Source organism: Streptomyces sp. NPDC002467 (assembly GCF_042889825.1).
GTDB lineage: Bacteria > Actinomycetota > Actinomycetes > Streptomycetales > Streptomycetaceae > Streptomyces.
The window spans coordinates 169371-226087 of sequence record NZ_JBIARJ010000002.1; the positions used below are offsets into that span (position 1 = coordinate 169371).

50 protein-coding genes and 2 pseudogenes (2 of these 52 cut by a window edge) are annotated in these 56717 nt (G+C 71.8%); 19 read left to right on the forward strand and 33 right to left on the reverse strand.

The window, feature by feature from the left end; genetic code table 11:
- Positions 1-17: the final stretch of a GNAT family N-acetyltransferase gene (locus ACFYYJ_RS04120; protein WP_389128271.1), read on the forward strand. It extends 832 nt beyond the left edge of the window; 17 of the gene's 849 nt are visible here — the last part of the coding sequence; the start codon falls outside the window, past its left edge; its stop codon occupies positions 15-17.
- Positions 14-544 (forward strand): annotated as a pseudogene (locus ACFYYJ_RS04125) (lysophospholipid acyltransferase family protein); the annotation flags it as partial. The gene ACFYYJ_RS04120 and the pseudogene ACFYYJ_RS04125, both read left to right, overlap by 4 nt.
- A 290-nt stretch (positions 545-834) precedes the next feature.
- Here the strand turns inward: ACFYYJ_RS04125 and egtD are convergent.
- Genes egtD through egtA form a run of 4 tightly spaced genes read right to left on the reverse strand, consistent with a single transcriptional unit; the run spans position 835 to position 5256 of the window.
- A complete protein-coding gene (gene egtD / locus ACFYYJ_RS04130) occupies positions 835-1824 on the reverse strand; it encodes an L-histidine N(alpha)-methyltransferase (protein WP_389128273.1) in 990 nt (329 codons plus the stop codon).
- The gene (gene egtC / locus ACFYYJ_RS04135; RefSeq protein ID WP_385128006.1) at positions 1821-2579 is read right to left on the reverse strand and encodes an ergothioneine biosynthesis protein EgtC; all 759 of its coding nucleotides are present in this window, start codon (positions 2577-2579) and stop codon (positions 1821-1823) included. Before egtC ends, egtD begins: the two co-directional genes overlap by 4 nt.
- Entirely contained in the window at positions 2579-3967 is a 1389-nt protein-coding gene (egtB, locus tag ACFYYJ_RS04140) for an ergothioneine biosynthesis protein EgtB (RefSeq protein ID WP_385128007.1), read from the reverse strand. The genes egtC and egtB overlap by 1 nt, the downstream gene beginning before the upstream one ends.
- Positions 3964-5256 carry an ergothioneine biosynthesis glutamate--cysteine ligase EgtA gene (gene egtA / locus ACFYYJ_RS04145; protein WP_389128276.1) on the reverse strand — a complete coding sequence of 431 codons (1293 nt, stop codon included), beginning with the start codon at positions 5254-5256 and terminating at the stop codon, positions 3964-3966. Before egtA ends, egtB begins: the two co-directional genes overlap by 4 nt.
- A 120-nt stretch (positions 5257-5376) precedes the next feature.
- Here egtA and ACFYYJ_RS04150 point away from each other — a divergent pair, with 120 nt between their 5' ends.
- On the forward strand, positions 5377-6348 hold the full coding sequence (locus ACFYYJ_RS04150; RefSeq protein WP_389128278.1) for a TIGR02452 family protein: 972 nt from the start codon (positions 5377-5379) through the stop codon (positions 6346-6348).
- Between the two features lie 85 nt (positions 6349-6433).
- Here ACFYYJ_RS04150 and ACFYYJ_RS04155 read toward each other — a convergent pair whose 3' ends face one another.
- From ACFYYJ_RS04155 to ACFYYJ_RS04185, 7 genes are all read right to left on the reverse strand, one after another.
- Positions 6434-6898 (reverse strand): type II toxin-antitoxin system PemK/MazF family toxin, encoded by a 465-nt coding sequence (locus ACFYYJ_RS04155; protein ID WP_385128010.1) that lies wholly within the window; start codon positions 6896-6898, stop codon positions 6434-6436.
- Between the two features lie 10 nt (positions 6899-6908).
- Positions 6909-7310 (reverse strand): hypothetical protein, encoded by a 402-nt coding sequence (locus ACFYYJ_RS04160; RefSeq protein WP_389128280.1) that lies wholly within the window; start codon positions 7308-7310, stop codon positions 6909-6911.
- Between the two features lie 99 nt (positions 7311-7409).
- The gene (locus ACFYYJ_RS04165; protein WP_385128012.1) at positions 7410-7811 is read right to left on the reverse strand and encodes a DUF4440 domain-containing protein; all 402 of its coding nucleotides are present in this window, start codon (positions 7809-7811) and stop codon (positions 7410-7412) included.
- A gap of 33 nt (positions 7812-7844) precedes the next feature.
- Positions 7845-8513, reverse strand: coding sequence for an O-methyltransferase (locus ACFYYJ_RS04170; RefSeq protein WP_385128013.1), 669 nt, complete (start codon positions 8511-8513; stop codon positions 7845-7847).
- Positions 8514-8610: 97 nt separating this feature from the next.
- Positions 8611-9816 (reverse strand): serine hydrolase domain-containing protein, encoded by a 1206-nt coding sequence (locus ACFYYJ_RS04175; protein WP_389128283.1) that lies wholly within the window; start codon positions 9814-9816, stop codon positions 8611-8613.
- Between the two features lie 114 nt (positions 9817-9930).
- Positions 9931-10626, reverse strand: a complete 696-nt coding sequence (locus ACFYYJ_RS04180; RefSeq protein ID WP_389128285.1) for an alpha/beta fold hydrolase — start codon at positions 10624-10626, stop codon at positions 9931-9933.
- Positions 10627-10730: 104 nt separating this feature from the next.
- Positions 10731-12014: an MFS transporter gene (locus ACFYYJ_RS04185; RefSeq protein WP_389128287.1), complete on the reverse strand. Its 1284-nt coding sequence runs from the start codon at positions 12012-12014 to the stop codon at positions 10731-10733.
- A gap of 303 nt (positions 12015-12317) precedes the next feature.
- Between ACFYYJ_RS04185 and ACFYYJ_RS04190 the strand changes: the two genes are divergently transcribed.
- The 5 genes from ACFYYJ_RS04190 to ACFYYJ_RS04210 all read left to right on the forward strand — a co-directional run bounded on the left by ACFYYJ_RS04190 (position 12318) and on the right by ACFYYJ_RS04210 (position 18753).
- Entirely contained in the window at positions 12318-13382 is a 1065-nt protein-coding gene (locus ACFYYJ_RS04190) for a LacI family DNA-binding transcriptional regulator (protein ID WP_389128289.1), read from the forward strand.
- Between the two features lie 654 nt (positions 13383-14036).
- A complete protein-coding gene (locus ACFYYJ_RS04195; protein WP_385128018.1) occupies positions 14037-15236 on the forward strand; it encodes a thiolase family protein in 1200 nt (399 codons plus the stop codon).
- A 161-nt stretch (positions 15237-15397) separates the two neighbouring features.
- The gene (locus ACFYYJ_RS04200) at positions 15398-16837 is read left to right on the forward strand and encodes an aldehyde dehydrogenase family protein (protein ID WP_389128291.1); all 1440 of its coding nucleotides are present in this window, start codon (positions 15398-15400) and stop codon (positions 16835-16837) included.
- Positions 16838-16867: 30 nt separating this feature from the next.
- Positions 16868-17284: a thioredoxin family protein gene (locus tag ACFYYJ_RS04205; protein WP_385128020.1), complete on the forward strand. Its 417-nt coding sequence runs from the start codon at positions 16868-16870 to the stop codon at positions 17282-17284.
- A 41-nt stretch (positions 17285-17325) separates the two neighbouring features.
- The gene (locus tag ACFYYJ_RS04210; protein ID WP_389128293.1) at positions 17326-18753 is read left to right on the forward strand and encodes a dihydrolipoyl dehydrogenase family protein; all 1428 of its coding nucleotides are present in this window, start codon (positions 17326-17328) and stop codon (positions 18751-18753) included.
- A gap of 22 nt (positions 18754-18775) precedes the next feature.
- On the opposite strand, the gene ACFYYJ_RS04215 is transcribed toward ACFYYJ_RS04210, so the two are convergent.
- The 6 genes from ACFYYJ_RS04215 to ACFYYJ_RS04240 form a co-directional block, all read right to left on the reverse strand.
- Entirely contained in the window at positions 18776-19528 is a 753-nt protein-coding gene (locus ACFYYJ_RS04215) for an SDR family NAD(P)-dependent oxidoreductase (RefSeq protein ID WP_385128022.1), read from the reverse strand.
- Positions 19529-19599: 71 nt separating this feature from the next.
- The gene (locus ACFYYJ_RS04220) at positions 19600-21783 is read right to left on the reverse strand and encodes a hypothetical protein (RefSeq protein WP_389128295.1); all 2184 of its coding nucleotides are present in this window, start codon (positions 21781-21783) and stop codon (positions 19600-19602) included.
- The gene (locus ACFYYJ_RS04225; RefSeq protein ID WP_389128297.1) at positions 21780-22910 is read right to left on the reverse strand and encodes a VWA domain-containing protein; all 1131 of its coding nucleotides are present in this window, start codon (positions 22908-22910) and stop codon (positions 21780-21782) included. The genes ACFYYJ_RS04220 and ACFYYJ_RS04225 overlap by 4 nt, the downstream gene beginning before the upstream one ends.
- Complete coding sequence (locus tag ACFYYJ_RS04230; RefSeq protein WP_389128299.1) at positions 22907-25219, reverse strand: DUF5682 family protein; 2313 nt, start codon at positions 25217-25219, stop codon at positions 22907-22909. Before ACFYYJ_RS04230 ends, ACFYYJ_RS04225 begins: the two co-directional genes overlap by 4 nt.
- A gap of 7 nt (positions 25220-25226) precedes the next feature.
- Positions 25227-26336 (reverse strand): AAA family ATPase, encoded by a 1110-nt coding sequence (locus ACFYYJ_RS04235; protein ID WP_389128301.1) that lies wholly within the window; start codon positions 26334-26336, stop codon positions 25227-25229.
- Entirely contained in the window at positions 26333-29932 is a 3600-nt protein-coding gene (locus ACFYYJ_RS04240) for a WGR and DUF4132 domain-containing protein (RefSeq protein ID WP_389128303.1), read from the reverse strand. Before ACFYYJ_RS04240 ends, ACFYYJ_RS04235 begins: the two co-directional genes overlap by 4 nt.
- Positions 29933-30099: 167 nt before the next feature.
- Between ACFYYJ_RS04240 and ACFYYJ_RS04245 the strand changes: the two genes are divergently transcribed.
- Positions 30100-30864: a metallophosphoesterase gene (locus tag ACFYYJ_RS04245; RefSeq protein ID WP_385128028.1), complete on the forward strand. Its 765-nt coding sequence runs from the start codon at positions 30100-30102 to the stop codon at positions 30862-30864.
- Here the strand turns inward: ACFYYJ_RS04245 and ACFYYJ_RS04250 are convergent.
- The 6 genes from ACFYYJ_RS04250 to ACFYYJ_RS04275 all read right to left on the reverse strand — a co-directional run bounded on the left by ACFYYJ_RS04250 (position 30848) and on the right by ACFYYJ_RS04275 (position 35203).
- Entirely contained in the window at positions 30848-31513 is a 666-nt protein-coding gene (locus ACFYYJ_RS04250) for a hypothetical protein (protein ID WP_385363218.1), read from the reverse strand. The two genes, ACFYYJ_RS04245 and ACFYYJ_RS04250, sit on opposite strands and share 17 nt — an antisense overlap.
- Positions 31510-31950: a DUF6114 domain-containing protein gene (locus ACFYYJ_RS04255; RefSeq protein WP_385363216.1), complete on the reverse strand. Its 441-nt coding sequence runs from the start codon at positions 31948-31950 to the stop codon at positions 31510-31512. Before ACFYYJ_RS04255 ends, ACFYYJ_RS04250 begins: the two co-directional genes overlap by 4 nt.
- A complete protein-coding gene (locus ACFYYJ_RS04260) occupies positions 31941-32603 on the reverse strand; it encodes a DUF6230 family protein (protein ID WP_389128306.1) in 663 nt (220 codons plus the stop codon). Before ACFYYJ_RS04260 ends, ACFYYJ_RS04255 begins: the two co-directional genes overlap by 10 nt.
- A 108-nt stretch (positions 32604-32711) precedes the next feature.
- On the reverse strand, positions 32712-33470 hold the full coding sequence (locus tag ACFYYJ_RS04265; protein WP_385128032.1) for a MerR family transcriptional regulator: 759 nt from the start codon (positions 33468-33470) through the stop codon (positions 32712-32714).
- A gap of 28 nt (positions 33471-33498) precedes the next feature.
- Positions 33499-34695, reverse strand: coding sequence for a methyltransferase (locus ACFYYJ_RS04270; protein WP_389129036.1), 1197 nt, complete (start codon positions 34693-34695; stop codon positions 33499-33501).
- Positions 34696-34810: 115 nt separating this feature from the next.
- A complete protein-coding gene (locus ACFYYJ_RS04275; protein ID WP_385128039.1) occupies positions 34811-35203 on the reverse strand; it encodes a tetratricopeptide repeat protein in 393 nt (130 codons plus the stop codon).
- A gap of 123 nt (positions 35204-35326) precedes the next feature.
- Between ACFYYJ_RS04275 and ACFYYJ_RS04280 the strand changes: the two genes are divergently transcribed.
- The 3 genes from ACFYYJ_RS04280 (at position 35327) to ACFYYJ_RS04290 (ending at position 39142) form a co-directional block, all read left to right on the forward strand.
- The gene (locus ACFYYJ_RS04280; protein ID WP_389128308.1) at positions 35327-36292 is read left to right on the forward strand and encodes a pirin family protein; all 966 of its coding nucleotides are present in this window, start codon (positions 35327-35329) and stop codon (positions 36290-36292) included.
- A 390-nt stretch (positions 36293-36682) separates the two neighbouring features.
- Entirely contained in the window at positions 36683-38257 is a 1575-nt protein-coding gene (locus ACFYYJ_RS04285; protein ID WP_389128310.1) for a restriction endonuclease, read from the forward strand.
- 351 nt (positions 38258-38608) lie between these two features.
- Positions 38609-39142 (forward strand): NUDIX hydrolase, encoded by a 534-nt coding sequence (locus ACFYYJ_RS04290; protein ID WP_327414570.1) that lies wholly within the window; start codon positions 38609-38611, stop codon positions 39140-39142.
- Here the strand turns inward: ACFYYJ_RS04290 and ACFYYJ_RS04295 are convergent.
- Together ACFYYJ_RS04295 and ACFYYJ_RS04300 are read right to left on the reverse strand one after the other, a co-directional pair.
- Positions 39112-40086, reverse strand: a complete 975-nt coding sequence (locus tag ACFYYJ_RS04295) for a hypothetical protein (protein ID WP_389129073.1) — start codon at positions 40084-40086, stop codon at positions 39112-39114. The two genes, ACFYYJ_RS04290 and ACFYYJ_RS04295, sit on opposite strands and share 31 nt — an antisense overlap.
- Before the next feature lie 182 nt (positions 40087-40268).
- Positions 40269-40469: pseudogene (locus ACFYYJ_RS04300) on the reverse strand (hypothetical protein); the annotation flags it as partial.
- A gap of 738 nt (positions 40470-41207) precedes the next feature.
- Between ACFYYJ_RS04300 and ACFYYJ_RS04305 the strand changes: the two are divergent.
- The 3 genes from ACFYYJ_RS04305 (at position 41208) to ACFYYJ_RS04315 (ending at position 43442) form a co-directional block, all read left to right on the forward strand.
- Positions 41208-41363, forward strand: a complete 156-nt coding sequence (locus tag ACFYYJ_RS04305) for a hypothetical protein (RefSeq protein ID WP_389128312.1) — start codon at positions 41208-41210, stop codon at positions 41361-41363.
- 88 nt (positions 41364-41451) lie between these two features.
- On the forward strand, positions 41452-42663 hold the full coding sequence (locus tag ACFYYJ_RS04310; RefSeq protein ID WP_389128315.1) for a JmjC domain-containing protein: 1212 nt from the start codon (positions 41452-41454) through the stop codon (positions 42661-42663).
- Positions 42597-43442, forward strand: a complete 846-nt coding sequence (locus ACFYYJ_RS04315; RefSeq protein WP_389128317.1) for an aldo/keto reductase — start codon at positions 42597-42599, stop codon at positions 43440-43442. Before ACFYYJ_RS04310 ends, ACFYYJ_RS04315 begins: the two co-directional genes overlap by 67 nt.
- Here ACFYYJ_RS04315 and ACFYYJ_RS04320 read toward each other — a convergent pair.
- Positions 43433-44290, reverse strand: coding sequence for a hypothetical protein (locus tag ACFYYJ_RS04320; protein WP_389128319.1), 858 nt, complete (start codon positions 44288-44290; stop codon positions 43433-43435). The two genes, ACFYYJ_RS04315 and ACFYYJ_RS04320, sit on opposite strands and share 10 nt — an antisense overlap.
- 185 nt (positions 44291-44475) lie before the next feature.
- Between ACFYYJ_RS04320 and ACFYYJ_RS04325 the strand changes: the two genes are divergently transcribed.
- The 4 genes from ACFYYJ_RS04325 to ACFYYJ_RS04340 all read left to right on the forward strand — a co-directional run bounded on the left by ACFYYJ_RS04325 (position 44476) and on the right by ACFYYJ_RS04340 (position 48539).
- On the forward strand, positions 44476-44826 hold the full coding sequence (locus ACFYYJ_RS04325; protein ID WP_389128321.1) for a hypothetical protein: 351 nt from the start codon (positions 44476-44478) through the stop codon (positions 44824-44826).
- 243 nt (positions 44827-45069) lie between these two features.
- Positions 45070-45369, forward strand: a complete 300-nt coding sequence (locus ACFYYJ_RS04330) for a hypothetical protein (RefSeq protein WP_389128323.1) — start codon at positions 45070-45072, stop codon at positions 45367-45369.
- Between the two features lie 31 nt (positions 45370-45400).
- Entirely contained in the window at positions 45401-45922 is a 522-nt protein-coding gene (locus ACFYYJ_RS04335; RefSeq protein ID WP_389128325.1) for a hypothetical protein, read from the forward strand.
- Positions 45923-46055: 133 nt separating this feature from the next.
- Entirely contained in the window at positions 46056-48539 is a 2484-nt protein-coding gene (locus ACFYYJ_RS04340) for a DUF4118 domain-containing protein (RefSeq protein WP_389128327.1), read from the forward strand.
- 25 nt (positions 48540-48564) lie between these two features.
- Here the strand turns inward: ACFYYJ_RS04340 and ACFYYJ_RS04345 are convergent, their stop codons facing one another.
- The 7 genes from ACFYYJ_RS04345 to ACFYYJ_RS04375 all read right to left on the reverse strand — a co-directional run.
- The gene (locus ACFYYJ_RS04345; RefSeq protein ID WP_389128329.1) at positions 48565-49125 is read right to left on the reverse strand and encodes a hypothetical protein; all 561 of its coding nucleotides are present in this window, start codon (positions 49123-49125) and stop codon (positions 48565-48567) included.
- Between the two features lie 113 nt (positions 49126-49238).
- Positions 49239-49484 (reverse strand): hypothetical protein, encoded by a 246-nt coding sequence (locus ACFYYJ_RS04350; protein WP_389128334.1) that lies wholly within the window; start codon positions 49482-49484, stop codon positions 49239-49241.
- Between the two features lie 64 nt (positions 49485-49548).
- Positions 49549-50073 carry a hypothetical protein gene (locus tag ACFYYJ_RS04355; protein ID WP_389128336.1) on the reverse strand — a complete coding sequence of 175 codons (525 nt, stop codon included), beginning with the start codon at positions 50071-50073 and terminating at the stop codon, positions 49549-49551.
- On the reverse strand, positions 50070-52133 hold the full coding sequence (locus tag ACFYYJ_RS04360) for a hypothetical protein (RefSeq protein WP_389128338.1): 2064 nt from the start codon (positions 52131-52133) through the stop codon (positions 50070-50072). Before ACFYYJ_RS04360 ends, ACFYYJ_RS04355 begins: the two co-directional genes overlap by 4 nt.
- A complete protein-coding gene (locus ACFYYJ_RS04365; protein WP_389128340.1) occupies positions 52133-52576 on the reverse strand; it encodes a hypothetical protein in 444 nt (147 codons plus the stop codon). The genes ACFYYJ_RS04360 and ACFYYJ_RS04365 overlap by 1 nt, the downstream gene beginning before the upstream one ends.
- 82 nt (positions 52577-52658) lie before the next feature.
- The gene (locus ACFYYJ_RS04370; RefSeq protein ID WP_389128342.1) at positions 52659-54590 is read right to left on the reverse strand and encodes an NAD-binding protein; all 1932 of its coding nucleotides are present in this window, start codon (positions 54588-54590) and stop codon (positions 52659-52661) included.
- A gap of 5 nt (positions 54591-54595) precedes the next feature.
- Positions 54596-56717, reverse strand: partial view of an ATP-binding protein gene (locus ACFYYJ_RS04375; RefSeq protein WP_389128344.1) — the 3' portion only. 455 nt of this gene lie beyond the right edge of the window; only the last 2122 of its 2577 coding nucleotides appear in the window; its start codon lies off the right edge, out of view; the stop codon is at positions 54596-54598.

The window sequence follows — 56717 nt, forward strand, 5'->3', positions numbered from 1 at the left end:
TCGTCCCGGGCGAATGAGCGTCTGGCTGCCCACCTCGCCCTGCACCCCCGAGGACTGCGCCGGCCACGAGGGTGCCACCGCGAGCGTCCCGCACGCCGTGCTCCGGCTCGCCCTGGCGGCCTGCCTGCTCCTCGCCGGGATCCTGGGAGCCCCGCCGGTCCGGCTGCTGCCGGCCGGCCCCCGCCACACGGTGGTGCGGGCCTGGGCGAGGGCGCTCGTACGCGCCTTCGGCATACGGATCACCGTGCACGGCAGCGTCGGACCCGCCGGGGGGCGACTCCTCGTCCCCAACCACATCTCCTGGCTGGACATCCCGCTCGTCGCCGCCGCCGTGCCCTGCCGGATGTTGGCCAAGAGCGACATCCGCGCCTGGCCGGTCCTCGGCCCGCTCGCCGGGCGCTCCGGAACCCTCTTCATCGAACGCGACCGGATCAGGGCCCTGCCCGACACCGTCCGGGTCCTCGCCGGCGCCCTGGCGGCGGGCGACCGGGTCACCGTCTTCCCCGAGGGCTCCACCTGGTGCGGGCGCGCCCAGGGGCCCTTCCGCAGGGCGGCCTTCCAGTCGGCCCTGGACGCCCGGGTACCCGTACAACCCGTGCGCCTGTCGTACCGGTACGACGACGGCTCGCTCGCCGCGGCGCCCGCCTTCGTCGGGGACGACCCGCTCACCGCCTCGCTGTGGCGGATCGCCCGCGCCCGCGGCGTACACGCCGAGGTCAGGCTGCTGCCGCGGATCCCGCCGGGCCGCTACGCGCACCGGCGGGACCTCGCGGCAGCGGCTCAGCGGGCCGTCACGGCCGCATCGGGCCGGACCGTGCTGCCGGGCATCCCCGCTCAGGCGGCCCGGGCATCGGCGACGACCCCGTCGGCCACCGACAGGGAGAGCGCGAAGCGCCCCGCCGCATCGGTCCACCAATGGGTCAACTCCAGCCCGGCAGCCGCCAGTTCCTTCCGCACGCCCTCCTGACGGAACTTCGCGGAGACCTCCGTCAGGATCTCCTCACCCGCCGCGAACGGCACCACCAGATCCAGCGCCCGGATCTTCACCAACACCTCCGACCGGGCCCGCAGCCGCATCTCGATCCACTCCTGCTCCCGGTTCCACACCGCCACGTGCGCGAAGTCGGCGGTGTGGAAGTCCGCGCCCAGCTCCCGGTCGATGACGGCGAGCACGTTCTTGTTGAACTCGGCCGTCACGCCCTGCGCATCGTCGTACGCGGCCACCAGCGCGGCCTCGTCCTTCACCAGGTCCGTCCCCATCAGCAGCGCGTCCCCGGGCGACAGCATCGCCCGCACGGACGCCAGGAACACCGCCCGCTCCGGCGGAAGCAGGTTCCCGATCGTGCCGCCGAGGAACACCACGAGCCGGGGCCCGGGGGACCGGGGCAGCCGCAGCGCGCTCGTGAAGTCCGCGAGCAGCGCGTGCACCCGCAGCCCCGGATGCTCCGCGAGGAGCGTCTGCGCGGCGCCCCGCAGGGCGCTCTCGCTCACGTCCACCGGCACGTACGTGTCCAGCGCGGGCAGCGCCTCGATCAGGTGCCGGGTCTTCTCCGAGGAACCGGAGCCCAGCTCCACCAGGGTGCGGGCACCGGTCTCCGCGGCGATCTCCCGGGCCCGCTCCAGCAGGATCTCCCGCTCCGCGCGCGTCGGGTAGTACTCCGGCAGCCGCGTGATCTCCTCGAAGAGTTCACTGCCGCGCGCGTCGTAGAACCACTTGGGCGGCAACACCTTGGGCGTGCCCGTCAGACCGTTCAGCACGTCCGTGCGCAAGGCCCTCTCCGCGGCGTGCTCGTCGAGGGTGCGGGTCAACTCGTAATCGTTCACGGGGAGTTCTCCTTGAGCGGGGTCAACTCGACCCGCGTGCGGGTTGCGGTCAGCAGGGTCCGGTCGGGCACTTCGCGCCACCGGGTGTCGTCGTCGTACGGTTCGGAGGCCACAACGGTGCGCCGCGCCTCCGCGTCGGCCAGGTACCAGAGCGAATCGCCCCAGGCCGTCGCGGCGATCGTCACGCCGTCCGTGAGCAGCAGGTTCAGTCGGGACCCGGGCGCGGCCGTGGCCAGCTCCCGGACCGTCTCGGCCAGCGCCGCGCCGGGTTCGTCGCCGGCGCGCAGCCGGTGCAGGACCAGCGCCCAGACCAGCGCCGAATCCGTGCGCGCGACCAGCCGCAGCAGTTCCCGCGGCGGCAGCACCGCCGCGAGCGGGGCCGCCGAGTCCGGCCAGTCCCGCAGCGCGCCGTTGTGGCTGAACAGCCACGGCCCCTCCGCGAACGGCGCCGCGGCGGCCTCTCCGTCGGCCCCGGGGCGCGTGGCGTCCCGTACGGCGGCCAGCAGGGCCCCGCTGCGGACCACGCGGGCCAGATCGGCGAAGCCCGGGTCGCCCCAGATCGGCGCCGCCCGCCGGTAGCGGGCCGGGACCGGGTCGCCCTCCGCGTACCAGCCGACGCCGAAGCCGTCCGCGTTCACGGTGCCGTACCGCTGTCGGCGCGGCTCCCAGGACTGGCGGACCAGCGCATGCTCCGGCTCGCTCAGCACCCTCCCGAGCGCCACGTCCGGGCCCAGATAGGCGAGGTGGCGGCACATCAGGCGTCCCTCGCGGTCCTGAAGCCGGAGAAGATCTGCCGGCGCACCGGCAGGTCCCAATTGCGGAACGTCCCCCGGCAGGCCACCGGGTCGACCGCGAAGGAACCGCCGCGCAGCACCTTGTGCTCCGGGCCGAAGAACACCTCCGAGTACTCCCGGTACGGGAACGCGCGGAATCCCGGGTACGGCAGGAAGTCCGAGGCCGTCCACTCCCACACGTCGCCGATCAGCTGGCGCACCCCCAGGGGCGAGGCGCCGGCCGGGTAGCTGCCCGCACGGGAGGGGCGCAGATGGCGCTGGCCCAGATTGGCGTGCTCGGGCGTCGGATCCGCGTCGCCCCAGGGGTAGCGGGTCGAGCGGCCCGTCGCCGGGTCGAAGCGGGCGGCCTTCTCCCACTCCGCCTCCGTGGGCAGCCGCCGGTCGGCCCAGCGGGCGTACGCGTCGGCCTCGTACCAGCTGACGTGCAGCACCGGCTCCTCGTCCGGCACCGGCTCGTCCGTCCCGAAGCGGCGGCGCAGCCACTGGCCGGCCTCTTTGCGCCAGAACAGCGGGGCCTCGATGGAGTGCTTGCGTATTTGCTCCCAGCCTTGCGGGAGCCACCAGCGGCGCTCCCGGTAGCCGCCGTCCGCGATGAACTCCTTGAAATCGGCGCAGGTCACCGGGACCGTGTCGATCCAGAAGGGTGCCAGGTCCCGCTCGTGCGCGGGCCGTTCGTTGTCGAGCGACCACGGCTCCACCGAGGTGCCCATGGTGAACGGGCCGCCGGGCATCAGGACTTCGGCGGCCGTCGGTGCCGGACCGCGCGGTGGTGCGGGATCGGGTGCGGTCAGCGCCGGCGCGCCCCGGCGCAGCTGATGCGTGATCAGCATCGTTTCGTCGTGCTGTTGTTCGTGCTGGGCGATCATCCCGAAGACGTAGCCGGAGTCCAGCAGCGCCGTCCCCTCCATCGGGGTGCGCTCCAGCAGGTCGAAGACCCGGCCGCGCACCTCGGAGGCGTACGTGCGGGCCTCCGCGGGCCCCAGCAGCGGCAGCTTCGGCCGCTCCGCGCGGGGATGCTCGAACGCGTCGTAGAGCGGGTCGATCTCGGGGCGCATGGACTCGTGTCCGGCCACGTTGCGCAGCAGCCAGAGTTCCTCCATGTTCCCGATGTGCGCCAGGTCCCAGACCAGTGGCGACATCAGAGGGGAGTGCTGGGCGGTGAGCTCCGCGTCGCTCACCGAGTCGGTGAGCGTGGCGGTGCGCAGCCGCGCGGCGGTCAGGGCGGCGGCGGCCCGCTCCCGCAGGGACTCCGCGGACTCCTGGGGCCTCTGGGATTCCGCGGGCCTCGTGGACTCCGCTGACCCCGCCGGTTTCGTGGACCGCGGGGATGGTGTGGATCCTGCCGTCACTGTCGGGCCTTCTTCCCGGTGGGCTGGGGTTGGGGCTGGTCGTCGGCCGGACATCGGCCGCGCAGGACGTACCGCTCGGCGAACGCGCCGACCGTGTCCTGGACGTGCGCGCTCGCCCCGAGCCGGGGCAGCGCCTCCACGGCCGCGCGGAAGCATGCCGTGGCGGCCGTCCGCAGCTCGGGATCGGCCAGGGCGTGCCGGGCGGCGGACCGCCACAGCGGATTGCGGGGCGCGGGCCCGGGTCCGTACGCGTCCGCCAGCGCCTTCGACGCCCGGTAGGCGGTTTCGGCGGCCTCCGGATCGTCGAACAGCGCGTGCACCACGGCCACCGGTACCACCCAGCCGTCGTCCCCGGGCTGCGCGTCGATCATGCGCAGTTCCAGGTGGCCGCGGGGCCTGACCGGCGGGAACAGCGTGGTGAGGTGGTAGTCGAGGTCCTCGGCCGTGGGCCCGTGCAGCCCCCGGCGGCCGTCCTGGCGCAGCCAGTCGCGAAAGGTCATGCCGTTCGGCGCGGTCCAGGACTCGCCCTCGTAGGACCGTACGCACATCACCTCGGTGTCCAGCGCCTGCCGGGTCCACGCGGCCCGCGGCTCGACGTCGAGCGGCGGCGCGAGCGTCCGGCGGCCGTCCAGGTCGTTCCAGACGCCCTGGCGGGAACAGCGCCAGCCGGCGTACGGGCCTTCGCGCGCGGGGGAGTTGGCGAACGCGGCCACCAGGACCGCACCCAGCAGGTGCGCCAGCCGCCAGCGTCGGCCGTGCCCGAGGAGGCCGGGCTCCTCCTGTCCCGCGTCGACGCAGACCTGCACGGAGGCGGAGGCGCGCATCATGGCGCGGCCGGCCGGACCGGTGCGGTCGAAGTAGGCCTCCATGGCGTCGTAGCGCGGGCTCGACAGCAGCCGTCGGTAGGGGCGGCGGGTGTCGTGGCCGAGGCCGCGCAGGACCAGTCCTTCGTCGAGCAGGGCGGACCGGACGGCGGTGAGGTCGGACCGCAGGCCGTCCACGCAACCGGTCAGCGAATCGGCGGGCGCCGAGCTGAACTCCAACTGGCCGCCGGGTTCCACGGTGATCCGGGAGCCGAGAGGGAGGGCGCGGGCGGCGGCGTGCGCGGCCCGCAGCCGCTCCGGGGCCACGGGCTGCTCGGGCCGTTCGGCGTCCACGAGCAGCCATTCGAGTTCGGCGCCGACCAGCCGGGGCGGGCCGGTCTTGAAGCAGATGCCGTGGATCAGCTCCTCGGCCTGGGTCTCGGTAAGCGGTGGGTCCGCTGTGGCAGCGGGCGAGTCGTGGGGCATGACGAGGTCCTCGTCTCCTGTCGTCGGCCGTGACATCACCCGTGCCTACCCGTCTCATGGGCACCCATGCTTGCGGGAAAATGCGTTGCCGCCGGTTCGACGGGTGCCGAGGATGGCGGCGTGAGCAGCAGATTGCGCGAGATCGCGCGGGAGAACGCGGAGATCGTGGCGGCCGGCGGCTACCGGACGCGGTCGGGGCGGCACGTGGCGTTGGCCGCCGCCTTGGGGAAAGCCAAGGCAAAAACCAGAATATATGGACCGAACCGAGTCATTCCAGACGAGGAAATCCTCCGCGGACGCGCCGCGACGGCCATCGAGGTCACGGGGGAGAGCAGTACGGTCGCGGCCCGCAGGCTCGCGGCGGACGGTCTGGAGCCGGCCGCCCGGGCACCCCGGGTGGCGGTGCTGAACTTCGCATCGGCCCGGAATCCCGGGGGCGGCTACGTTCGCGGGGCCAAGGCGCAGGAGGAGGTGCTGTGCCGGGCCTCGGCCCTCTACGAGACGCTCCTGGAGGCTCCGGAGTACTACGAGGTCCACCGCGCGGAACGCAGCACCTTCTACACCGACCGGGTGATTCACTCGCCCGGAGTGCCCGTTTTCCGCGACGATCGCGGCGCACTCCTGGAGACCCCGTTCCTGGCCGGTTTCCTCACCTCGCCGGCCCCCAACGCGGGCACGATCCGCCGCCAGGAGCCGGACCGGGTGGGAGAGATCCCGGAGGCGCTGGCCCGGCGCGCGCGGCTGGTACTGGAGGTGGCGGCGCACGAGGGGTACCAGCGGCTGGTGCTGGGGGCCTGGGGCTGCGGGGTCTTCCGGAACGACCCACAGGAGGTGGCACGGGCCTTCGGGGAGCTGCTGACGGGGAGGTTCTCGGGGGTGTTCGAGCGGGTGGTCTTCGCGGTACTGGACCGGGACCCGGGACCGCGGACGGCCTTCGAGCGGGCGTTCGAGGGTCATCCGGGGTTCGAGCGGCCCGGGGCACCCGGAGGGTCCGAGGGGACCGGAGCGTCCGGAGGGCCCGGCCCGACACGGGGGCCAGGGACGACCGATGAGGCAGCACGGTCCGGGGGACCCGGACCGGTCGGGGGCTGACGTCCGCCGGGGGCTCACGTCGGACAGTGGCCGAGGTGGACGCGCCGTGCGTGCGGCCCCCGCCCCCCGGCCCGTCCGGCGGCCGCTACTGCCAGCCGTAGCGCTCGCGCAGCCGGTCCACGACCAGCTGGAAGCGCCGCGGGTCCAGCGCACAGGCCTCGCGCCGCATCCCCGTCTCGTGCACCCGCAGCACCCGGTCGACGTCCACCCAGGACTCCCGGCCCGCGCTGTCCCAGGGCCCCGTACCGATCGGGACCCACTCGCGGTCGCTGTCGTGCCGCTTGCTGGACAACTGCACGGCGAGCAGCGTCCGCCCGTCCGCCTCACGCGCCACGACCAGCACCGGCCGGTCCTTGCCGCGCCCGTCGTTCTCCTCGAACGGGACCCAGGTCCACACGATCTCGCCCGGGTCCGGGTCCCCGTCGTGGTCGGGCGCGTACTCGGTCCGCACCGGCCCGATGGCGCGCGGATCGGCCTCGACGGTGGCGTCGGCCCCGTCACGGCCGGGCTGCTCGGTGTATCCGTTGCTGTGATGCGAAAGTGCCGTCATTCGGGCGAGATTACTGGGTCCACCCGTGCCGCAGCACGCGGTGGCCGAGTGTCGGGGACAGTCGCCTGATCGTCCGCGGATGGCGCGTCACGCCTGTGTAGGTCTCGGCCTTGTCGCGCTGGACGGCGCTGATCACGGCCCCGGCCGCCCGCGCCGCGCCGATCTCGCCGCGGCCCCGGCCCCGCGTCATGTCCGTGTCGACCAGGGGCAGGACGGCATCGATGACCCGGACGCCCGGGGCCGAGTCCTCGCACTGGTGGCGCAGGGCGCGGCTGAACGTGCGCAGCGCGCCTTCGTGGCGCAGTAGACCGGGGCCGAGCGCTTGGGGGCGATGGCCGGCCGCACCGATGCCGTCGTCGGCAAGCGACCGCCGTACCGCCGCCACGAGCGTCGAACTCGCGAAGTCATCCATCAACCGCGCCGTTCCGTCTCCTACAGGGCAAGCCATGCCCGGTGCGGTCGGGGCGTCTTGAACGATCACGCCACCCGTCGCCGGCGGACGACGGCCCGTCTACGCGGGGTCGTACCAGGAGAACGCCGAGATCCGCCAGCCGTCCGGCGTGCGGACGAACTGGATGGCCTTGGTCCCGCCGCCCTCGAACGGCTCGCCGTCCAGGATCCCGGACTTGCGGTACTGGCCGAACCGCGAGGCGATGTCACCCGCGATGTCCGTCCGCTCGGAGGTCTCCCACTCGGTGAACTCGGTCAGCCGGCCGTCGGCCAGCAGCCGTTCACGGGGCTCGATGAACTCGTCCACGGTGTACGCCGTGAACCCGGGGCCGGTGCTGACGATCACGCAGCCCGGGAGGACCAGCCGCCGGATCCGGGCCACGTCGGCGGGCTTCCCCCCACGGTTGTCGAAGGCGCCGAAGAACTCGGCTGTGAGCGCGTCTATTTCGACCTTGGACGACATGGGGGGAAGGTAGCACCGCGGGGTGCTCGGGGATCAGTCCGTGACGAGGGCCATGACGAAGCCGTCGTAGCCCTTGCCGCCGACCGTCTGCAGGGCGGTGGCGGTCAGCCGGGGGTGCTCGGCGATGAGCTCCGTGAAGCGGCGTACGCCCTGGACCCGGGGGTCGGGGCTGGCCGGGTCGACGACGGCGCCGTCGCGCACGACGTTGTCGCCGATGATGACGCTGCCCGGGCGCGTCAGCTTCAGGGCCCATGCGAGGTACTCGGGATTGGACGGTTTGTCGGCGTCGATGAACACCAGGTCGAACGGCTCCGCGTCCGCGAGCTGCGGGAGGAGGTCGACGGCCCGGCCCCGCCGGATGTCGACCACGTGGCTCAGCCCGGCACGGGCGACGTTGGCGGTGGCGATGTCCGCGCACCGTTCGTCCACTTCGAGCGTGACGAGCCGTCCGCCCTCGGGCAGCGCCCGGGCGAGCCAGATGGTGCTGTAGCCGCCCAGCGTGCCGATCTCCAGGATGGTACGAGCGCCTCTGATCCGGGCCAGCAGGTGCAGCAGCTTCCCCTGGTTCGGCGCCACCTGGTGGGCCGGCAGCCCGGCGGCGTCGGCGTCGGTGTTGGCGGCCGCCAGGGCCTCGTCCTCCTCGACCAGCAGTCCGTCGAAGTACGCGTCCACAGCCGTCCACGTCTGCTCGGCCTCGTACATGGTGCCCCTCCCCGATGTCAGTTTCCAGAGGGAACTTACATCAGGCCGCCCATTGTTCTCAACGGTCTGTTGAACGGGGGAGGGGGTCGGCTCCCGCTCAGCGCATCTTGAGCGAGTGCCCGGGGGCGAGGGTGTCCGAGATGCGCTCGGCGATCGGCTGGGCCGAGTTGCCCGCGGGGCTCTTGGGGCCCTGCGTCACCGTCACCGAGATCGCGAGCTTCTTCACCGGCAGGTACGCAGATACCGCCGCGTAGCCCGAGAACGAGGGGTTCGTCAGGGTCCAGCCGTTGAGGACGATCACACCCAGACCGAAGTGCTGGGCCTCCGTGTTCGTCAGCAGGCAGACGGTGGCCGGGCAGGTGGCCGTCGGGTGTCCCAGACCGATCGTGCCCGGATCGAGCTGTGTCTTGAAGGACTGCTCGGACAGCAACTCCCCGGTGCCGACTCCGCGCGCGGACCGGTCGAGGTCGCAGATGTTCTGTACGAGGACCGCGCCGGGCGCGGTGGTCCACGAGGGGTTCCAGAAGGTGGACTCCTCGTACTTGCCCCGCTCCGAGGTGAAGGCGTGCAGGGCGGGCTCCGGGATCCGAGGCGTGTACTGGTTGCTGGTCTGGCTCAGCCCGAGCGGGTTCATGATCTGCTCGGTGAGCAGCCGCTCCAGACCGACCCCGCTGATCTTCTCCAGCGCGGTGCCCAGGAGGGCGAAGTTGGCGTGCGAGTAGCTCCAGTTCGTCCCCGGCTGGTAGAGGAGCGGCTTGCTCGTCGCGTAGCTCGTGATCTGGTCCGTCGTCCAGTGCCGGAACGGGTGGGACTCCAGCTCGGCGAGGAAGGCCGGGTCCGTGACGTAGTCGTGCAGGCCCGAGGTGGAGCTGCCGAGCATCCGCAGGGTGATCTCCGAGCCGTGCGGCAGGTCCGGCAGCCAGCGCGACACCGGGTCGTCGAGCTTGGCCTTGCCCTGCTCGACGAGGCGGAGCAGGGCGATGCCCATGTAGACGATGCCCACCGAGCCCGTGCGGAAGTGCATCGACGGCTCGGCCGGGACGCCGGTCATCGATTCACCCAGAGCCGTGGTGAGCACGTCCTTGCCGTCGGAGGAGACCCGCAGGACCACCGAGTTCAACCCGAACTCCCGCTGGGCCTTCTGCGCGATGGCCAGGACCTTCGCGGCGTCTCCCCGCGCGGGGCCGGGCGAGGTCACGCAGGCCTCCGTCGCCGCCGAGGCCGGGCCCGCGACGGTCGCGGCCGGAAGGGCCGCGCCCAGCAGGCCGGCGATGCACAGCAACACCGTACGCGTGCGTTTCACCCTGCCAGTGTGGAGGGGTACCGCGCACGGCGCACGCCGGCCCCGGCCGGGCTTCCCGCCGCCCCGTCGGTCGGACCGTACGGGGGCGGCGGGAGTGGGGCGACGGGAGGGGGATCAGATCCAGCCCTCCAGCGAGGCCATGAATCCGTCGAAGTCGTCGCGGTGGATGGTGTGTCCGGCCCCGGCGACCGAACGCACTTCGAAGCCTCGGCTCTTGAGCAGCTCGGCGCGCTCCTGCGAGATGATGAAGCTGGGATCGGCGAGCTGTACGAGCGAGGGGACAACCGGCCCGGCCGGCATCAAGTCGGTGCCGAGCAGCGGGGCGAGTCCCAGTGCGGTGCCCTCGTCCCACACCGCGAGCGTCGCAAGCTCGACGTCCACGTCCGCCTCCTCCCAGCGCGGGTTCATCCCCTGGATCTGCTCCCTGGTGGCCGACTTGAACTGCGCGAACAGCTCCGGACCCAAGCCCTCCTGAGGCGAGGCGAGGTGCCAGGCCGGGTCCGAGAACACCGCCCGGCGCGGCCGCAGCCGTTCCACGGCGAGCGACAGGGTCAGGCCGCCCAGGGAGTGGCCGATGGCGAGCTCCGCACCGGCGGGCAGGCTCTCGACCAGGTCGTCCGCGTAGCGCTCCGGGGTGTACTCGCCGCGGCCGCTCGCCCCGTGGCCCCGCTGGTCCACGGCGATGACGCGGTAGCCCCGGTCGGCCAGCGCGGGTCCCACCCGGCGCCAGGTGCGGTGGTCGGCCATGATGCCGTGGATCAGGAGGGCGACGCGGTCTCCCTCGCCCCAGGTGTGGGTGTGCAGCTGCACGGTGGTGCCTTTCTGTGCTGATGTGCGATGTCGGGCCGTGTCGTACGGGTCCGTCGGTCGGGCGTTCGTGCGTACCTGCGTACCTGCGTACTTGCGTTCGTGCGTCAGCGCACGCTGCGGATCGGCTTCACCGCGAGGGCGCCCGCCACCGCCAGCACGGCCGCGACGATGAACAGGGCGGTGTAGCCGCCGCTGAGCGAGACGACGACGGAGGCGACGAACGGCGCGATGATCTGCGGGCCGGCGTTGGCGATGTTGAGCACGCCCATGTCGCGGGCCGCGTCCTCGGCGCTGGGGAGCACCATCGTCACGAGCGCGGTGTCCACCGCCATGTAGCAGCCGAACGCGAGCCCGTTGACGGCGGCGAAGGCCAGCATCGCGGTCCAGCTGGTCGACACCGCCGGGATGACGAGCGCGACGGCCGACAGGAGGGCGGAGGCCCCGACGAACAGCTTGCGGCGGTCGAACCTGTCCGACAGGTAGCCGCCGAGGACGGTGGAGACCACCATCGCCACGCTGGTCAGCGGCATGAGTACGGCCACCGCGGACTCGGGCTCCATCCCGTCCGGCAGCACGGTGTGGTCCTGGAGGATGTACAGCTGGTAGCCGGTGACCGCGAAGTACCCGAGGACGAGCAGGGCGCGCCCGATGAAGGCCCACCGGAAGTCGTGGTCCTTCAACGCGCCCACGAAGGCCGCAAGTTGTTCCTTGACGGGCATGGGGGCGCGGGCCGGCAGCCGCTCTTCCCGGGTGCAGGCGGTGAAGAGGACGGCGGCGCCCGCGACGAGCGCGCCGAAGACGAGGTACCCGGTGCGGTAGTCATCGGAGAAGGCCGCGCCGACCAGCGCGCCGATCGTGGAGCCGAAGGGCAGGCCGAGGCCGACGGCGGCGGAGGCCTTGCCCCGGGCCGACATGGGCACGCGGTCGGGGACCACGGAGGTGATGGCGGCCTGGTAGACGTTCATGACCGCCTGGCCGAGACACCAGACGATCGTGATCAGCAGGATCGTGTTCGCGAGGCCGAGCAGGAACATCGCCGGTATCGCGGCCAGCCCGCCGCCGAGGATCCAGGGGTTGCGTCGTCCGCTGCGGTCGGAGAGGGCGCCGGCGACCGGGTTGAAGACCGTGGCGAAGATCGCCGAGACCCCCGCGATCAGGCCGAAGTTCGCGACCTTGTTCGCCGGGTCCACGTCCTCGACCTGGAGGGCGAGCAGGACGCTCGCGACACCGATGTAGAGGGCGTACATGGCGGTGTTGCCGACGAGCAGCAGGGGGAGCAGGCCGCGTCCGGGGCGGCCGGACGGGGAGGAGGCGTCGGCTGACGTGTCGGCGGACGCGTCGGAGGTGGCGGCGCTGGTGGTGCCGGAGCCGGGGGAGGAAAGGGCCACGGTGCCCTCCTGGGCGGTGAGGGTGCGGAAGGGTGCGGATGGAGGGGAGTGAGGGGTGGTGCGGTGCGGAGCGGCGCGATGGGGGTGGTCGCGGTGAGGGGTGTGCGCGCCGCCCTGCCGCGATGGCGGGGTGCGAAAGGAACGCGACAGGACGGCGGCGCGGGACACGGCGGAACACCACTGTCAGGTGAGATGTCACGCCGTGGTTACACGTGTCAATGACTCGTGTAACCACTGTGTACCATCCGTTTCCGGCCATTCGCTAGCCCCTGGGCGCAACAGGTCTGGAAAGATGCCACGGCAATGTCTGAGTCATCGAAGTCATCGAAGCCGTCCGGTTCCCCGCAGTCGCCTTCGTCGCCGCCCCCCGTCCCGACCAGCGCCGACGTGGCCCGGCTCGCCGGAGTGTCGCGGGCGACGGTCTCGTACGTACTGAACAACGCCGAGGCCGTGCGCATCAGCGAGCCGACCCGCCGAAAGGTGCGTGAGGCCGCCGAGGAACTGGGCTACGTCCCGCACGCCGCCGCGCGCAGCCTGCGGGCCGGACACACCCGGATCGTGCTGCTGCCCACCCCGAACGCTCCGATCGGGCCGCTGTACAGCGCGTTCCTCAACGAACTCCAGAGGGCCCTGCGCCGCCTCGACTACACCGTGGTCCAGTACGGGAGCCTCGGCCTCGACGGGGACGAGGCGGCCCGTGCGTGGGCGGAGCTGCGGCCGGTCGCGGTGATCTCGCTCGGCGAGACCACGCTCACCGCCCGCGGGGTCGCCACCCTCAAGAGGGCCGGGGCGCGCGCGGTCATCACGATGGGGCCGGACCGGGTCCCGGGGGCGCACGCGCTCGTCATGAACCAGGAGGACGTCGGCGCGCGGGCCGCCGCGCACCTCGTCGATCGGGGCCTGCGGCGGATCGGTGTGATCGTTCCGCGGGAGGAGGGGCTGGAACTGTTCTCCGTGCCCCGGCTGGCGGGTGCCCGTTCGGTGGCGGGCGCGGAGGTCGAGGCCCTCCCGATGGCGTACTCCGAGGAATCGGCCGGCGCGCTCGCGGCGCGGTGGCGGGGGCTCGGGCTGGACGGGGTGTTCGCGTACAACGACGAGTACGCGATGTTGCTGATGCGGGCCTTCCAGGACGCGGGGCTGAGCGTGCCGGGGGACGTGGCCGTCATCGGGGCCGACGACCTGCTCCTCGGGCGGCTGCTGCGGCCGCGGCTGAGCACGGTGCGGATCGAGATGCCGACGGGTGGGCACCTGGCGTCGCTGGTTGACCGGGCCGTGCGGGAGCCGGCGGGGCCGGTGGGGCCGGTGGGGCCGGTGGCGGAGCGGGAGGATCTGATGGCGGCGGTGGCGGTGCCGCGCGAGTCGACCTGACGGTCGGTGCCCGTGGGGTTTGCCTGGGGCGGCCTCTGTAGTGCGGGCCGGTTGCGCGGGGCTCCGCCCCGGACCCCGCGCCTCAAACGCCGGCGGGGCTGGGATGGTGCTGCTCGGGCCGGCGGTCCGGTGCGGGCCGGATGCGCGGGGCTCTGCCCCGGACCCCGCGCCTCAAACGCCGGCGGGGCTGGGATGGCCTGCCGGAGCAGGGATGGCTGGGGTGGCCTGGCGGGGGGCTGGGATGGCCTGCTGGAGCTGGGATGGTCTGCCGGGGCGGGGATGGCCTGCCGGGGCTGGGATGGTCTGCCCGGGCGGGGATGGTCTGCCGGGGCAGGGATGGCGGGCTGGGGCAGGTATGGCGGGCCGGGGCCGGGGCCGGGGCCGGGGCCGGGGCAGGGATGGTCTGCCCGGGCGGGGATGGTCTGCCGGGGCAGGGATGGCGGGCTGGGGCAGGGATGGCGGGCCGGGGCCGGGGCCGGGGCAGGGATGGCGGGCCGGGGTTGGGTGGGGAGGGGGCGGGGGGCCGTTGACAGGGGATGAGGTGCGGACGGAGACTTCGGGCGCGCCCCACCGGGTGCAGCCGGCGTCGTGTTCCGGTGCCCACACCGGCGCCGGGGCGCTGCCGGCCGTACGGATCCGCCCAGGAGAGACCCCATGAGCATCCGCACCGTCCGCGACGTGTACGTCGTCGACGCCGTCCGCACCCCGATCGGCAAGTTCGGCGGGGCCCTCGCCGGAGTCCGGCCGGACGATCTGGCGGCCCACGTGGTCCGCGCGCTGGTGGACCGTACGCCCGAACTCGACCCGTCCCGCATCGACGACGTCGTCTTCGGCGACGCGAACGGCGCCGGTGAGGACAACCGTGACGTGGCCCGCATGGCGGTGCTGCTGGCCGGGCTGCCCGTGAGCGTCCCCGGGGTCACCGTCAACCGGCTCTGCGGATCGGGACTGGAGGCCGTGGTCCAGGCCGCCCGCGCCATCGCCGTCGGTGACGCCTCCGTCGCCATCGCGGGCGGCGTGGAGTCGATGAGCCGCGCGCCCTGGGTGGTGCAGAAGCCCGAACGGGCCTTCCCCGCCGGGCACCAGCAGATGTGGTCGACCACCCTCGGCTGGCGGATGACCAACCCGCGCATGCCCGAGGAGTGGACCGGCTCGCTCGGCGAGGGTGCCGAGCTCATCGCCGACAAGCACGGCATCACCCGCGAGGCGCAGGACGCCTTCGCCCTGGAGAGCCACCGCAAGGCCGCGGCCGCGTGGTCCGCCGGACAGTACGAGTCCGAGGTCGTGCCCTACGCGGGCGTGGACCTGCTGCGCGACGAGTGCATCCGGGAGGGTTCCACGCCCGAGGCGCTGGCCCGGCTGAAGCCCGCCTTCCGGACCGACGGCACCGGTACGGTCACCGCCGCCAACTCCTCCCCGCTCAACGACGGCGCCGCCGCGCTGCTGCTGACCGACGAGGCGGGACTCGCCGCCACGGGACGCGAACCCCTTGCCCGGATCAGTGCCTCCGCCGTCACCGGCATCGAACCCCAACTCTTCGGCCTGGGACCGGTGGAGGCCGTCCAGCGGGCCCTCGCCAAGGCCGGGCGCGGCTTCGCCGACCTCACCACGTTCGAGCTCAACGAGGCTTTCGCCGCACAGGCGTTGGGCTGTCTGGCGGCCTGGCCGGAGCTGGACCCGGCCGTGGTCAACCCGCGCGGCGGCGCCATCGCCCTCGGCCATCCGCTCGGCGCCTCGGGGGCCCGGCTGGCGGGCTCGGTCGCGCACCAGTTGGCGGCGGCCGGCTCCGGAACGGGCATGGCGGCGCTGTGCATCGGCGTCGGGCAGGGCATCGCGCTCGTCCTGGAGCGCTGAGCCCGTCGGCTGACGCGGGGCAGGCGATCATTTCCGGTCACCGGGGAATGTCAACTGCCCAATAACTGAACAGATGTGGAGCCTCCGGTCTGGCACGATGGCGCGTGCTGCCGCCCCCCGCGTACCCGTCGCACGCCCATCCCCACCGGAGGCCCCGAGCCATGCCGCTCCTCGACCCGACGCTCTGGCAGGACGGACCCACTCTCACCGGCGGCGCAGCCCCGGTCGTCGAACCCGCCACCGGGCGCACCCTCGCCACCCTCGACCTCGCCGCGCCCGCCGACGTGGCCGAGGCCGCCGTACGGGCGCGGGCAGCCCAGCGCGACTGGGCGCGTGCCACCCACCTGGAGCGGGCGGCGGTCCTCCGGCGCGCCGGGGACCTGTTCGCGGCCCACGCCGACGAGTTGGGCGAATGGCTGGTCCGGGAGTCCGGGTCGATACCCGGCAAGGCCGGCTTCGAACTGCACGTCGCCGCGCAGGAGTGCTACGAGGCGGCCGCGCTGGCCTCCCGCCCGACCGGCCAGGTGCTGCCCAGCGAGGCGCCCCGGCTCTCCTTCACCCGCCGGGTCCCGGCCGGGGTGGTCGGGGTCGTGGCCCCGTTCAACGCCCCGCTGATCCTGGCGATCCGCTCGGTCGCGCCGGCGCTGGCGCTCGGCAACGCGGTGCTGCTCAAGCCGGACCGGCGCACCGCCGTGTGCGGAGGGCTCGCCCTCGCCGCCGTGTTCGCCGCCGCGGGACTCCCCGCCGGGCTCCTGCACGTCCTGCCCGGGGGCGCCGAGACGGGAGCCGCGGTGGTCGCCGACCCGCGCGTCAGGGTGGTCTCCTTCACGGGATCGACCGCCGCGGGCCGGACCGTCGGCGAGCTGGCGGGGCGTCACCTCAAGCGCGCACACCTTGAGTTGGGCGGCAACTCCGCCCTGGTCGTGCTCCGTGACGCCGACGTCGAGGCCGCCGTCGCCCAGGCCTCCTGGGGCTCCTTCTTCCACCAGGGCCAGATCTGCATGACGGCCGGGCGCCACCTCGTGCACGCCTCCCTGTACGACGAGTACGTGGAGCGTCTCGCCGCGCGAGCCGAGGCCCTGGCCGTGGGGGACCCGTACCGCGAGCAGGTCCACCTGGGCCCGCTGATCGACCGCGCGCAGGTGGAGCGCGTGCACGCCCTCGTGGAGGCCAGCACCGAGAACGGCGCCAAGCTCGTCGCGGGCGGTACGCACACGGACCTCTTCTACCGGCCGACCGTGCTGGCGGGCGTCGGCGACGACACCCCCGCCTACGCCGAGGAGGTCTTCGGCCCGGTCGCGCCCGTACGGTCCTTCGCCACGGAGGAGGAGGCCGTGGCCCTGGCCTCGGCGGGGCCCTACGGCCTCTCCCTCGGCATCGTGACCCGGGACGCGGGGCGCGGGCTCGACCTGGCCGAACGGATCCCCACCGGAATCGCGCACGTCAACGACCAGACGGTCAACGACGAGGCGGTCGCGCCCTTCGGCGGCGTGGGCGCTTCCGGAACCGGTGCGCGCTTCGGCGGCGAGGCCAACCTGGACGCCTTCACGGAACTGCGGTGGACCACGGCCCGCACCACCCCGGCCGGCCACCCGTTCTAGCCGGAATGCCCGGGGCCGGTTGATGGTTCCATGGGCAGAACAATCAATCAGGAAGGTCCGAACACCGTGGCTACAGTCGAGCTCACCAAGGAAAACTTCGACCAGACGATCAGCGAGAACCCGTTCGTGCTGATCGACTTCTGGGCGGGCTGGTGCCGGCCGTGCCTGCAGTTCGCCCCCGTCTACGACAAGGTCTCCGAGGCCAACCCCGACCTCGTCTTCGCCAAGGTGGACACCGAGGCGCAGCAGGAACTGGCCGCCGCCTTCGAGATCACCTCGATCCCGACGCTGATGATCGTCCGGGACCAGGTGGCCATCTTCGCCCAGCCCGGCGCGCTGCCGGAGGCGGCGCTGACGGACCTGATCGGACAGGCCCGCGGGCTCGACATGGACGAGGTGCGCGCGAAGATCGCCGCCTCGCAGCAGAACGGCACGCCGGAAGCCTGATTGCCCACCGCGGCCGCCGTCCGGCGGTGACACTGGTCCGTATGACCGAAGCGGTGGAGTACGACGTCGTGGTGCTCGGCGGGGGACCGGCCGGCGAGAACATCGTCGACCGGACCCGGGCCGCCGGGCTGAGCACGGCCCTGGTGGAGAGCGAACTGATCGGCGGGGAGTGCTCGTACTGGGCCTGCGTGCCGAGCAAGGCCCTGCTGCGCCCGGTCCTGGCCCGGGCCGACGCGCGCCGGGTTCCGGGTCTGGCGGGCGCCGTCGCGTGGCCGCTGGACACGGAGGCGGTGTTCGAGCACCGCGACTACTGGACGGGCAACTGGAAGGACGAGGGCCAGATCGACTGGCTCGACTCCATCGGCGCCCACGTCTACCGGGGCCACGGCAGGCTCTACGGGGTCCGCAAGGTGGCCGTCACCAGCCCCGAGGGCGTGCACCACGTCCTCTCGGCCCGGCACGCGGTGGTCGTCGCCACCGGTACCCGCGCCGTCGTCCCCGACCTGCCCGGCATCGGCACGGCCGGCCCGTGGACCAGCCGCGAGGCCACCTCCGCGCGCCAGGTGCCCGGACGCCTGCTCATCGTGGGCGGCTCGGTGGTGGCCTCCGAGATGGCCACCGCCTGGCAGGGCCTCGGATCGCAGGTCACCGTGCTCGTCAGGGGCCCGAGGCTGCTGCCGCGCATGGAGCCCTTCGCGGGGGAGATGGTGGCGGAAGCGCTCCGCGAGGCCGGCGCGGAGGTCCGTACGGGCGTGAACGTCGAGGCGGTCGTACGGGACGGCTCCACCGGCCCCGTCACGGTGGTGCTGGAGGGCGGCGAGACCCTGTGGGGCGACGAGCTGCTGATGGCGACCGGCCGCGCGCCCCGCACCGACGACATCGGGCTCGACACCATCGGGCTGCCCGCCGGGGAGTGGATCGGGGTCGACGACAGCTGCCGGGTACCCGGCCACGACTGGCTGTACGCCGTCGGCGACGTCAACCACCGCGCACTCCTCACCCACCAGGGCAAGTACCAGGCCCGGATCGCGGGCGCCACCATTGCCGCCCGCGCGGCGGGCACCCCTCTGGACACCGGCCCGTGGGGCGCGCACACGGCCACCGCGGACACCCGGGCACTGCCGCAGGCGGTCTTCACCGACCCGGAGGCCGCGGCCGTCGGCCTGACCCTCGCGGAAGCCGAACGGGCCGGACACCGGGTGCGGGCCGTCGACTACGACATGTCCAAGGTCTCCGGCGCCGGCCTGTACGCCGACGGCTACCGCGGCCGGGCCCGGATGATCGTGGACCTCGACCGGGAGGTGCTGCTCGGGGCGACCTTCGTCGGCCCCGGCGCCGCGGAGCTGGTCCACGCGGCCACGATCGCGGTGGCCGGCGAGGTCCCGATCGCCCGGCTCTGGCACGCGGTCCCGGCGTTCCCGACCATCAGCGAGATCTGGCTGCGCCTGCTGGAGGAGTACCGGGGCTGACGGGCGGTGCGGCGGGGCCGTCTCATGTGCGCAGGTACGAAGCCCCGTTGACGTCGAGCACCGTGCCCGAGCTCCAGACGGCCTCGGGGGAGGCCAGGTAGAGGACGGCCGAGGCGATCTCCTCCGGGGTCGCCACCCGCCCGAAGGGGCTCTGGGCACGGATCCCTTCGCCCTCCGGGCCGCCCAGCCGGCCCGAGACCCGTTCCGTGGCGACGAACCCCGGGGCCACGGAGGCGACCGCGATGCCGTGGGGAGCGAGGGAGACGGCCAGGGACTGCCCCAGCGCGTGCAGCGCCGCCTTCGTGGCGCCGTACGCGGGGTGGTCGGGCTCGCCCCGGAAGGCGCCGCGCGAGCCGACGTTCACGATGCGGCCCGCCCGGCCCGCGTCGATCATGCGGCGTGCCGCGCAGTAGCTGAGGTTCGCCGCACCGAACAGGTTCACCGCCGCCGTGCGCTGCCAGGCCTCCTGCCAGTCCGCGTACGAGGTGGTGGGCAGCGGGTGGGCGACCATCACCGCCGCGTTGTTCACCAGGACGTCCACCCCGCCGAGCGCCTCGTCGGCCTCGCCGACCAGGGCCTCCACGCGCGCCGGGTCGGCGAGGTCACCGCTGACGAGCACGTGTCCGTCGCCCGTCAGCGCGGCCAGGGTTTCCTCGGCGTCGGCCTGTCGCGCGGAGCAGTGCACCGCGACCCGGTCGCCCCGCCGGGCGAACGCGGCGGCGACGGCCCGCCCGATGCCCCGCGAGGCCCCCGTGACCAATACTCCTCGGCTCATCCGCCGCTCCTCCCGTCCGCCGGCGCACCCACGCCTTCAAGATCGTGAACCGTGCGCCAATATACGGTCCGTCAAGCGGACCGGGCATGGAGCTCCAGGGCACACAGCAGGTGGATCTGCGCGTCCACCCACGGCCGCGCCGCCGCAACCGGTCCCTCCTCGCGCAGTGCGCCGAGGAACCCCCGTACGAGGCCGGCCGCGGCCGAAAGACCCGTACGGGCCAGGCCGGCCGCGGAGTCCTCGATCGCGGCGCGGGCGGGCTCGCCGAGGCCGCGCAGCCCCAGGACCGCCGCCGAGGCCAACGCGGACAGGGCGCCCTCCATCGCCTCCACCAGCGGGTCCCGCGGGCGCGCCACCGGGACCGCCGCCAGGCGGGCGCCGGCGGCGGGGGTCAGATCGGGCACGGTCACGCCGTCGGCCGTCATCACGGCCATCGGGTCGAAGACGAGCCCGGCGCCCGTCACCCGGACCAGGGCGCTCAGATGGCCGACCTCGCCCCGCTCGCCGCGCAGACACTCGGCGAGCACGTCCAGCGCGCCGGGACTGTACGGGTTGTGGGTCGCCGACACCGTCCCCACGGCCCCCCGGACATCGCGCACCGCCACCTCCAGGCGCTGCTCGGCCGGGTCGTAGCCGACCTCCCCCACCCCGTGGACCTCGACCACGTGGACGGAGCCCGCTTCCGTCCGCGGTCGGATCAGATGGGGCGCAAGCCCCTCCAGCGTCCGGGCGTGCGCGGCGAAATCCCGCAGCAACAGCGGCTCGGGCAGCTCGGACCAGGCCGATCCGACCGGTGTCACGCTCGTCGAAGCCGGTCGGCCGCCGATGGCGACGGACAGGCCGGGCGTACGGGAGGCGCTCTCGCTCACCAGATTGGCGCGGGCCACCGCTCCCAGGGTCGAACCCGCCAGCCGCCGCCCCGCCAGCTCGGGCCCGCTCGGCTCCTGCCCCGGCGCGAATTCCCACCGGCGGCGCAGCACCAGCCCCGTACCGGCGCCGGAGTGCCCCAGGTACACCTCCGCGGTCCGCTCGCCGGGGCCCCCGCCGATCCGGCAGCCGAGCGCGGTGAGGCGGACCCGGCGCAGCGCCGTGTCACCCCGCTCGCCGGAGCCGAGTATCCGGGAGGCGTCGAGCGCGCCCTCCCGGCCCGCCGCGCGGAGCCGGGCGTGGAACTCGGCGATGAGCGCGGCGTAGCCCTCGGCCCGAAAGCGGGCACCCCGGGCGGCATGGTCGTCGAGCTGCCCGGTCAGCTCGGTCAGGACTGCGGCGGGCCAGTGCAGGGCCCTGGCGGACAGGTCGTCCCGCACCCGACGCAGGGCGGTGCCCGCCACCGGGCCCGCGTGGGCCGCGCCGTCCAGGAGCAGGTCGTCGAGGAGTACGGCCGCCGCGTCGAGCTCCGAGGCGCCGGGCCGCGCCCAGCCGCCGCTCCCGCCCACGTCGACCCGGTCGGGCGGGGCGGTCGGATCGGCCTCGGCGGCGGCCCGGAATGCCCACACGGCGAGCGCGATCACCTCTCCGCGGCGGGCGGTGGCGGCGTCGGTGACCGCGTGCCCGATGCCCTCCGCCGCCGGAACCGGGAACCGCACCGTGCAGGTGGGCAGTTCCGCCCGGGCTGCGGGCTCCTCGGCGGTGGGGTGGTGCAGCCGGGCCGTGTAACCCCGGGCGAGGGTGCGCCGCGCGGTGGCCACCGCGCGCGCCCCGACGGCGGCGCTCAGCGCCTCGTCGTCGAGGTCGCCCGGAGACCAGGGCTCCCAGTCGGCACCCACGCGCCCGGGGGCGTGGTCACCGGGGCTCCCGGGGTCCGGGTCGTCGGAGCGGGGGCCGTCGGGGGCTTGGCCGTCGAGGCCGGGGCTGTCGGGGGCCGAAGCGTGGGGGCCGGGGCTGTCGGGGGCCGAGGCGTCGCGAGCCGGGCTCTCGGAACCGGCGGCGCCGGGGGCCGAGCCACCGGTGCCAGGGCCTTCGGCTTCCGCGCGCTGCCAGGCGAGGACCAGGCCGAGGAGGTGCCGACAGATGCCCGACGCCCCGCACGTGCAGCTCCCCTGGTCGAGTCCGACGCCCGGCGGCAGCGACACCCGCGTGCCGTCCGGGAACACCCCGTCCAGCGTGCCGTCGGCCCCGACGGAAGGCACCGCCCCGGCGCCCGCGTCGCGTTCCTTCGCGGCACGTTTGACCAACCCGCGGTTGGCGAGCGCCGCGAGGGTGTCGAGGTCCAGCGCGAGGAGATCCGTCCGGGTCACCCGGGTCACAGGGGTCATCGGCCCAGCCTTTCGGCGACGAACGCGGCGAGCTGCCCGGGCGTCATCGCGCCCACGTGCGCGCCCGCGTCGGCGAGCCGCTGCGCGAGCTCACGGTCGTACGCGGGGTTCGCGTCCTCGTCGAGAGCGGCCAGGCCCAGCACGGTCGTGCCCTGCTCGGTCAGCGCGCGGACGCCGCGCACCAGCCGGTACGGATCGCCGCCCTCGTAGAAGTCGGTGATCAGCGCGACGATGGCGCGCCTCGGATTGTCGATCAGACGTGTGCCGTAGTCGACGGCCCTGGCGATGTCGGTGCCGCCGCCGAGCCGGACACCCATCAGGAGCTCGACCGGGTCGGTGACATCGGCCGTCAGGTCCACCACGTCGGTGTCGAAGGCGACCAGATGGGTCTTCAGACCCGGCAGCCCCCACAGGCTCGCGGCCGTGACCGCCGAGTGGATGACCGAATCGACCATGGAACCGGACTGGTCCACCAGCAGGATCAGCTGCCACTGCTCCAGATGCGGGCGGGTGCGCGAGTGGAAACGCGGCCGCTCGATCAGGATGCGCCGCTCGTCGGGCTGGTAGTGGGCCAGGTTCGCGCGCACGGTGCCCCGGAAGTCGAAGTCGCGGGCCGAGGGCAGCAGACTCGGGCGGCGCGAGCGCGTCCCCGAGAACGAGCGGCGGATCTCGGGCTTCAGCCGCTCCAGGAGCCGGCGCACCACCGTCTCCACGATCCGCCGGGCGAGCCGCAGTACCTCCGGATTCATCAGGTGCTTCGTCCGCAGCACGGCGCGCAGCAGGGTCGGGTTGGGCTCGACGCGCTCCAGCACGGCCGGGTCCGTGACGATCTCGTGGATCTCGTACAGCTCGACCGCGTCCCGCTCCAGCCGTTCGATCGTCTCCTTCGGGAAGAGCCGGTGGATGTCGTCGAGCCAGTCGACCGCGGTGACCGCCGAGGGTCCGTCGCCGCCCTCGCGTGCGCCGGGGCGGACCCCGCGCCGGGCCTGCTCCGGGTCGCGGCCGTAGAGCCAGTCCAGGGCGGCGTCGCGGGCCGCCGCCTCGCCGCCCAGCGGGCCGGTGCGGCGTTCGGCGGGGGAGCCCAGGATCAACCGCCACCGCTCCAATCCGGGATCGGGGGCGGTCACGGCGCCGCCCGCAGGCCGTAACGATCGAGGGTGCGTTCCACTTGGTCCTCCAGGTTCCGGGCACGCGCGATCAGCAGCGGATCGGCGGTGACGCGCAGCAGCGAGCGTGCCGAGCCGCGCACACCGCGCCGTTCGATCAGCCGGGCGGCGATCCGCTCGCGCTCCCGGGGCGGGAACCAGGCGAACGCCTGCCGCAGCGCGGGCAGGCCCGCCAGGAACTCCGCCTCGGACATGTCGCCCACCAGCTCGTCGAGTACGCCGATCAGCGGCTCGGGCCCGCCGCCCGCCGTCAGTTCCGTACGGGTGAGGGCGAACAGGCCCGCCAGCCAGTCGCCGAGGGTCCCCGGGCCGACCGCGGCCCGCACCGCCTCGGCCGCGCCCCGGCCGTCGGCGTCCCCCAGCGCGCCGCGCAGCCCGAACGCCGCGCCGCGCAGGTCGGCGGGAGCGGCCGGATCCGCGCTGATCCTGCGGCACACCCCGACCACGGTCTCCCGCGACACCGACAGCAGCTCCCCGGCGTGCAGCACCGCGTCCCGTACGGCGCCGAGCGCGCGCAGTCGGCTCGGATCGGCGCCACCCGCCGCGCTCCGGGCCCCCTCGGCCAGCCACAGGACACGGCCGACCGCGGTGTCGATGGCGCGGGCGAGCAGCGGGTCGCGGGCCACGCCGTACACCCGGTCGTGCCGCCACAACCCGAGGGCCGTGTGCAGGGCCTCGCCCAGGGGGCCGAGCCGCGCCGCCCGCCCGAGGCCGGCGCCGAGCTCGCCCACCAGGCGGGCCGACAGCCGGGTGGCACCGCAGACCACGGCGTCGAACAGGACCCCGGCCAGAGCCGCCGGCTCCGGGCCCGCGTGCCGCATCCGGTCCTCCAGGGCCACGGCCGCGGCCTCTTCGAGGCTCGCGCCGAAGCCGCCCGCCTCGATCAGCGCGGCCTCGCGGCCGGCGGTGGTACGGGGCTCCCAACGCTCGGTGAGGACCGGGTCGGTGCCGTGCGCGGGGCCCGCGACGCGGCCGAAGCCGGGCACGTCCAGCACCCGCAGCCGGTGCAGCACCTGGCTGCGCGTCAGTTCCGCCGGATCGGTGAGGCGCAGGGTGACGGGGCGGCCCCGGCCGGGAGTCAGGCCCAGCGCGGCAAGCCGCGCCTCCACGTCGTGCACGAGGGGAGGCAGCGGCGTCCCGGGACGCAGCCGCCCGACGCGGTCGCCGGCGCACGCGGCGACCATCTCCACGACCACGGGGTGGGACCCGGGGCGCAGCGGGCCGCGCCGGGTCCACGGCAGCGGCTCGTCTAGGGCATCGGTGATCAGCGCCCCGGCCAGGCCGTCCAGGAGGTCGAGCCGGGTCGGCGCCTCGTGCCCGCGCAGAGCGGCCAGGCCCAGCGCGGTGCCGTGCGCGGCGATCAGCCCGGCCGTGGAGACCGGATGGCCGCGCTCGCGCAGCCGCCCCGCGACGGCCCGCACCAGTTCCTCTCCCGCGGCCCGCTGCCCTGCCTCCCAGAGCCGCTGGTAGTAGGCGGGCGAGGGCATGCCGGACTGGTAGCCGGTGAAGGCGTCGAGCTGCCGGAAGGAGTACGGCACGAGGAAGCTCCCGCCGACGGCCCCCTCCGGCGGCGCCGGCACCACCGGCCACCCATGGCCGGCCCCGCCCGTGTCCGGCGAGGCGGTCCCGGTCAGGGTCACCAGTGCGGGGCGGTGGAAGCCGCCCGTGACCACCAGCACGGGGCGGTCACCGCTCGCGGCCGTGGTGGCCCGCACCCAGGCGGCCATGTACTCCTCCCGCGCCCGGTCGCCCTCGTCCGCGACCGCGTCGCCGCGCACGAGGTCGAAGTACGCCTCCAGCCGGACCGCGAGCCCGCCCTCCTCCGCGCCCGAGTCGGACTCGAACATCCGGTCCCACAGGGCGTCCACCGAATCGACCTGGAACCGCCGGCACAGCCGGGCCGTCGCCTCGGCGTAGCGCGCCTCGGCGTCCGCGTACCGGTTGGTGCGCCCCGCGAACGCCGGATGCCAGGCGGGCAGGTCGATGAAGCGGACGTCCGCCCCGGCGGCCCGGCCCGCCGTGAGGGCGACCCACTCCGGCGAGTAGTCGCACAGCGGCGTCCACGACGTCGCGGTGCGCTCCTCGTCGCGGTAGTGGCTGAACACCGCGATCGGCAGCTCGTGGCCCAGCAGCAGTTCGTCCAGCCGCCCGTTGAGGTCCGCCGGTCCCTCGATCAGCACGTGTGCGGGCCGCAGCTCCTCGATCGTGCGGGAGACCAGCCGGGCGCACGCGGGGGAGTGGTGGCGCACTCCCAGGAAGGTGACGCTCATCGGACCGTCAGCCCGCCAGCAGGTGGCGGGCGGCGTGCAGGGCCTTCCACTGCGGCCCGCCGCGCCCCGACGCCCGCTGTTCGAGGTAGCGGCGCAGCCGGGCCAGGTCCTCCGGGCTGTCCTTCGCCGCCGTACCGGCCAGGCAGGTGACCAGGTCGGCCGCGTTGCCCGGCTCGCCGCGCAGGAACCAGCCCCGTACGCCCACGGCGTGGGCGACCGACACGGCCTCGGCGGTGCTCATCACCGACGAGAGCCGGTCGCCGGCCGCGCCGTCGCCGCCGATGCCGGAGCGCAGTTCGCGGAAGGTGGTGACGAGCACCTCCAGGATGTCCGGGTCCGGCACCACGGCGACGCCCGAGCGCGCCAGCAGGGCCTTCGCCTCGGTCTCGACCAGGGCGATCTCGGTGTCCGGATCGGCGATGGGGAAGACCGTCTCGTAGTTGAACCGCCGCTTGAGCGCGGCACTCATCTCGTTGACCCCGCGGTCCCGGGTGTTCGCCGTCGCGATGACGTTGAAGCCCTGGCGGGCGAAGACCATCCCGTCCGGACCCTCCAGCTCCGGGATGGCCACGACCCGCTCCGACAGCAGCGACAGCAGCGAGTCCTGTACCTCCAGCGGGCAGCGGGTGATCTCCTCGAACCGCACGAGCCGGCCCTCCCGCATCCCGGTGAGCATCGGCGCGGGCACCAGGGAGCGCTGTGAGGGCCCCTCGGAGACGAGCAGGGCGTAGTTCCAGGAGTACTTGATCTGGTCCTCGGTCGTCGCCGCGCCGCCCTGCACGACGAGCGTGGAATCGCCGCTGACGGCCGCCGAGATCAGCTCCGACAGCAGCGATTTGGCCGTGCCCGGCTCACCCACCAGCATCAGGCCGCGGTTGGTCGCCAGCGCCACCAGGGCCCGCTCGACCAGCGCCGTGTCACCGACGAACTTCCGGCCGATGCCAGCCTCCTCGTCCCCGACGATGAAGCGGCGGGCCGCCCGCAGGCTCAACTGCCAGCCCGGCGGCCGGTGATCGGTGTCCGAGGCCCGCAGTGCGGCCAGCTCCTCGGCGTACCTCGCCTCGGCGGGCGGCCGCTGCAACTCCTCGGCGGCCGTGATCGCGGTCGTGGTCGTCATGACGTCAGCTCCGTCAGGTCGGCCAGCACCTCGGACACGATGACCGGCGACAGGTCGCCGAACTTCAGCGGGTAGGAACGGGACCGCCAGTGGTCACCGGGCTGCCGGTCGAGCCAGATGGTCTCCAGCTTCTGGTCCGGGAACTCGTCGATCATCCCGACCGCGATGCCCATGTCCAGTGCGATCACCAGGTGGCAATCGTGGCTCAGCCGACGGGAGAACCACCGTTCCACGCCCGCGTCCTGCGGCTCGCCGCGTTCCCAGCCGCGCTTCTGCAGCCCGAGCAGTTTCCCGACCGGCACGGTGACGCCCTCGAAGCGGGTGAGCCGCGCACCGCCGGCCTCCTCCTCGGTCACGGCCATCACGGGCCGCCCGAGCTGCGGGAAGGGCTGCACGATCTCGTAGTCCGCGAACAGCTCGGACCACTGGGCCAGCGAGCCTTCCAGGTGCAGCGGGTGCGCCAGGGTGATGCTCGCGTCGTCCGCGAACTCCACCGCCTCGTCCTCGACATCGGCGTACGTACGGTCCTCCGCCACCCGGAAGGCGGTGACCTCGCCCTCGGCCTCGGCCCGCCAGACCAGCCGCCGCACCAGGTGCCAGACCAGCGGATGCTCCACGAACAGTTGACGGAACTCGGCGCCCGTCCACGAACGCCCGTCCACCATCGCGGCCTCCAGTCGCCGGATCTGGTCCGAGGCGATCGTCCGCACGTCCTTCTTCAGCGCCATGAACCGTTTGCGCTCGGCGGTGGCGAGCTCCGCCTCGTCCCGGGCGCCGGGCCTCGGCAGGTCCTTCAGGCGCCGGCCCTCGTCGTCCAGCACGTAGGGCTTGAGCTGCTCGTCGAAACCGACCGTGAACCGGCGTGTGCCGTAGTCGACGAGGGTGCTGCCGTCCGTTTCGAGGCCCAGGTCGGGGACCAGGCGGTCGGACAGCTGCTCACCGGTCAGCCCCAGCTCGGCCGCCACCTCGGAGATCTTCTCCTGCGCACGGACCTTCAGCGCCTTGAACTTCACCCGCTGCCCGATCCCGTGCAGGTGCAGCAGTGCGACGTCGCTGCCGATCGACGCGAGGACCTCAAGACCGTCGACGGCCCGATGGTGCGCGCCCTCCCCGGGCCACGCGCGGATCACCGGGGTGAGGGCCCGTACCGTCTCGTCGTCACCGAACCAGCCGAGCGCGTGCAACGCCCACGCCTCCTTGGGCGGCATCCCGGCGAGCCGCCACTGCCCGAACAGTGCCCACATGAAACCGGCCAGGGACTGCGGCGTGCACAACTCCCGAACCTGCTCCAGCCCGGGGAACTCCGCGCGCGGAGAGGACACCGCCAGCATGGTCAGCACGTGCCCGGCCGCCGACGCGGGCAGCGCTCCGCCCGACTTCAGCAGGATCTGCGGCAACGCCTGCGGATCGGTCCAGTCGGCCGGCTTGGGCATCCGGGCGGGCAACGCCGTCGCCAGCGGATCGGAACCCAGCAGGGGCTCCAGGGCCTCCGTGGCGTCGGGGCCGAACTCGGCCACCACCTCCCGTACGGGATCGGCGCCGTGCGCCGTCACGATCACCAGCAGAGCCCGCTCGGCCGCGGTCCGCTCCGCACCCGGCGCGCCCAGCGCGTCGGGGACGAGCAGCCGGGCCGCGTCGCCGCCGTGCCGGAGCAACCAGGAACGCGCGATGTCACCGGCGACCTTGAGCCGGACCAGCCACTCGGCCATGAGCCGCGCCACGCGCAGGTCGAGGAAGGGGAGGAGCAGCGGCGCCATGGCGGTCGGATTGCGGGAGGCCATGTTCAGGGCCACGTGGAGCGAGTCCAGTTCGTGGCGGGCGACCAGCGGCTTGTAGGCGCTCAGCCCCGGGTAGGAGGAACCGGCTCCCTGCCAGTCGGCGAGCAGCGGCCGCATCACCTCGACGGGACCCTTGACGAGCACACCCAGCGTGTCCCACACGTGCAGTCGTACGCCGCTCCGCAGCCCTTCGATGTAGTGCTCCATCGGGTGGTACCCGTACCAGGCGGTGAGCCAGGACTCCGTGGTGGACCATGCCTCCCGCTCGCCGGTCCGCCATGCGATGCTCGCCCCGGTCGGCGCCGACAGCCCGGTGACCACGCGCGGCTTGAACACCGTCCGCTTGCGCGTCCACGGGGGGCTGGTGAGAAGCGCGGGCAGCTCCTCCGCCGGGACCTCCGCCACTCGCTCCGCACTGTCCAGGAGGTGGGCGACGACGGGGGCGACCTCCTCGGGGAGGGTCGGCAGGACCGAGGCGGCGAGGTCCCGATGGGCTGCCGTGTGCCCGACCAGCAACTGACCGGCCAGAGCCGCATCGGCGCCCGTGCCGAGGGACACCCGCGCCAGTATGCGCAGTGCCCGCGCCGGGTAGCGGCGCGCCGCGGCGGCCAGGGCCGTCCGTACGTTCTTGTTGTCGAGGTGGTCGACCAGGTGCCCGAAGGCCTCGTCGGAAGGCAGTTCGGCCAGTGCTCCCGCCATCAGCTTGACCTGGGCCGCCTCGATGTAGGGGCTGTTCAGCTCGCCGGCCAGGAACGGGACCATCCCCGAGCCCACGCCGTCCGCGAGCGTCGCGATCAGAGAGGTGTTCCAGCCGCGCCAGCCGAGATCCATCCGGCCGCCGAACAGGGCGACCTGTTCGGCCGAACCGAGGGAGCACAGCAGCATCTCCCGCACCGTCGGATCGCGGTGCCGGAGGGCGGTCGGACGGGCGCAGCACGCGTCGACCCACTCCTGCTCGGAGGGGGCGAGGTAGCACGCCACGATGTGCTGGCGGGTGCTGCGGCGGGCGCCGGAGAGGGCGGCGACGGCGGCCCGGTACGTCTCCTCGTCCGTCACGGACAGCAGGGCCCTGACGCGGTCCAGGGCAGGCCGGACGACCTTGGTGCCCCAGGCGCCGTGCGCGTCGTCGTCGGCACGCGTGGTGATCCCGTCGTCGTACCTGCTCGTGCCGAACAGTGGCCGGACGTCGCCCAGTTCGGCGGCCGCCAGCGCGGCGAACGGCAGTCCGAACTCCGCCGCCCAGGCGTCCGCGACGACGGCGAAGGACCGGCCCTTCGCCGTCAGCAGCGTCGCCAGGACCGCGGCGCCGAGCGGGCTCGCGCTGCCGGACCGGTGGGCCCGCGCGGCCTCGACGAGATCGGGGTCGCTCTCGGGTGCGGCGAGCGCCCGGTCGAACGTCAGCGCGCTCTGATCGGTCCACTCGCGCAGTTTCCGCGGCGCACCCGTGTCGACCGAGCGCACGGTCCCGGCCGTCCCTCCGCGCCGCGGATGCAGGTTCCGCTTCCATGCCGAGGGAAGGACGAGCGTGTCCTCGTCAGCGGGGGCGACCGGGGCGTCCGGCACCTGCGCGGTGACCGGTGCGGCGTCCGCCGGGGTGCCGGTTCCGTCGCCCGAGCCGCTTTCCGCGTACCCCTTCCGCTCCTTCTCCGCTATGGACTTGACCAGGTACGACTGGGCGTCGGCGGCGGAGTCGAACTCCTTGACCCGGGTTTGGCCGGCCGTCCCGACGCGCCCGAAGCGGACGGTCACCGAGGTGCCCTCCGCCCCGGCCTCCCAGAACTTGGCCGAGCCGCCGTCGACGTACTCCCAGCGCCGCACGCTGCCTCCCCTTGTCGCGCGTGATCAGTTGACCGAAACAGTAAACGGCCGGACCGACAACGGGTTCCACGGGCTGTGGAGGAGACGCGCGGCCGGATCCCCGGAGGTCCGGCCACGTATTCTTCGGCGACATCTCTCGACCGGAGAAGTCAAAGGAGACATCGACCGTGATCGTGATCGCCCATCTCAGCGACGTCCACATCGACGGCGGTGAGCGCGCGGCCGAGCGCACCCGAGCCGTCATGGAGTACCTGGACGGACTGCCGTACGACCTCGACGCCGTGCTGGTGAGCGGGGACATAGCCGACGAGGCCCAGGACACCGAGTACGAGGAGGCCGCCAAACTCCTGCGCTCGCGGCATCCCTTGGTGATGTGCCCCGGCAACCACGACGAACGCACCGGCTTCCGGCGCGCTCTGCTGGGCGAGGAGTCGCCCTCGGCGGCTCCCGTCGACCACGTGCTGCGCGGCGAGGGCTTCGTGCTCGCGGTGTGCGACTCCTCCGTGCCCGGCGAGCACCACGGCTACCTGGAGGAGTCGACGATGGCCTGGCTGGAGGAGGTGGTGGCCGGCACCCCGCGCGAGACCCCGGTCCTGGTGGCCTTCCACCACCCGCCGGTCGAGCTGCACGCCCCGTACGTGGACGGGATCCGGCAGTTCGGCGAGGAACGCCTCGCCGCGCTCGTCGAGCGGCACCCGCACGTGAAGGCCTTCCTGTGCGGGCACGCGCACACCGCGGCGGCCACCACGTTCGCGGGCCGCCCGGTGCTGGTGGCGCCGGGCGTGGTCTCCACCATCCGGCTGCCGTGGGAAGGACAGAGGGGCGCTGACGAGTGGGTCCACCTCGACGAGCCGCCCGCCGTCGCCTTCCACGTGATCGGCGACGACGGCCGGCTGACGACCCACTACCGGGTGGTCATGGGCCCACGGTGATCTGCTGGGCGGGGTCGGTCGTGTCGGTGACCAGGTAGACCGCGTTGAAGGTGGACGAGGTCGCGCTCGTCGGACAGCCGAACCCGCCGGTGACCTTGACGGGTACCGACGCGTTCGTGAAGGTCAGGCTCGACGGCGCGCCGTTCGCCCAGGCGCCGCCCACGTTCGCCGCGGCGGTGGGCGCCGCGGTGACCGTACAGCTGGCGAGCCCCGTCGTCTTGACCACCAGACCGCCGACCGGCACGGTCATCGTGGCGGTGATCGGCGAGCCGTTCTGCATCGACACCGTCCAGGCGCCACTGGTGGTGACCGTCGGGGTCACGCCCGGCATGCTGGAGGTGCAGGAGCTGTACGTCGGCGGGGAGATCGGCGACGAGACCGGCCCGGCCGCGTTCTGGTTGCCGGGCGCGGCCGGCACCGTACCGGTGGAGACGGAGACCGAGCAGGTCACCGTCACCGAACCGGCCTTGAGGGTGGCCTTCCCGCTGAGGGTGGCCTTGAAGGCGTGCCCGGCCGGGGTCACGGTGGTGGACCCGGCCGCCGGTAACGGCGCCGCGGTGAGCGGGGCGGCGGAGGCGGTGAACGAGGCCAGGGAAAGGGCGGCGGCGGCGGCCGTGCCGAGGGCGAGAGTGGTGCGCGTACGGCTCATGGCTGTGCTCCTTGGGGATCCTGGTGCACGGTGGGGGAGGGTTGCGCCGGCGGAGCGGGAGCGGGTGCGCGGGGTGCCCGGGACGGCTGCCAGGCGAACATCAGGCCGCCGCCGAGGATGCCGAGCAGGGTGCCGATCAGGAACCCGCCGAGATTCGACAGGACCAGCGCGGCCGTGGCGATCAGGGTGGTGAGGACACCCGCGAGGCTGCGCTGAGCGGGAGAGAACCAGGCGGTGAGGCCGAGCACGATCATCACGACGCCCATCAGGACGGACGGGATCCCCGCCACCCCCTGCTGGAGCATGATCTTCAGCGGTGCGAGCGGCAGGACGCAGATCCAGGCCCCGGCGAGGACGGCGAACAGCCCGCCCCAGAAGGGCCTCGCGCGCCGCCACCGTCTCCAGCGAAGCCACCGCCCGCGGCGGCTCAGAAACATTCCTTCTTGCCCTTGGAAATGTCCATGCGCAGACCGGAGAGCTTGAAGGTGCCGGCGTTGGTCGCCCACGCCGTCTGCTGCAGATTGCCGATGCGGACCGTGTCGGCCTGCTGGGCGAAGAGGTCCTGCATCCCCTGGGCCTCGGCCGGGCCCTTGTCGAGGGTGGAGGCGTCGCGCCCGATCTCGATGTTGGTGAAGACCGCGTCACCGGAGAGCTGCGTCGCGTCCACGAACAGATTGCTCGCTTCCACGGGCTTGTCCCGGCCGGCCGTCAGGTTGAGCGAGATGTCGCCGATCACCGGGAGCGAGGTGACCACCGACTGGCACAGGCTGTTCAGCTTGGCCTCCCGGATGGCGGTCACGGCCACCGGGATGAGCTCCTCGCGGGCGTTGACGTCGACGCTGCCGTACTGGGCGAAGCCCTCGCCCTCCAGGCTCTGCGCCGACACCTTGAACTGCTGCCCCGATACGGCGAAGGAGGCGGCGAGCGCGCCCTGCGCGAGGGCGATGCCGAGGCCGGCGGTCACGGCCACGGCGGGTACGGTCAGGACGGCGAACCGCCGCCAGCGGACCCGGCCGGCGCCGGCGTCCTCATCGGGAGCGGAAGGACCGGAGTCATCGGAAGTGCCGGATAAATGCGGGGAATTGACCATGAGATCGTCCCTGTTTTTCGGCTGTGCACCGTTGTTACCGACGAGTTGAATGTAAGAGTGCCAATGGGGGTTGGCAAGGTTGTGCGAGCGCACCCTTTGAGCCGACTCCTACTGCTCCGTACGCAGCAGTTCGGCGACCTCCGCGTCCACCCGCCGGGCCATCGCCCGCGCGAACTCCGTGGCCACGACCTCCCCGGCCACCGGCCTGAGCGCCGCGACCGCCTCGGTGACGTGCCGCAGCTGCGCGGCCGAAAGTCGCTCCAGCCCCTCCGGGCCGATCACGTGCTGCCGGAACAGGGATACGAAGCGGTCCGCCAGGGCCGCCGCCTGTGCCTGTACGAAGTCGCCCGCGTCCAGGATCTCGGCCAGCGGAACCCCCTGACGCACCAGAGCGAGCGTCGCGTCCAGCAGCCGCCGGCTCGGGTGGGTGACCAGGTCCCCGTCCACGGTGACGTACCCCAGCTCCGCGGCCCGCCGGGTGTCCTCGGCCGTCGCCGTCGGCCCGAACAGCTCCCGCAGTTCGGCCCGGGTCATCGTGACCGGCTCCTCCCGGACCCAGTCCCGGGTCATCTCCCGCTCCAGGCCCAGCAGTCCGGACAGCCCGCCGCCGCCCTCCCAGGCGTGCAGCAGCTCCGCGATGCCGTTGACCGTGTACCCGCGGCCCAGCAGATCGCTGATCAGCCGCAGCCGCGTCAGATGGTCCTCGGAGTACCAGGCGATCCGGCCCTCCCTGCGCGGCGGCGGCAGCAACCCGCGCTCCTGGTAGTAGCGCAGGTTGCGTACCTTGACGCCGGCCGCCCGGGCCACGTCCTCCCGGCGGTACCGCCCGCCGCCGCCCGTGTCATCGCTCTCCGCCTCGCTGCTCACGCGGCGAAGCATAAGACGTACCGGCAGGTCACATGGGGCGCGACGACTCGCGCCGCTTGACCGCCCGCAGCACCACGAACTTCGGCTCGCTCGCGGCGACTTCGCTGTTGCCGAAGAGCCGCTTCAGATGCGTGTGGTAGCCCATGTGCCGGTTCGCGACCACCCACAGCTCGCCGCCCGGCCGCAGCACCTTGCGCGACTGCGCGAACATCCGCAGCGCCGTCGCGTCCGTCGTCGCCTGGTGGGAGTGGAACGGCGGGTTGCACAGCACCAGGTCGACGGAAGCCGGCGACAGCATCGCCACCCCGTCGCCGACGTGGAACTCGGCGGTCCGCCGGCCCGCGCGGACGTTCGCCTCGTACGTGGCCCGCGCCGAGGCGACCGCCTGGTACGACTCGTCCGTGAACACGACCTCCGCGTCCGGGTCGTGCACCTGGATCGCCGTACCCACGACACCGTTGCCGCAGCCCAGGTCCACGACCCGGGCACCGTCGGTGTTCGTCGGCAGGCTCTGCAGGAAGAAGCGGGTGCCGATGTCCAGCCGGTCCGCGCAGAAGATCCCGGCGTGGTTGACGACGGTCAGCCCGGAGCCCGAGCCCGCCTCCTGGTCCACCGTGTACGTCAGCGGCCACGGATCGGCGGCCACGGGGCGCACGGCCCCGGGCGCGTCCGGGGTGCAGAAGATCAGCCGGGCCTTCTTCTCGGCGAGCGAGGTCTTCGTCGGGCCGAGGATCTTCTCGAAGAGCCGCAGCGTCGAGGTGTGGATCTCCTTGACCATGCCGGTACCGACCACGACGGTGCCCGCGTGCACGTGCGGAGCCAGCCGGTACAACTGGTCCTCCAGCAGCGCCAGGCTCTTGGGCACGCGCACCAGCAGTACGTCGATCCGCTCCGGCGGCGGGTCCTGCGTGGTCAGCAGCGTGACCGTGCTCTTGGCGGTGCCGATCCCGGCCCGGTCCAGGTTCGCGGCGGTGGCGGACCGGCTCAGCGCGGAATCGGTGATCTGGATGGGGTGATGGGCGGCGAGCGCCGTGGTCAGCGCCCCCCAGCGGTCCCCGAGCACGACGATGCTGCCGGCGGAGGCCAGGTCCACCGGGCCGCGCTCACCGGTACCGGAGTCGAGATGGTGCAGCAGGTACTCGTCGGCGGCGTCCCAGGCGCGGAGCCGGTCGCGCGGGTCCTCGGGGAAGCGGGTGAGCTCGTAGGAGCCGAAAGGCGTGGTCAGACGGTTCATATCCGCCCCAGGCTAACCGAGCCGCGCCCCGGTCCCGGCACCAGCGCGGCCGGGGACTGCCGGCGGGCGGCCCCGGCGGGACCTGTTCGGGGACCTGTTCGGGGACCTACTCGGGGAACTCGCCGGCCATCGCGGCGGCGATCCGCAGGTACGGGCGGGCCTCGGCGGCCCGGCCCTGACGCTCCAGGGTGCGACCGAGCATCAGCTGCGCGTAGTCCTCCACGGGCCAGCGCTCCAGGATGGACCGCAGCTCCCGCTCGGCGCGCGTGAGCTGCGCGGAGTGGTAGTAGGCACGGGCCAGCAGCAACCGGGGCGCCAACTGCTCGGGCGCCTCGCCCGCCAGGCCCTCCAGGAGGCGGGCGGCCGTCCCGTACTCCTTGGCGTCGAAGAAGAGCCCGGCGCGCGTCCAACGGTCGGCGGCGGTCCCGTGCTCCAGGTAGGCCGCGTCCTTGATCGCGAAGATCGCGTCCACGGGCTCGGCCGGCTCGATCGGGTCCATGTGCTCCACGTGCTCCACAGCGTCCCTTCCGGCGCTCGGGTGGTTCGTACGGTGCCTCCAACACGCCCGGGCGGTGGAACATTCCACCTCACGCCGGCGCCGCCGCGCGGCTAGGTTGTCCGCATGAGCAATCTCGATCGCCAGCCCGCTCTCTCCGCCTGCGGCGGCCGCGGATTCGTCGTGGCCGAACCGGTGCGCGAGCTCCTCAGCCCCCGCACCGTGAAGCTCGGTGAGTCCAGCGAGGTCCGCCGGCTCCTGCCGAACCTGGGCCGCCGCATGGTCGGCGCGTGGTGTTTCGTGGACCACTACGGCCCGGACGACATCGCGGACGAGCCCGGGATGCAGGTCGCACCGCATCCCCACTCCGGACTCCAGACGGTGAGCTGGCTCCACGAGGGCGAGGTCCTGCACCGCGACAGCGTCGGCAGCCTGGAGACGATCCGCCCGCGCGAACTGGGTCTGATGACCTCCGGCCGCGGCATCAGCCACTCGGAGGAGAGCCCCCGCCCGCACGCCCGCTTTCTGCACGGCGCCCAGCTGTGGGTGGCCCTCCCGGACGCCCACCGCAACGTGGAACCCCACTTCCAGCACCACCAGGAGCTCCCTCACGTCACGGCCCCGGGCCTGACGGCGACGGTCATCCTGGGCACCCTGGACACGGCGACCTCGCCGGGCACGGCGTACACCCCGATCGTCGGCGCGGACCTGACCCTCGCGGCGGGCACAGAAACCCGCCTCCCGCTCGACCCGGACTTCGAGTACGCGGTCCTGTCCATGTCGGGCGAGGCCCACGTCGACGGCGTCCCGGTCCTCCCGGGCTCGATGCTCTACCTCGGCTGCGGCCGCACGGAACTGCCCCTGAGGGCGGCCTCGGACGCGGGGCTGATGCTGCTGGGCGGCGAGCCGTTCGAGGAAGAGATCGTCATGTTCTGGAACTGGATCGGTCGGAGCAACGAGGAGATCGTCCAGTTCCGCAAGGACTGGATGGAGGGCAACCGCTACGGCGAAGTGAAGGGCTACGACGGCCCTCCGATCCCGGCGCCGCAGCTCCCGCCGGGGCCGCTGAAAGCGCGGGGACGGGTGCGCTGACCTGCGCTTTTCTGGAGTAGGTCGACCAGTCGAGATCAGCGGAGGAGAGGTCGTATCTCGTGTGGAGATCATCCCGGCGAGGCGAGCGACTGGGGGCTCCGGGACGACCTCTCCCGGCCCTCGACGTTTCCCATGTGTGACCAGCTGGGGTCAGCTTTGCCAGGACCAATGCTGACCCAATGCCGATTTTGGTGACGGTTCGTCAGGCTGTTGGATGCATTCCCTTGGTCTCGAAGGAACCGTGGACGGGGTCCTCGGGCTCCGCGCATCAGGTTGTACGGAGCGTAGCCGTCAGAGGTTTTGGCTACCGAAGGCTGCCGCGTGTGCAGGCGGATTGCACGACCCTGGGTCGGGGAAGTTCTGACCGGACCGGCGTGCAGGGACCTGGGGGTGGCGGTGGCGGGTGGGAGCGACGAGTACGCGCGCGAGCGGGCGCGGCAGGCCAAGGAACGTGAGCGGCGGCGAAAGGCCGCTGAGACGGAGGCCAAGCGCACGGCGCGCGCGGAGAAGGTTGCCTACGAGGCCGCACGTGCACAGGAGGCCGTCGACAAGACGAGCGTGACCGAGCACGACGTCGAGCAGCTGGCAGGACTGTTACGTGGGGCGGTGCAGGACGGTCGGCCTTTGAGCTTCGACAGCCTCAGGCAGCACTTCGTCCCCGCGGTCTTCGCGCCGTCCAAGAGCCGCACGAAGCCCGTCCCCCTTCCGCGCTGGGGAGAGTACGAGCCCGAGGCGCCGCGCGGATGGCTGGGAGCGCTCGGCTTCGGGCGCCGGTCGTACGACGTGGAGGTGGAGGCCGCGCGCAAGCGGTTCGACGATGCGCTGCGGGACCATGCGCGCGAGGAGCACAAGCGGGTCGGGAAGCTGGATGCGGCGCAGGCCCGCCATGACGAGCGCAACCAGCAGGAGGCGGCCCGCGTCGAGGAGTGGAATGCCGGCATCGAGGCACGCCGCGCCGCCTACCGGGAGCGCGACGTCGAGGCGGTCGAGTGGTTCATCGACCAGGTCCTGGCCGCCTCCACGTATCCCCACGGCTTCCCGAAGGCGCACCAAGTCTCGTTCCAAGCGGATACGGGAGACCTGCTGGTCGAGATCGACCTGCCGCTGGAAGATGTGATCCCGACTGCCCGCGCCTATCGGTACGTGAAGACGCGCGACGAGATCACGCCCGTCCCGAGGCCCGAGAAAGAGCGCCACGAGCTGTACGCGTCCGTACTGGCGCAGGCAGCACTGCGGACCGTACACGAGCTGTTCGCGGCGGACACCGACGGCGTGGTGAAATCCGTGGCGCTGAACGGGCACGTGGCGACCATCGACCGTGCCACGGGCCGCGAGGTACACCCCTGCCTGATCACCCTCCAGGCGGGGCGGGAAGAGTTCAGCGAACTGGTGCTGACCCAAGTCGATCCGCAGGCCTGCCTGAAGCGGCTGCGATCGCTGATCTCACCGAATCCGTACGAGCTGGAGCCGGTGCGCCCGCTGGTCACCTTCGACTTGAGCAAGTACCGGTTGATGGACAGCATGGACGTCGTGGCGGGCCTGGACAGTCGTCCCGTGCTGATGGACCTCTCGCCCACGGAATTCGAGCATTTGGTCCGGCAGTTGTTCGAAGCCATCGGCCTCGACAGTGTCAACACGCGGCCGTCGCAGGACGAGGGTGTGGACGCTGTGGCGATGAACACCGACCCGGTCATGCGAGGCCTGTGCATCATCCAAGCCAAACGCACTGCCAAGGTGGTGCCCTTCGAATCGGTCTCCGCCCTCGCCGGCGTCGTGGAGCACAAGCGGGCAGCCAAGGGCATCCTGGTGACGACCTCGTGGTTCGGCCGGGCGAGCGAGGCGTTCGCGAACGACCACGGACGCCTGGAACTCCTCGACGGCGCCAACCTCGTCCACCTGTTCAAGGAACATCTCAACCTCGATGTCATCCCGGGCCCCGTTCCTCCCAAGCGCCGGCCCCGCTGAGGACGTGCCCATGGCGTGACCCCTGGGTGCTCCGCGGTGGACTTGGGCGATTAGGACGTAGGAGCCTGAGAGGCCGCCAGGGGCGCGCAGGGCAGGTCATGTGCGGGGATGGTGATGACGCCAGGATCGCGGCGATGACTGCGTACGTCTGCCGCCAGCCGCGGTGTTCGGCCCGGACGGCGGTCAACGGGGCGCAGATGGTGGAGCCTTCATGGCCGGGCTCCAGCAGGAGCGCCTGAGCGCCGACAGGACCCTGCCGATATTCGTCAGTGTGACGTGAATTTGCCTGAACCAGGCTTCTTTTCGATATGGCTCTGCGATGCTGGAGGTCGATCGAGAGGGGCCGCAGCGATGCAGTGGAAGATCCACGGTGAACGTCCGATCTACGAAAACAAGTGGGTGAACTTGTGGCTCACCGACATTGAGACGCCGGACGGGCACCGTTGGGAACACCACGTCGTCAAGCTTCGGCACTTGGCCGTGGCCGCTGTCATCAACGACCGTCAAGAGGTCCTGATGATGTGGCGCCACCGGTTCATCACGGACGCCTGGGCTTGGGAGCTGCCCATGGGCCTGGTGGAGGCGGACGAGACGCCCGGCGAGGCTGCTGCCCGTGAAGTCCTCGAAGAGACCGGCTGGCGTCCGGGCCCGATGAAGCCGCTGATCTACGCCGAACCTGCGAACGGCATCACGGACTCCCAGCACCACTTGTTCCGCGCGGACGGTGCGACGTACGACGGTCCGCCGACCGAGAAGAACGAGTCGGACCGGGTCGAGTGGATTCCGCTGGCGAACATCCGAGGCATGATCGACCGCCGCGAGATCGTCAGCAGCGGCTCTCTCGTCGGCCTCCTCTACGTCCTGATGGACGAAGGGGTCCGCTGACCCGGCGGGGGAAGCATTGCTCGTAGGCGTGCCTCGAAGGCAACCGCGGCCGGCACCTCGCGATAGGGCGCAAGCTGCTCGTAGAACTCGCGAAGGTGCCCGGTCACCCGCTCGGACGACACCGCCGCGGCGGGCGCCAGTGCCTCTATCGCTGTGTGGCAAGCCTGGTCGAGCTTGCCCCGCTGCAGCTGAGTACGGGCCAGCCAGAAGGCGTGGAACGCCCGGCCGCGCTGATTCGCGGGATCCTCCCGCGCCAGGGCATCCGCGATCAACGGTTCGGCGATCGCCGCCTCGCCGAGACGGCCGTGCGCGATGCCTGTGTCCACGATGAGCTTCGGCTCGTCGAAGTAGGTCACCCAGGCCGGGTCCGGGTCGCCCTCGTGGACGCGCTCGAATTGGCTGTGGGCCTCCGAAATCGCGGTATGCGTAGCCTTCCGGTCCCCCAAGGTCGCGTGGGCGAAGGCTTCGCGCATGGCCAGCATCGACCGCACCCTCGGCGTCGTCCCGCTGGCGGCACGGGCTTGATCTTGGGCAGCAGACACCAGTGCAAGCGCGTCGGCCGGCTTGTCCTGATAGGTCGCTTGCAGGCTCATGCAGGCCAGCACGTTGGCCATGAAGGGATGGTCGTCGATCTCCCTGGCCAGTTGTAGAGCTTCCGAGAAGTACGCGCGTGCCTGGTGGTACTGCCGAGCATCGAAGTAGGTCCACCCAGTCAGCCGCGCCAACTCCGCTGCGATGCTGTACAGGCCGTGCTGTATCGGTGTCGGCCGCCGGCCCTTCAGTAGCCCCTCCACGTATCGGAGCTGGCCGACGACGGCCGGTCGAAGGGTCTCCCCACCATGCTCGTCGTCACGTCGCCAGTAGTCCTCGATCGAGGACCGGAGCGCGTGGAGAGTGGAGGGGCTCGGATTGGTTCCGGTGGCCATGGCGAGGATGCTGTCCACCTCCACCCCGGGTAAGGCCGCAAGTGGCCCGGCCCAACGGGCGCGTGGGCAGGCTCTGATGGCTCGCGCTCGGCCACCGCGAGCGCGGCCGGCGTTTCCCACTCGCGTCGGGAAAGCCCGAGCATGTGCCCTGGGATGCGCAAGCCGTCGGCAATTCGCTCGATCACGTCCATGTGGAGGAGCTGCCGCTGGCCCGCGATCACCTCACCCACCCGACTCGGTGTCAGCTCGCACTGGCGTGCGATCATCGACGGGTAGATGCCTGCCCGAGCCTTCACCAGGCGAAAGACTCTGGCGAAGTCGCGTACGCGGCACGCGTCGATCATCTCGGCATCGGTGAGCAGACTTGCCGGCAGTTCCCTCGCGTGACGTGACTCGGGCATCGGGCACGCTCCGGAGGAAGGCTACGGATCGCTTCGGGGTCTCAACGGACCGTGATGTTACCCAAGTTGGGTAACCCGCTGGGCCTTTCTGCTACATCGGCCTGATCGCGATCCTTGTGCACATGGCGAAGCGACCGAGGACGACCGCCTTGAACGATTCGGCGGGTACTCCTGACACAGAGCGAATGGCCCTCAGTAGAACCCCTGACCTGGGCATAGAACCCCGCGCCCTGATGAGTATCCGGGTGTCGCGGGACTCGGGCCGGACGTGGTCGCCGAGCACACGGGTCCTGGAAGGCGACCCGTTCGACATCCTCTCCAACCCCGCCCGGTACCCCCCGTGCGAGTGCCGCCGCTGTGGTGGTGCCGCTTCCTCGGCCCGAGCCCTTCAGCCCGCATCCATCGAGCCGGGGGCGGCGTAGTGGCCGCCTTCCGCCGTTGAAAGCCCCGTTAGATCGGGATCCCCGAGTACGCGGTCGAGCACGGTGGGGCTGGCGCCAACAGCTCGCCGTACTCCTCTACGCCGCTGCCGTCACCGTCTTGGTGGTCGTCCTGACCATCGCTGGTGATCCCAGACGCTGACCGCTAATCGGCCTCAGGAATCCCCGTTCACACGCTGTGGCCTCGCGCCACCCCCATCTCCTCACAGGCACCGAAGCAGCAGGGCTGGTGAGGCACGCCCCATCGGGGCTGGGTCGACACCCGTCGGCTCTGGAATTCCACGAAATGGAGACACGCATGGCAGCACAGAAGGAAGACCTGCTGATCGGAGTCGAGAGCCTGATCGAGGTCCAGGACCGCTTCACCGCTGCGGCGGCGGAGTCCGACTCCACCGGCACCTCCGCGGGCGACGACGGCGAGAACCGCGACGGCTTGAACCTCCCGCAGGAGTAGCGCCGCCAGCACACCACAGCACCAACCCGGGGGCCCGTCATCACGGCGGCCCCCGGCCCTCACACCATGACGTCGACCGGAGGAAGACGTGGACCACCACTTCGTCACCGCAATGGAGAAAGCCCTCGGCTGGGACGGACCCGGCGCACTCGGAGCCGCTTTCGCCCGGGGAACGATCGAGGACCTTGATCTGCTCGATCGCCTGCTCAACCCCAGGAAGCTGCTGGACCTGGTGATGCGCCGCAGCGTCACCACGCCCCAGTTCCGCATTTTCCAGGACGGGGCCGAACTCCACCCCGGCCGCTACATCCACCCCTCCGTCACCCGGCGTGGACAGGCCATCCCGATGGCTGACATGCACCGCGTCGGCGCGCTGATGCGTGAGGGCTGCACCATGGTCCTGGACGAGGTCGACTTCTTCGACCCGCCTATGGAGGCGACCTGCCGCGCGCTCCAGTGGTGGGCCCGCGAGCTGGTGCAGGTGAACGCCTACCTGACCACCCAGGACGCCAGTGGCTTCAACCTCCACTGGGACGACCACGACACCCTGATCGTCCAGCTCGCCGGCCGCAAGACCTGGGAGGTCCGCGGCGCCTCGCGCAAGGCTCCGATGTACCGCGACTCCGCCCCCAACTCCGAGCCCAGCGAGGAAATCGTGTGGCAGGGCGTCGTGGAGCCCGGCGACGTGATGCACATCCCGGGCGGCTTCTGGCACCAGGCCACCCGGGACGACCAGGGCGATGGCTACAGCCTGCACGCCACCTTCGGCATCGTGAAGCGCGTCGGCGTGAACTGGCTGGCCTGGCTCGCCGACCAGGCCCGCACGCAGGACCTGTTCCGGTACGACCTGGACCGCTGGAACTCCCCCGGCCAGTGGAAGGGACAGCAGCAGCTCCTGGCCGACGCCGTCGCCGAGATGTCTACGAAACTGACTCCGCAGGACTTCTTCGATGCCCGCGAGCGGGAGCGCCTGGCCGCCCGGCATGTCCCGGCCACCGGCCTGTTCGGTAAGCCCGCGGCCGTCGTGTGCGTCACCGACTTCGAGCCCATGATCGAACAGCACCACGACACCGTGGACGTTCTCGCCGCAGGCAAGAAGCTCACGTTCGCCGGCAAGGCGTACCCCGCCCTCGCCCTGCTGCTGAGCGGCCACCCCGTCGACATCGCCGACGCCACCGAGAAGACCGGCCTGGACGTGGAACAGCTCGCCGAGATCCTGGTGAAGGAGGAACTGTGCACGGAGCTGACCCCCGCCTTGTCCTCGGCCTACACCGGTCTCGTCACCACCGGGACGTCCTGACGGCCGCGCTCGAGCTCGGCGTCACCGCCCTGGACACAGCAGCTCCCTACCTCGGCTTCCGCTCGCACACGGTGCTGGCCGCGACGGCGGCCTATCTGCTGCCGAAGTTCACCCTGTCCACGAAGGTTGGCTTCTTCCCGGGTACCGAAGGCGCTGAGCACTCCCTCGATCCGGGTCGGCTGCGCGTCGCCATCGAGAAGGCTGCGCGGGAGCTCGGCAGGGAACCCGACACCGTCCTTCTCCACAACCCGGAACGGAGCCTCGCGGGCCTGTCGCCGGCCGAGGGCCACACCCTCCTCGGTGGTGCCTGCAGCGCCTTGGCCGACGCTGCCCGTGACGGTCTATGCCGGGACTGGGGTGTGGCTTGCTGGGACCCCCGGCTGATCAGTGCGGTCGGGGTGGAGGGCCTGCCATCTCCGGATGTCTTGATGGTCCGATCCGGGTTCCTCGTAGGGGTCGACCTCCTCGATGCCATGGCCGTCCTACGCGACGTCTGGAAGGCGGGCGAGACCTGGGGCATGAGCCCCTTCGGCGGCGGCCCCGGGAAGATGTGGGAGGAGTTCGACCCTAGGCCGTTCCTGTGTGCACATCAAGGGGACCTGTCCCGCATACAGGCGGCGTTCAGGACCGCGTTTCACTTGCCCAGTGCCGCCGCAGTGGCCGTCGGCACCGACGACCCCGGCCACCTGGCCCAGCTGGTCGAGGCCCTTGGCGCCGAGGTGGACACCGCCGCTGTCAGCCAGTACCTCCGCGCTCTCCACTCACACCGTCAGAACTGAAGCTCGGCCACCAGCCGCTCGGCCTCCTTCCGGGCCGGTGCCAGCAGCGGATCCTCCTCGTACGCGTGGGGGCCGACGATCTTCGACAGGAAGAAGAGCGACATCAGCTTGCCGTCCCGGCTCTCCAAGTCCGCACGACGCTCACGGTGGACGCGGTCCGCCAGCGCCGGGACGGCAAGCGCGTTGCCCCACAGAGTTGCGGCGTCCAGGCCCCGGGGAGCCATGCCCCAGTCCTCCCAGTCGATGATCGAGAACTCCGGTCCCATCACGTTGGCCCACGTCAGATCCGCATGAGCCGGCATCCACTGCTCGATCTGCGTATCGGCGATGCCGGGGAAGACCTCCCTGAGGGTCTGCGTTACCCCATCCTGCGTGATCGTCACCGTGTCCGGCGTGGCGATCCGCGGGGTCTGCTGTGCTGCAAGGGCGTCCAGCGAACGGCTCAGCGCCTCCCACCACGCATCAGGCAGGCCCGGGTCTTCGAGCACCAGGGCACCCTTGCCGACAGGCGGCGAAGCAATGAGCTCCATCTCATCTGCGCGCCACATCACGGGCTCGCCCGGCTCGCGCCATGCCACGCCCTGGTACCACTTGGGCATCGCGATCCCTTGCAGCACGGCGGCGGCCTCGGTCCCGTTCCAGCCCTGCGCGCCGATCCGTTCGAATCCCCGCCGCTCGATGCGCACCCACGTACCCCGCTCCGTACGGCCGCCCACGGAACGGCGCTTACGTACCAGAGCCTGCCGATCCAATTCCACACGTAGGGCAGCTTCCACACGCTCCAGCACGTCTTCCACGGGCTGACGGCGCAGATCCACCTGGGCAGCAACGGGCAGGGAACCAGTCATCAAGGCCTCCTTAGCGAACGGATGACCGTAGCAGAAGGAGGCCTGGTGAATCGATCCGTCCGTCAACACAGAACGCGTCAACCTCACTCCGATCAACGGCCGTTGCAACCGAGGCGCTGAGAGCGCCCGACCGTATTGCGCCCGCCGCGCCGCAACGCCCGGGCGCGGCAGGCAGTGTGTGTGGCTTGTCCGGTTTCATACTCCCGGCCGTCCTGCGGGAGAACGTCCAGGACGGCGGCTCTACCTGGAGCTGTGGAACTGCCGCGGAGGAGGGTGCGGAGCAGGCCTACGCAACCTTCTCGGTGACCCAGGATCCCGCTGCCATCGCGGGGATTCGAAAGTCCGAGGGGTTCACAGGGCAGGGGTTCGACTCCACCCACACGGTCACCAAATGTTCCGGCAAGCCCACGTACTTCGCCATGGAACCCGGCCCGCGCTACACCGAATCCCTGGACGCCGGCGCGCCCGCTCCCCGGGGCCTGTTCATCGCCTTCACCAAGGCGGCCGAGGCCAGATTCGGCTGCGCCAAGCAGTAGAGGCCCGCCCACCCGCCTAAGGTGGAGAGGCCAAGTCCGGGATACCGTCCACTGCGACACCCCGGACGAGGACGCCGGTGGCCGGACAACGTCCAGGGGCCGCGGTGGCGATCGAAGCCGGGTGGCTGGGTACGACGCGCCGTACCGAGCAGCGGTCTTGGCCTTACCGGCCTCATGGGGGCGCAGACCCCCCGCTTGATCTGCCCTGGCATCATCACACCCACGGAGAGGTGGAGAGGCGTCATGGGATTGGGCATGTACCTCGCGGTACCGATCGGTGTGGTGGCGCTGTTGATCGCCGGGTCCGGTGGTGCGACGCTCAGCCGTGGGTGGCTGTTTCCCTGGCAGCGCCGGCACATCGTCCGCCCGCGTCTGTTCGGCTGGGCCCAGCTGATCATCGCTGCCGCGCTCGGCGTCGAGCTGGTCGGACTCCTGGTGGTCGACTCCGCCTACCGGTCCGTCGTCACCATGCCGGGCGTCGTGGGTCTCCTCTTCGCCATGGTCCTGATCACACGAGCCCAGCGTCCGCCGCGTACCCGGTGACATGAGATCTGAGGAAAGAGCACGCCGGACGGTGCTACGCAGGAAGTCTTTCATCGCCCTGTCCCTGATCTTCACCGTGTTGTTCGGAGGGTTCGTCCTCGGCGCCTGGGTGAGTATGGCCGGACGCGGACCGGACGCGGACGCGCTCACAGTCATGGCCGTATGTCTGGGCGGGATCGCGTTCATCCGGCGGATCACGGGGTCACACGTTGTGCTCGGCCGGAAGGTGCTGTCCGTGGTGAATCCGGTGTTCACCCATGACGTGCCCTACCGGTACGTGGCCCGGGTCGAGGCTGACACCGGTGGGAACCTGGTCATCACGACGACGCAGGCCGTGGAGATCGCGGCCTTCGGGTTCGCCGGGTCGATCATCGACCAGTTCGTCGGTTCGACCGACCGGACCGTCGCGCGGATCAAGGCCGGGCTTGCGGAACGGCGGGACCTGAGGGGGAACGACCGTACGGTCCGGCGCTTCACCCGGGCGTGGATAGCCGACGGCTGCACCGTGGGCATGCTCGTCTGCGGAGCCCTCGCCGTGACCATCGGCGGCTGACCTGGAGGAGCGGCTCTCAGCTAGTTTCCGGCGCCGTGGAGGCTGTCCCATGGGTCCGATCCGTACGAGTGGGGCGAGCGAGGAGCACCATGGAGGTGGGCGAACGGTGTGACGGCCGGGCAGGAGCCCTCCCATGGCGCGTGGACGGTTGCGGATCTACCTCGGGGCGGCCCCGGGGGTGGGGAAGACGTACGCCATGCTCAAGGAGGGGCAGCGGCTCACCGCGGCCGGTGCCGAGGTGGTCGTGGGGTTCGTAGAGCCGCACGGGCGACGGCCCACCGCAGCTCTCACTGAAGGTCTGGAGATCATTCCCCGGCGCAGCATGGAGTACCGCGGGGCGACGTTCACCGAGATGGACCTGGACGCGGTGCTTGCCCGCCGCCCACAGGCCGCCCTGGTCGACGAGCTGGCCCACACCAATGTGCCCGGCTCACGCCATTCCAAGCGATGGCAGGACGTCGAGGAACTCCTGGACGCTGGGATCGACGTCGTCACCACGCTCAACGTCCAGCACCTGGAATCCCTGGGCGACGTGGTCCGGCAGATCACCGGTGTCGCGCAGCGGGAGACCCTGCCCGACGAGGTGGCCCGCCGCGCGGAGCAGATCGAACTGGTAGACCTTCCCCCCGAGCTGCTGCGCCGACGCATGCTGCACGGCGAGATCTATCCCTCGGAGCGCATCGAGGCCGCCCTCACCCACTACTTCCGCGTCGGCAACCTCACCGCACTACGCGAGCTCGCGCTGCTGTGGCTCGCCGATCGCGTGGAGGAAGGGCTTCAGCGCTACCGCGCCGAGCACGGCATCACCACCGCCTGGGAGACCCGCGAGCGCATCATGGTCGCCCTCACCGGCGGCCCGGAGGGCGGCACCCTGATCCGCCGCGCGGCCCGGATCACGGCCCGCGTCCCCGGCAGCGAGCTGCTGGCTCTGCACGTGGTCCCGAGCGACGGCCTCACCCATGGGGATCAGGCCTCCCTCGCAACCCAGCGCGAGCTGGTGGAGTTCCTGGGCGGGAGCTACCACCAGACCACAGGTGACGACATCCCGGAGGCGCTGCTGCAGTTCGCGGAGGCCGAGAGCGTCACCCAGCTCGTGCTCGGCGCGAGCCGCCGCGGCAGGCTCTCCACGTTCCTCCGCGGCGGCGTGGGCCACCGGACGATCCAGCGGTCCGGCCCCATCGACGTGCTCGTGGTGACCCACGAACACGCCGCGGGGTCGTCTTCCGCCCTGCGGCTGCCGCACCCGAGCCGCGCCACCGGCCCGCGGCGCTTCCGGGCGGCGATCGTGCTCGCAGCGATCATGCTGCCCGCCCTGACCCTCCTGCTGGTTCTCCTGGGCGGACACGTCGACTTCTCCCTCGCCCTGGTGCTCTACCTGTTGGCCGTCGTCGTGATCGCCTTGGTCGGAGGCCTCGTCCCCGCCCTGCTGGCAGCACTCGCCGCGGGACTGCTCGCCGACTACTACTTCACCCCGCCGCTGCACTCGCTCCGCATCGAGCACCTCGCCGACGTCCTTGCGATGGTCGTCTACGTCGTCACGGCAGTCGTCGTCGGCATGGCCGCGGGCAGGGCCGCCCAACGCACGTACCAGGCCGTCCGCGCAAGCTCCGAGGCCCGGGCGCTGAGCCGGCTGGCCACCGCCATGATGCACGGCCAGGATCTGCCGACCCTGCTCGAACAAGTACGGGAGGACTTCGGCCTGGACGCGGTCAGCCTGCTGGAGAGGGACACCGGGCATGCCGCCGAGCCGCGCTGGTACGTCGTCGCCAGTACCGGCGTGGAGCCGCCCGAGCACCCTTACGACGCCGACGTGGAGAGCCCCATGGGCGACAACATCACGCTGGCCGCGCGAGGGAGGCCGCTGAGCAGCGACGACCAGCGCGTACTGGGAGCGTGCGCCGCCCAGTTGGGCATGGCGTACTCCCACGGTCGGCTTGCCGCCCATGATGCCGAGACGGGCCTGCGGGCCGAAGCCGAGCACACCAGGGCCTCACTGCTCCTCATCGCGAGCCGGGATCTGCGCGGTCCGCTCCGCACGGCTGACGCCGCGCTGAACAGCCTGGGTACCCTCGCGGATCCCGGGGAGGCCCGCCGCCTCGACACGGCCCGCTCGGCCTTGCGCCGCGCGGGCCGGCTCGTCTCGGATCTCGACGACCTGAGCCGACTGCACGCCGGCGCACTCGACCTCTACCTTCGTCCGGTCGACCTCGACGAGCTGCTGACCGCAGTGCTGGACGCCCTCGGCCCTGGCCATACGCTGCGCTGCATCCTCCCCGAGCAGCTGCCCGACGTGATCGCCGACGCGGCCGTCCTCACCCGCGTCCTCACCACACTTGCGGCCGAGGCACAGCGGCACAGCCCGCCGGACCGGCGCGCGCGACTGACGGTCGAGACACGGCCCGGCCTCGTGGACATCCGCATCGCTGACGGAGCCCGCGAGGGCGCGGAGGAGCCAGCGTCAGGGGCGCCCCGGGTCCGCAGCGCCGACAGCCTGGCCCTGCGCATGTCACGCGACCTTACGGAGACCATGGGCGGCACCGTGGAGCGCTCCACCGTCGGGACCGGGTTCGCGGTGACGCTCACGCTGCCGGCAGCAGCGCCCGAGCGTGATCGGTGACTGGCGGCGTGAGGGTGGGAAGGGGTCAGTGCAAGTCGGAGACTTTGAAGACCGTGTGGGCCGTCTCCCGGTCGATGCGCTGCGCCAGCTGTCGCAGGGAGGGCGCGCCGTGCAGCAGGGTGCCGTGCTGGAGGGATGAGCGGCTGTCCGTGTCGAAGAGGTGCCACATCGCCGGGTTGCGGACCAGGACCGTCGGGTCGATCTCGACCTGGCTTCCCTCCGTGTCCCGGAGGATCATCCGCTGGGCCACGCCGTCGGACCAGCGGACCGAGACGAGTGAGTCGGTACGGACCGTCTTCGTCATGAGCAGTCCGCGGGCGCTCAGCAGACCGGGGTGTACGGAGACCCGAGGCGGAAGCAAGATGACGAAGAGGAGGCCGGCCAGGCCGGTCCAGAGGACGCCGCGCGCCACATCGAGGCTTCCGAAACCCGCGTCCAGAGCGAACAGGGCCGTGAACAGGAGGAACGCGACGCCGAGCGCTGAGCGCGTCTCGCCGGCCCAGTGGATGTCGTGTGCGCAGGGTCCAGGAGGCGCCGCTTCGGCGCCTGGTGCGCCGGTCTCGGCCTGAGTGAAACGTCGTCCCATGAGAGCGACGTTAGGGCTGGTAGAGGCCTTGGAGTCGGACCCTGACGCGCTGCTGATGTGATGGCTACGCCATCTTGATGGGGGTTCCCGCCGGGCGAGGACCCCCATCGGCTTCAACCGCTCGCCGGGCTGCCCGAAGGCGACGGCCGCGAGTGGTCGTACGGTGGCGGGCTCCACGGTGCGGGGGCGGGCGCGGGCTTGAACGGCCCGGCCCGGTTGGCCATGAGGATCACCATCGTGCCGACGAAGAGCAGCGTGATGATGATCAGTGCGAGCCCGACGGGGTTGCCGGGGTCGTAGTGGTAGCGGTTCGTGCCCCACTTGCTGCGCTTGAAGACCGGTTCGTCGTCGTACCGCACGGGCTGTGTCCTCACTCGAAGGTTCTCGGTGTCCCGCATCGCCTCACAGGGATGGCGCTTCCGGTCAAGGGGTGCAGCCCGCTGCCTTCTGAGCGGCAGGGAGGTACGCCGTGATGAAGCGGGCGAGGTCCTTGCGGCGCTCGTTGACGTCAGCCGACGGCTTCTGCACCCATAGTTCCACCACGTATCGGCGGGGCTCACCTTTGTACGTGCACGCGCTGTATGCCATGGCCGCGTTGTCCGCGATACGTGCGTCGCTGCCGATGTCGGCCTTCTGCGGATTCCCGGCGCGCAGGAGGTTGGTGCTCTTGACTTCGAGTGGGTTCACATCGGCGGCCACCAGACTTGCCTGGAACGTGAGTTCGCGTCGCTTGTCGACCTCCATCGCGCAGCCGGTGATGTCTCCACCCCCTTCATGGGTCTTGCCCTGGTTGAACGACTCACCCGGCGGCAGCAGCGGTTCCAGAAGCGCGGGCTGAACCTCGACGCCGCAGACATCACCGGGTACGGCGTACTCCTGGCCTTGCGCGCACCCGGCCGCACCGGAGAGCACGAGCACGGCCCAGGCGATGGCGTAGCGGCGGCTCACTGGGCGCCCGCCAGACCCTGGGCCTTCTGGTTCCCGTCGAAGGCAGCTCCGTTGATCTCGGAGGTGAGCACGTAGCGGTTGTTGCCGCCGCCGGGATTGACCTTTGCCCATTCGTCGGCCAGGGCCTGGAGCTGCCGCTCACGGGCCGTGAACGTCTCACCGTTCTGGCGCGTGGTTTCGGCGTTGATCCGTGCCTGTTCGTCGAGCTGCCACTGGTAGGCGAGGGCGTCCACGCCCCGCTGTGCGGCATCTCCGACGACGGGGATGAAGTTCGCAGCGCCGCCGAAGCCGTGGTAGAGCCACTTGGCGTCCCAGGAGGGGTCGTCCTTGTCGGTCTTCAGGGCCTGGTAGCGGGCCTCTTCCAGGAAGCCCACGGTGGCGCCGGCCCGGAGCAGGTTCTCCTTGGGGTCGCTGGGGTGGTCCGCGTGGATGTCCTTGATCATTTCGCGGTTCATGGCCTCGTTGAGCATGCCGTAGGAGTCCTGGTCGCGGGATACCTGCTTGCTGACCTCCAGGAGCCGGTGGCGGTCAAGTAGGCGCGGATCGTTGCTGTCGTCGGCGAGTGAGCTGGCCGAGTGGTGGACGACGTCGCTGTGGGTGGAGAGGATCTTGGCCATGTCGTCGCGCATCTCGGAGGGGAAGTCGTCGCCGCGCTCGGAGAGGTACTTCAGGGAGCGGTCGAGGACTTGACGGTGTTCGGGCGTGAGGTTCGCGGGGCGTGCAGTGGGGTCGTTCGGGTTGACCCCGGTGGTGGCGGAGACCAGGGCGGCGCCGGTGGCCTCGCGGGCGGAGTTGCCGTCCTTGTTGTCGAGCGGGGTGTCGTCGAAGGTCTGACGGTCACCGAGGACGTACTGGGCGTTGTCGGTGGGCTGGGTGGTGTTGAAGAACTCGGTCGCGGCGTGCGGGCTGGCCGCCAGGCCGGTCATGAAGCCCGTCATGGGGTCGCGACCGAAGTCCTCGCCGATGAAGTTCATCTTCGGCACCGGCGGGACGCCGCCGTTCCAGTAGTTGCCGGGAAGCTTCATCTTCTTCTCGGTGGCGACCAGCGCGTTGCCGTAGTCGTTCAGGAACCGGTTGTCCCAGTCCCCGCTGCGCATGAGGTTGCTCATCACCTGATACCCGTAGACCTGGCTGCCGCGGGTCTGGATCCGCTCCTCGCCCAGCCTGACCATGTCGTTCTCCCACGTGCGCATCGCCGGGCTGTCCGACTGGGTGGCGCCGGCAAGGGTGAGGGAGAGGTTGCGCTGGAAGTCGCCGAACTGGTCGTGACGGGAGCGCTGGAGAGCGCCACCGTCGGAGGGGTCGGCCAGGTCCGCCCAGAAATCGAGCAGGCCGCGCGGGCCGATGGTGGTGGCGAGCGTCTCCTGGAAGAGCCGGTCGTCCTTGTACTTCGCCAAGTCTGAGTTGAGCTTGTCGAACTCCTCCGGGGACATGTCGTCCCCCTTGGCCTTGAGGAGTTTCGCGATCCGGTCGGCGTCCTTCATCGCATCCGCTGCCCGGTCGCGGTCGTAGTAGGCGGCGTCGGAGAAGCCGTACGGGGTCTGGCTGACCAGCATGGTCAGGGCCTGGGCAGCCGTCGAGTCGCTTTCGGTGGCCCCTTGCAGGATCCGCTGCACCTCGTCGCGGAACGCGGTCGCGTCGGCTTCGGTGTGCTCCGGGACCGTGTGACCCTTGGCCGCACGGTCGGGATGGATGTTCATCGTGACGGTGAAACCGCCGTCACCGGTCCCCACAACGGTCAGGTTCTTCTCCAGGGCCCTCGAGATCGCCTCGTTCAGCCGGGATTTGTAGTCGACGAGTTCACCATGGGTGTCGCGCAGGATGTTCCCGATGCTGGTGGCCTCGGTGGCCGCGTCGGCGAACTCCTCGGCGGTCTTGCCGATGAACTCCCGTGTCACGGTGGCATTCACCCCGGCCCAGTCGGCCTTCGCCGCCTTCCCACCGAGATCACCGCGGGCATCCGACTCCAGCTCCCACAGTTTGGTCGCCATGGCCGTCCAGTCGGCCACGGCCGTGGACAGCTTCGAGAAGTCCGCGAAGCGCAGTGCGTCCAGATCCATCAGTGCTGCGCCCTTTCCTCGAAGCCCTTTTCCAATTGCGCGAACTTGAACTGGGTCGCGATCCAGTACTCGTCTTCGGCGTGCGCGTTCTGCGTGTAGTCCAGGTGGTTGGAGATGTGGGCGCAGGCATCCAGCAGGGTGCCGACCTGGTCGTGCCACTTGTCCGCGAGCGTCGAGAGGGCCGCGCCCAAGGCGAAGTCCTTCTTCAAGGAGCCTGCCGCCTCGTACGTACTGGCCTTGGCGTGGTCCCCGTCGGTGCCCAGCCTCTGGCGGAGCTTGAATGCCGCGTCGCCGACGGCCGCGAGATCCTTCTGCGTGACCACCAGATCCCCCTGCGGCCCCGGTCCACCGCCCCCTCCGGGTTCGAGCTGATTGAGCCGCATGGCGGTCTGCTTCTCGACAGCGGCTGACCTGAGCTCCGCCCATTCCTCATCGAACGACATAAGACCCCCATGGTGATGATGACTTCCCCTGCGTGATCCAGGGCGTGAGCCGGCCGGTGCGGCGATTGCGCGTCATACGAGATCAATGGGCCGGATGCTGTCTGCGGCTTGCCGGGAGGGGTTGGACTCCCGTCATCAGGAAGTCGAGACCCCGGCGTGTGGTAACCAGCACGACTCGGTCGTCGTGCCGCAGGATCCGTCCGTGTGGCGGGCGCCAGTCGAATGCGGGTCGGTCCGTGCGGAATCCGCCGAGCGTGTCCGTGGACGAGGCTGAATGCCGGCTGGTCGAAGGGCCGACGGGGAGCACGCGCCACTCGTGCTCCTTGAAGGCCTCGTGTATCGAGTGCCCTTCCAGTTCCGGGTGGCCGGCGACGTCCACGACGGTGAAGAGCAGGGATCCGCGTTCCACCGGCATCACCCCCAGCACGTGGCGGCCCATCATCGCGGCGGCGAAGGACGGTGCCGCCAGTGCCGAGACACTGCGGCTGCGGGTGAGGGCCTCCGGGTAGCCGGCACGCATGGTGCGCGAGACGGTGGCGGTGAAGTCGTCTCCGTACAGGCGCATCACCGCCCGCACCCGGGGATTGCTCTCGCGGGCGGCCATCACGATGTCGAGGTTCTCGCCGTCGTCGTGGGTGAGGACGAGCAGCGACTTGCTGGTGGTGATGCGGGCGAGGTCCAGTACTCCGGGGGCGGCGGCGTCCTCAAGGAGCAGGTGCACGCCGAGCTCGCGCGCCAAGGCGACCCCCCGGGCCTGCGGATCCCGCTCGATGACCACGACCTTGTGGTCGGTGGTGCACAGCTGTGCCAGGACGCGCGTGCCGATCTTCCCGAGGCCGACCAGGACGATGTGGTCGTGCAGGCTCGTATCGGGTACGTGGTCGGCCGATGCGGTGCGGAAGGCCAGGGTGGCGTTCATGGCGGCGGCCACGACGAGCGGTAGTACGGCCAGGCCCACGAAACCCGCGATCAGCTGGAGCACCTGGCGGGCCGTCGACTCCTCGGTGGCCGGGTCGCCCATGGTGAAGATGTCCAGCAGCGGCAGGTACACCGACTTCCACAGCGGTCCGTCCTCCACGACGGCCGTTGCCGCGGCCAGGAGCACCACGGCCGCGCCGAGGACCCCGAAGACGGCCGTCACCTCGCGGGAGACGAAGATCTTCCAGGGCAGGTGCCCGATCCGGTCGCGCAGCCAGCCAGCGTAGGCCCGCCGGCGGCGGGAGGGGGACGGCGGCGCATGGTGCTGGGTCACCTCCTCGAGCATGAGGCGGCCGTGCGTGAACTGCCGGTGGTACGCGGTCGCGGTGTCGGGCAGCAGCTGGGTGCCGCTCGCGCCGGGGGTTTCCGCACTGTCCTCGCCCAGCGGATCGTCCATGTGGGTTCCGGAGAGGACGGCAAGGGTGGCCAGGTCCGTCGCGTGGGGTGGCGTTCCGGCCGGTCGTACGACACCGCGGAACACTTTGCCCTCGACCTGGAGCGTGTGGCCGCGTCCGACCGCGGCGGCGGCGACCAGCTCGGGTACGGCGGTGTCGGCGTCGGAGAGGATCGTCGTGGACGCGTCGACGGACGAGTCGTCGTCTGGCGTCCATGCGGCGGCTGCGCGGTCGAGGAGGCGTTCCAGGTGGCGACCGCGGTCCCGGTTGAACATGCGGATGACCAGGCGCACGGACGGATTGATGCTGCGGGCCAGCAGGGCTGCGGTCATGTTCATCTGGTCGTCGCCGTACGTGAGCGCGAGCGCGGCGGCACGTTCGACGCCGGCCGCCCGCAGGGTCTGCTCGTCCGGCCTGGCGGAGATGAGCAGTTCGACGGGGGAGCGGGGATCCCGGTGCAGGGCGACGACATCGGCGCCGTGCCCATCGCGGCGCGACGGCAGCACGACCGTGACGGCTTCGCCGCACACGGCGTCGAGTTCCTGTGCCAGGCGGTGCACGAGTCCGTCGTCCCCGCAGATGATCGTGTGCTGGGACCGCTGTCCGAGGCCCGTTCGGAGGTGGAGGGTGGAGGAGGACATACGGGTCAGAGCCGCCCTGCGGTCGCATCGGCGGCGACGGGCAGGGACAGGACCATGGTCAGACCGCCGCCAGGGGTGTCCTCGGGTGTGAGGGTGCCGTTCATCGCTTCCGTGAGTCCACGGGCCAGGGCGAGGCCGAGGCCGAGTCCGGCGGTGTTGTCGCGGTCGCCGAGGCGCTGGAAGGGCTCGAAGGCGCGCTCGCGGTCGTCGGCGGCGATTCCGGGGCCCCGGTCGGCGATCCTGACCTCGACGCGGCCGGCCAGGGCGCTAGCCGTCACCAGTACCGGACGGTCTGCGGGGGCGTGGCGGACCGCGTTGCCGACCAGGTTGGCCAGGACCCGTTCGAGCAGAGGCGGGTCGGCCTGCAGCGCCGGCACGGTCTCCAGGTTCTGTACGTCGATGCCGGGCGTATCCGCCGACGGCAGGTCAAGTGAATCCAGAGCGGCGGGCAGGACTTCCTCGAGAGTGGTGGCCCGCAGTTCGAGGGTGAGGGCGCCGGCTTGCAGGCGGCTGAGGTCGAGCAGGTTCTCCACCAGGCGGTTCAGCCGGTTCAGGGACATCTCGGCGGATTCGAGCAGCTCCGCCCGGTCCTCCTCGGAGAAGTCCACGTCCGGGGCGCGCAGCGAGCCGATCGCGGCCAGCGCCCCGGCCAGTGGAGTCCGCAGGTCGTGGCTGACGGCCCGCAGCAGGGCGGTGCGCAGGCGGTCGGCGGCCTTGATGGGTTCGACTTCGGCGGCGGCCTCGGCCAGGCGGGCCCGCTCGACCGCAGCGCCGACGTGCGCGGCGAAGGCGGCCAGGACGCGGCGCTCGGAGGACGGCAGCGTACGGCCGCGCAGGACGAGGAAGTCGCCGGGCCCGGCCGCGACCACCAGGTCGGGGTCCGGGCCGCCACGGATGCGGTGCCCGCTCTCCGTCCCGGAGGCGGCGTCAGGTGCTTCCGGAGCCAGCTCGACGGTGTCCATGCCGAAGGTCTCCCGGGTCCGTTCCAGCAGGGCCGGTATCGTCTGGTCGCCGCGCACGATGCTGCCCGCGAGGGAGGACATCGTCTCGGCCTCGGCCGTGGCCCGGGCGGCGCGGCGAGACAGGCGCAGGGACCTGTCCGCGGCGGCGGCCACGGTGGCGGCGACGACGGCGAAGACCACCAGCGCCAGCACGCTGTCCGGGTCGCTCATGGTGAACTCGCCTATGGGCGGCATGAACCAGTAGTTGAGGAGCAGGGCGGCGGTCAGTGCCGCGATCACGGCGGAGGCGACGCCTCCGATGCAGGCCACGCCGACGACGGCCACCAGGAACAGCAGCGCCTCGCTGGTCAGGTTCAGCGTGCCGCGCATCCGGTCCAGGGCGAGGGTGAGCAGTACCGGGAGGACGACACCGGCCACGGGTCCGGCGATGAGCCGGGAGGTGGGCAGCGTGCGGCGGCGGGACGGCAGCAGCCGGCCGTGACCGGCACGCTCGTGCGTGACCATGTGGACGTCGATGTCCTCGGAGAGCCCGACGACGGTCTCGCCGATTCCCCGGCCGGTGAGGAAACGTTCCAGCCTGCGGCGGCGGCTCGTACCGAGGACGAGCTGGGTGGCGTTCTCCGCCGTGGCGAAGTCCACCAGGGCGGTGGGTACTTCGTCGCCCACGACGGAGTGGTAGCTGCCGCCCAGGTCCTCGACGAGGGCCCGCTGCGCGGCGAGCGCCGCGTGCGAGACCCCGGCGGCGAGGGCGTCGCTGCGTGCGATGTGCACGGCGAGCAGTTCGCCACCCGCGGAGCGGCCGGCGATGCGGGCGGCGCGACGGATCAGGGTCTCGCCCTCAGGGCCGCCCGTGAGCGCCACCACCACCCGTTCCCGGGTCTCCCAGACTTCCCCGATGCCGTGCTCGACGCGGTACTTGTGGAGCGCCTCGTCCACTCGTCCGGCCAGCCACAGCAGGGCCAGCTCCCGCAGCGCGATGAGGTTGCCGGGGCGGAAGTAGTTGGCGAGGGAGGCGTCGATCCGTTCCGGGGGATAGATGTTGCCGTGGGCCATCCGGCGCCGAAGCCCCTCGGGGGGTATGTCGACCAGCTCGATCTCGTCGGCGCGGCGTACGAACTCGTCGGGCACCGTCTCGCGCTGCGGCACCCCGGTGATCTTCTCGACG

Excerpts from the sequence above, each read along its gene's own strand:
- egtC (WP_385128006.1), bottom strand. The coding sequence starts at position 2,579 with ATGTGCCGCCACCTCGCCTATCTGGGCCCGGACGTGGCGCTCGGGAGG.
- egtA (WP_389128276.1), bottom strand. The coding sequence starts at position 5,256 with ATGCCCCACGACTCGCCCGCTGCCACAGCGGACCCACCGCTTACCGAG.
- ACFYYJ_RS04155 (WP_385128010.1), bottom strand. The coding sequence starts at position 6,898 with ATGACGGCACTTTCGCATCACAGCAACGGATACACCGAGCAGCCCGGC.
- ACFYYJ_RS04160 (WP_389128280.1), bottom strand. The coding sequence starts at position 7,310 with ATGGATGACTTCGCGAGTTCGACGCTCGTGGCGGCGGTACGGCGGTCG.
- ACFYYJ_RS04165 (WP_385128012.1), bottom strand. The coding sequence starts at position 7,811 with ATGTCGTCCAAGGTCGAAATAGACGCGCTCACAGCCGAGTTCTTCGGC.
- ACFYYJ_RS04170 (WP_385128013.1), bottom strand. The coding sequence starts at position 8,513 with ATGTACGAGGCCGAGCAGACGTGGACGGCTGTGGACGCGTACTTCGAC.
- ACFYYJ_RS04190 (WP_389128289.1), top strand. The coding sequence starts at position 12,318 with ATGTCTGAGTCATCGAAGTCATCGAAGCCGTCCGGTTCCCCGCAGTCG.
- ACFYYJ_RS04195 (WP_385128018.1), top strand. The coding sequence starts at position 14,037 with ATGAGCATCCGCACCGTCCGCGACGTGTACGTCGTCGACGCCGTCCGC.
- ACFYYJ_RS04200 (WP_389128291.1), top strand. The coding sequence starts at position 15,398 with ATGCCGCTCCTCGACCCGACGCTCTGGCAGGACGGACCCACTCTCACC.
- ACFYYJ_RS04205 (WP_385128020.1), top strand. The coding sequence starts at position 16,868 with ATGGGCAGAACAATCAATCAGGAAGGTCCGAACACCGTGGCTACAGTC.
- ACFYYJ_RS04210 (WP_389128293.1), top strand. The coding sequence starts at position 17,326 with ATGACCGAAGCGGTGGAGTACGACGTCGTGGTGCTCGGCGGGGGACCG.
- ACFYYJ_RS04215 (WP_385128022.1), bottom strand. The coding sequence starts at position 19,528 with ATGAGCCGAGGAGTATTGGTCACGGGGGCCTCGCGGGGCATCGGGCGG.
- ACFYYJ_RS04220 (WP_389128295.1), bottom strand. The coding sequence starts at position 21,783 with ATGACCCCTGTGACCCGGGTGACCCGGACGGATCTCCTCGCGCTGGAC.
- ACFYYJ_RS04230 (WP_389128299.1), bottom strand. The coding sequence starts at position 25,219 with ATGAGCGTCACCTTCCTGGGAGTGCGCCACCACTCCCCCGCGTGCGCC.
- ACFYYJ_RS04235 (WP_389128301.1), bottom strand. The coding sequence starts at position 26,336 with ATGACGACCACGACCGCGATCACGGCCGCCGAGGAGTTGCAGCGGCCG.
- ACFYYJ_RS04250 (WP_385363218.1), bottom strand. The coding sequence starts at position 31,513 with ATGAGCCGTACGCGCACCACTCTCGCCCTCGGCACGGCCGCCGCCGCC.
- ACFYYJ_RS04255 (WP_385363216.1), bottom strand. The coding sequence starts at position 31,950 with ATGTTTCTGAGCCGCCGCGGGCGGTGGCTTCGCTGGAGACGGTGGCGG.
- ACFYYJ_RS04260 (WP_389128306.1), bottom strand. The coding sequence starts at position 32,603 with ATGGTCAATTCCCCGCATTTATCCGGCACTTCCGATGACTCCGGTCCT.
- ACFYYJ_RS04275 (WP_385128039.1), bottom strand. The coding sequence starts at position 35,203 with ATGGACCCGATCGAGCCGGCCGAGCCCGTGGACGCGATCTTCGCGATC.
- ACFYYJ_RS04280 (WP_389128308.1), top strand. The coding sequence starts at position 35,327 with ATGAGCAATCTCGATCGCCAGCCCGCTCTCTCCGCCTGCGGCGGCCGC.
- ACFYYJ_RS04290 (WP_327414570.1), top strand. The coding sequence starts at position 38,609 with ATGCAGTGGAAGATCCACGGTGAACGTCCGATCTACGAAAACAAGTGG.
- ACFYYJ_RS04305 (WP_389128312.1), top strand. The coding sequence starts at position 41,208 with ATGGCAGCACAGAAGGAAGACCTGCTGATCGGAGTCGAGAGCCTGATC.
- ACFYYJ_RS04320 (WP_389128319.1), bottom strand. The coding sequence starts at position 44,290 with ATGACTGGTTCCCTGCCCGTTGCTGCCCAGGTGGATCTGCGCCGTCAG.
- ACFYYJ_RS04330 (WP_389128323.1), top strand. The coding sequence starts at position 45,070 with ATGGGATTGGGCATGTACCTCGCGGTACCGATCGGTGTGGTGGCGCTG.
- ACFYYJ_RS04340 (WP_389128327.1), top strand. The coding sequence starts at position 46,056 with ATGGCGCGTGGACGGTTGCGGATCTACCTCGGGGCGGCCCCGGGGGTG.
- ACFYYJ_RS04345 (WP_389128329.1), bottom strand. The coding sequence starts at position 49,125 with ATGGGACGACGTTTCACTCAGGCCGAGACCGGCGCACCAGGCGCCGAA.
- ACFYYJ_RS04360 (WP_389128338.1), bottom strand. The coding sequence starts at position 52,133 with ATGGATCTGGACGCACTGCGCTTCGCGGACTTCTCGAAGCTGTCCACG.
- ACFYYJ_RS04365 (WP_389128340.1), bottom strand. The coding sequence starts at position 52,576 with ATGTCGTTCGATGAGGAATGGGCGGAGCTCAGGTCAGCCGCTGTCGAG.
- ACFYYJ_RS04370 (WP_389128342.1), bottom strand. The coding sequence starts at position 54,590 with ATGTCCTCCTCCACCCTCCACCTCCGAACGGGCCTCGGACAGCGGTCC.